The following is a 57,671-nucleotide window of genomic DNA, read 5'->3' on the forward strand; positions in this document are numbered from 1 at the left end:
GCGATGGCGGCAGCGGTGGCGAGAACTCTGCGGATGCGCACGGCGGACGGGCTCCTTTGCGGCGGCGGTGGCCAATGGTGCCGGGGCAGACCCTGCACGCCCCGCGCCGGGCAAGTCAATGGATTCCGCTCAGCTAAATTCATTAGTTGGTCAACATGCCAGGTCAGACAGTTGAGTTGGCGGTATTGCGGCCGATCACTAATGCGCTTTAGGCTTGCCTGGCTCAAGCGCATTAGTGCACAGCCACCGGGAATTGGGGAGCAGGGATGCCGGCCAAGCGGTCGCCCGCGCGCAGGCCGACGATGAAGGACATCGCGCAGCGCGCCGGGGTCTCCGAGAGTGCGGTCTCGTTCGCGCTCAACGGCCGCCCGGGGGTCTCCGAGGTCACCCGGGACCGAGTCCGGCGGGTCGCCGAGCAGTTGGGCTGGCGACCGAGCACCGCGGCGCGCGCGCTGTCCGGTGAGGGCGCGGCCACGGTGGGGCTGGTGGTGGCGCGCCCAGCCGACACCCTGGGCGTCGACTCCTTCTTCCTCCAGCTCATCTCGGGTATCCAGGAGGTGCTGGCGGAGCGTCATCTCGGCCTGCTCTTCCAGGTGTTGGAGGGCGTCGACGACGAGTGCGCGGTGTACCGCCGCTGGTGGGCGGAGCACCGGGTCGACGGTGTGCTGGTGGTCGACCCGCGCACGGACGACCCGCGCCCCGGCCTCCTCGACGAACTGGGCCTGCCCGCCGTGGTGATCGGCGGCGCCCCGGACGAGCGGCACCTCGGCTGGTCGACGGTGTGGGCGGACGACGCGGGCGCGATGGCCTCGGTCGTGGACGGCCTGTACGCGCTCGGTCACCGGCGGATCGTGCACATCGCAGGGCTGCCGGGCCTCGCCCACACCGAGCGCCGGATCCGGACCCTGCGCGCCGAGGCGCGGCGGCGCGGACTGACGGAGGTGCAGTCGGTGACCACCGACTACTCAGACGCGGAGGGCGCGGCCGTCACCCGCCGGGTCCTGGCGGGTCCCGCTCCCCCGACGGCCCTGATCTACGACAACGACGTGATGGCCGTCGCCGGGGTCGGCACGGCGAGCGAACTCGGCTTCTCGGTGCCGGCCGACGTGTCAGTGGTGGCTTGGGAGGACTCCGCACTGTGCCGCATGGTCAAACCGTGGCTGTCCGCGCTGTCCCGGGACAGCGCGGAGTTCGGGCGCACGGCGGCGACGGAACTCACGGCCCTGCTGGACGGCGGCCCGGCCCGCACGGTACGGGTGCCGGTGCCCCGGCTGATCGAGCGGGGCAGTACAGGGGCGGCGCGGCGGTGATGGCCGCTACGATGAACAGTCCGTCCGATCAGGGGGAAAGGCAAGACACTTGGGCGAGGAAGCGGACGTGACGGTCCCGGTCGAGGTGGATGGACAGAAGATCCTCGTTTCGGTCGGCCCGGCGGGGCAGCGCGTGCTCAGCGGGCCGGCCGAGGAGCAGGAGATCAGCTGGCGGACCCCACGACTGGAGACGGTCCTCGACAGCCTGACCGCCGTTGCGCGGGCCATGGGCACGCGACTTCAGCAGACCGGCGCGTCGAAGGCGACGGTCGAGTTCGGTTGCGATGTCTCCCTGGACACCGGCCAGTTGCTGGCCGTGGTGGGCAAGGCATCCTCGAAGTCCGCGTGGAAAGTGACGCTGGAGTGGACCGCGCCGGAGCCGAGGGAACCCCCGGAGGCGTAGCCATGGACCGTTGGAGAGCACTGCTGGAGGCCTCCACCGTCGCCCTGGACCTCCCGGGAGACAGCGGCGGCGGAACGGGATTCGTCCTCGCCCCCGGAACCGTGGTCACCTGCGCGCATGTCGTCGCCGGGGCGGACGCGGTGCGGGGCCGGATCGTGGCGACCGGGGCCGAACTCATGCTGCCTGTATCCGGCGAGTCGCTCCACCGAGCGTCGAACGGCCTGGACATCGCGTTCCTGCGCTTCGACGCTCCGGCGTCCTTCCCTTCGCATGTGCTCACCGCACCGCACGCCTCGCTCGGCGACCGTATGTGGGTGTACGGCCATCCGCGCGGCGACTACCGCGCCGGCCAGTGGGCCGCACTGGAGTACCAGGGCGACTCCCGGCTGGCCTTCGACGACCCCATACCGATGCCCCGCGGCTACGGCACCCCGGTCGGCGAGGGCTTCAGCGGCAGCCCGGTGGTCAACCAGCGCACCGGCGGGGTGTGCGGAATGCTCGCCCGCTCCAACAAAGAGGGCAGCACACATATGGTCCCGCTCTCCGAGATACTGGCCCGCTGCCGAGTCCCTGCGCCACCCGTCTCCTGGCTGGACACGCTGACCGACGAGCAGTTGCGGGCAGGGGCGTTCCGGCACCCCGGCGAACATCTGCACGACTATCTCGCCGCCGCGCGCGACGCCGCGGACGAACATCCGTACGCGCCCCTGCTGACCGACGCGCAGGACATACCCCTGTCCACGGTGTACGTCAGTCAGGACGCGTCGGACACCGAGGAAGCGGCCGACGATGGCCGCGACCGACGACGACCCGGCAGGGACCGGACGTCCGCCGAGAGCGTGCTCGCCGACAACCGCCACGTGCTGTTCACCGGCGGCGCGGGCACGGGCAAGTCGAGCCTGCTGCGCCGGCTGACCTTCGCCGCGACCTCCGCCTGGCTGGAGGACCCGGCGCGGGCACCGTCGTACGTACCCGTGCGGGTCGCCGCCGACCAGCTCCTGGACCTCCCGTTCCCCGAAGCGCTGGCACTGGCGGTCGGACGTGATCTGCACGGCCTGCGTCGCTCGCTGCCGCCGGCGTTCTTCGAAGCCGGACCACTGCCCGGCGTGGACTGGCTCGTCTGCGTCGACGGGCTTGACGAGGTCCTGGAGCCGGAGGACCGCGGCAAGGTCATTCGGCTGATCCAGCGCTGGGAACGCGAACCGTATCTGCGCTTCGTCGTCGCCAGCCGCTCGCTGGTCACCGCCGAGATGAACCGGCTGAACGCGTTGCGCCGCTACTCGCTGAAGGAGTTCGGCGACCAGGAGATCAATGAGGTCGCCCGTGCCTGGTTCACGGTGCTGGACGTGCCGGACGCCGGGCGGCGGGCGACGGAGCTGACGGAGGACCTGCGCCGCGGCCGCCTCTCCGAAGTCGCCCGCAACCCGCTCTACTTGACGATGATCTGCGTGGTCGCCGCCGTACACGAGCTCCCCCGCAACCCCGCCGAACTCTATGCGCGGTTCATCGGCATCCTGCGCGAGAAGGGGTCGGCGCGGCTCCGGCGCGGCGGCCGGGCCGGTCACGGCATCACCCCGGACCTGCTGGAGCAGGTGCACGCGGTGCTGTACCCGGCTGCCGAGTCACGCCAGAGCGGCGACACCCGGCCGCTGCTCGACCAGGTCAGGGAACTGCTTGCCGCGCGGTTCCCCGACTCGTCCCCCGACCGGGACACGGTCCTCGGTGCCCTCACCTTCACCGGGCTGGTCCGGCGTCGCGGCGCGGACCTGCACTTCCTCCACCACACCGTGCAGGAGTACCTCGCCGGGTACTCCCTCGCGGACCGCCTCAACCCCAAGGACCCTCAGGCGCTGAGGGCCGTACGCGAGGCGATCGCGGCCGAACGCCCGAACCTGGTCCTGTTCATGGCTGCCCGCTGGCACGAACAGGGCATGCCCCTGGAGGAGTTCCTCCGCACCGCCGTGGACGGCGGCGGATGGCGCGACCTGCTGCTGTGCGCGACGGTCCTGAGCGACGAACTGGCGGCGGACGAGGAGCTGACGAGACGGTTCACCTGGGCGGTCATCAAGCTGTACGACCGGTCCGTCACCGTGGGCGACCTCGACGTGGGCACGGTGCTGGACCGTCTGTACGCGGTGCTCGACGCACCGGGTCTGGCCAATGTCGTCACCGACCCCGACGTCCCGCACCAGCCGCGCGTCGAGGCGCTGAAGCACTATGTACGCCGTGCCGCCGACCGGGCGACGGATCTCGCCGCAGGACTGGCCGACGACCGGGACCTGCCGGGCAATCTGCGGGTCGTGGCGGCCTCGCTGCTCGCGCGGGCGGGCGACACCACGGCCGCGTGCCGCCGCCTGATCGACCTGGCCGAGGATCCCGGCCAGGTCCCCGAGACCCGCCAGGCGGCGGCCGTCGCGCTCCTCGCGCTGGATGCCCCCGCCGGAACGGATGCGCTCGGCATGCTCCTGCGGACTGCGGAGTTCACAGTGCCTGACGTCGAGAACACGCTGGGCATCCTCCCCGCCGACCTGCCCGAGGAAGCACGCACCACCCTGGCTGACGCCCTGCACGACAACCCCGTTCTGGCCGGGGATCCGCACATGACCCGCTACCTGAAGGGGAGGCTGCTGGCCCCCGTACGCCCTGGACTTCTCGAGGAACTGTGCGAGGACCCCTCCGTGCCGCTGCCCCTGCGGCACAGGGCGACATGGGGACTCTCCGAATCCGGCGGCCGGAGCACGGAGACCGTACGCCTCGTCTGCACGCAGGTCGTCGAGAGTGCCTTGTCGTCCGAGGACGCCGTGGCCTCGGCAGTCAGCGGCATCGACGATGTCGGGCTGGCGGAGCGCCTGGCACGGGACGAACGGCTGAGCGGCTACACCCGAACCCAGGCCGTCGAACGACTCGCCGAACTCGGTCGACCGTCCGTCGCGGTGGACTGTGTGGACCTTCTCATGGCTGATCCCGAAGACCAGTGGCTCCATAGCCGCCTGGCCCACCTCCTTCGCAAGCTCGGGGAGTCGACAAGGTGTCGGCAGATTCTGGTCGATGACTTCAACGATCCGGCACTCGCCGTCGTCGACCGGCTCGACCACCTGGCCTCACTGATCGGTCTGGGAGCCACAGACGTACTGCACACCCCCTTGTTGCGCATGGCGACAGATACGGACATCGGGGCAGCGGACCGGCTCGAAGCAGTGGAAGCCCTGGACGAGGTGGATCCGGCGGCCGGTGTCGATCTGCTGACCAAGATCGCGGCGGACAACGCCCTGCCCGGGGGCGTATGCCGGGACGCGGCGACGCAGCTGCTCAACCTGGGCGAGCGCGACACCGCGTCCGGATTGCTGCGGCGCGTCGCTGAGGACCCGCGCACAGGCGTGCGCGACCGCATCAAGGCTCTCGGCGCCCTGGCCGAGGTGGACCTGCGCGCCGCTTCCCAGAGTCTGCACCGCATCCTCGACGAGGCCGGACTGCCCGACGAACATCTGTGGCAGCTCCTCGACCTTGCCGATGCCCTGACGCCGGACGCGAAACTCCGCAGACGTTCGGAGGCGCTGATCGACGACGAGACCGTGCCCACGGATTCGCTGCTGCGGTTCGGCTCCGAATCGCGTCCGCACCGGACGGCCGTCGTCCCCAGCGTCCGGCGGGCCATGACCCGTATCGCGGAGGATCCCGCAGCCGAGCCCTACGACCGGGCCCGGGCTGCCGGCGACCTGATCGGGCTGCTCCCCTATCCACGCTGGAAAGCTCTCATGGCCGGCGTCAGCCCGGACCCCCTGCACTGTCTGAGCCTCCACCTGACCTTGGGAGGGTTTTCCCACCACATGTCCAACCCGACGGGGACGCAGAAGCTGGCCTTCTACCAGGACGACGAGGGCGTGATCACCCCGGCGGGCGCGCTTTCCGGTGTCGATCCCCACGAAGCCGCCACGCGGTGGCGCGACCTCGTCGCGCAGCGGCAGCCGGAAGCGGTCACACGGCTGGGGCACCTATGGCTCCTGGTGCACGACGAGAGCGTCTCCGCAGGCGTGCGGGAGCTGCTTCTCTCCTGGGCCCAGGACGTCACGGCTCCCCTCCAGGAGAGGATCGCGGCAGTCTCGACCGTCGGCGGAAACTTCGACGCGCGCTGGTTCGCCCTGGCCGCGAACGATGGCACGGCGCCGGAACTCCGCGCCGAGATCTGCGCGTACCTCCCCGCGAGTGGTGCCTTCAACCGCGTTCCCGTCGCCCGTGTCCTGGCGTCGGACCCGGCCTGCCCCGTCGAGGTGCGTGCGCGTGCCGCCGCTCTGCTCGCCGAGGATCTGGGCGAGGAGGGCCGTCTTCTCCTCCGGGCACTCTCCGGTCCCCACACCACGGACCCCGAGGCTCATCTCGCCGTGGCCGCCGCCTGGACGAAGCTGGACGTCGGGGGTGAGGCCGAGGCCGCCTGCCACCGGGTCCTCGACAGCGAAGAGGCCCTCGCCCGCCACCGCGTCCTGGCAGCGGGCGAGCTCATGAGGTGGCGCTCGGCACGGGGCCGGGCGAAGGAGGTCCTCCGATCGGTGCTCGCCGACCGCGGCGTGCCCGTCGCCGTACGGATCGAGGCGGCCGAGAAGCTGATCGCGGTCCGCGAACCGGCCGAGGCCCATCTGGGCCTGCTCCGTCTGGCCCTCGGACTCGAACCGAGCCCCGGGGACCGCGCCCGCATCCTCGACCTCCTGCCTTCCGACCTGCGGGCATGCGCCGTCCGCGTCCCCCCGGACCCGGCGGCGCGGGCGGTCTGACCCGGCCGGAGGACACGGCGGGCCCCGATGGGGACAATGACCGTATGCGGCTGAGGGGAACGATCCGTGTCACCACCGCACTGACGCTGGCGGCCGCGGTGGGCTGCACCGCGAGCGACCGCGACGACGATCAGGCGCGCACGAGCCCGCCGGTGTCGGCCCACGCCACTGGTCCGAGCCCCACGGCAACGCCCTCCCCTACCCCGACACCGGTCAACCCCGTCTCACTCCCGGGCCTGATCCAGCGCGAGCACAAGGGTTCCGGTCTGAAGCTCGGCGCCGTGCTCGCACGTACCTCTGCCTACACCAGCTACGAGGTGACGTACGAGGCGAACGGGCTGACGATCTCGGGTCTCATGAACATTCCCGCGGGCAAGGGCCCCTTCCCCGCGCTGGTGCTCGCGCACGGCTACATCGATCCGGCCGTCTACACCACCGGCCGCGGCCTCACCCGCGAACAGGACCTCCTCGCCCGCAACGGCTACGTCGTCCTCCACACCGACTACCGCAACCACGCCCGCTCGGACAAGGATCCCGCCAACGACCGTAACCTCCGCCTGGGTTACACCGAGGACGTCATCGGTGCGGCGATGGCTCTACGGTCGTCAGGGCGCCCGGAGATCGACACCGACCGTCTCGGGCTGCTGGGCCGGTCGATGGGCGGCGGGGTCGTCTACAACACGCTCGTGGTCACCCCCGGCCTGTTCGACGCGGCCGTCGCCTTCGCGCCGGTCAGTGCCCACCCGGAAGAGAACATCGACCAGTTCCAGCGCCCCGAGGGCGACCCGATCGTCGCCGAGATCGAATCCGCCCACGGCACGCCCAAGGAGAACCCCAAGTTCTGGCGAGAGGTCTCCCCCGTCACCTACGTCGACCGGGTCACCGACCCCCTGCTCATCCACCACGGCACGGCCGACACAACCTGCCCCATCCGCTGGACCCGCCAAACCGTGGCCGCCTTCGAGAAGGCCGGCAAGGACATCACACTGCGCACCTACCAGGGCGAGGGCCACACCTTCTATCCCCAGTGGAGCCGCTCGATGGACACCACCATGGACTTCTTCGAACGGCACCTGCGCTGAAGCCGGCGGGCGGTCACCAGGTCGCCGACCCCCTGGTGACCGCCCGATCGGTGCTCCTCAGACGTGGGAGCGGTACAGCCCGAACTCCGCGATCCGCACGGCCGCCCGCGTCTGTGTCACCCGAACTCGCCACCGCCGCGCCCGAACCGGCGCCGCCAGCAGCAGGATCCGGCTCGCGCCGATCGTGCCCGCGCCCGCGACCCGGGTCCAACGGCCCCCGGTGAACGCCTCGACGACGAAGGCCTCGGCCTGCTGCCCGTGGGCGATGTCCTCCGCGAGGCGGATCCGGTCCGCCGCCAGCTCCCTGCCTAGGTCGACGGTGACGACACCCGGGGTCCGGGTGACCGAGGCGCCGATCGTCAGGTCGGCCGGCAGTTCGCGGTCGACGCGCTCCCTGAACTCCCGCAGCCGGGTGACGTCGGAGGCGGCGAGAAGGCCGTCCGTGTCCGGTGGGACGTTGAGGAGGAGGACGGCGTTGCGGCCGACCGAGCCGAAGTAGATCTCGGTCAACTGGTCGACCGTCTTGGGCTGTTGGTCGGCGTGGTAGAACCAGCCGTCCCGGATGGACACATCGCACTCGGCGGGCCACCACTGCACGTAGTCCGCGACGGAACGCGCGGCCACGAGCGCGTCCCTACCGCCCATGTCCGCCGCGTCGTACGAGAGCGCGAAGTCGGTCTTGCCGTAGTCCTTCTCGGTGACCGGTACGACGCTCCACTCGTTCTCGCGCGCCAGGCCGCCCTCGTTGCCGACCCAGCGGACATCGGGCCCGGAGACGGCGATCGTGGCGTCCGGGGCGAGGGTGCGCACGAGGGTGTACCAGCTGTCCCAGTCGTACTTCTCGACCTTGTCCGGCGGGATGTGCCCCTGGGCGCCGTCGAACCAGACCTCGTCGACGGGTCCGTACTCGGTGAGGACCTCGTAGAGCTGGTCGAGCATATGGGCGCCGTAGTCCGTGGCGGGGAGGGTGAACGTCGGGCCGTCCGGACGGTCGTCGTTCTCGACCGGGGTCGGGATGGTGTGCTCGACGCGTGGGCTGCCGTTGGCGTAGACGCCGTGGAGGTACTGGTTCTCGTCGGCGGGCGAGATGTAGACACCGACCTTCAGCCCGTACCGCCGCATGGAGTCGGCGAAGGAGCGCAGCACATCGCCCTGTCCGTCCCGCCAACTGCTCGACGCCACCGAGTGGTTGGTGTACCGGGAGGGGTAGAGGACGAAGCCGTCGTGGTGCTTGACGGTGAGGATGGCGAGCTTGAAGCCGCCGTCGCGCAGGGCCCGCGCCCACTGGTCGGTGTCGAGGCCGGTCGGCTGGAAGACGTTCGGGTCCTCGTCGCCGGTGCCCCATTCGAGGCCGGTGAAGGTGTTGACGCCGAAGTGCAGGAACGCGGTCCGTTCCAGCCGCTGCCAGGCGATCTGCCGTGCGGTGGGCCGGACTTGGGAAGCCTTGGCGACGAGGACGTCGGCGGAGTCGGTGGCGCTGACGGGGATGCGGAAGTTCGGCTCCTGCGCGACCGAAGCCGCGGCCGAAGCTCCCGCCGGAGCCGTGGCTGCCAGGGCGAGCGAGGTGCCTCTGGAGGCGACGAGCGCGGCGGCTGCCGTGACGAAGAGACGTCTGGAGACTGTCATGGGGAACGGACTCCTCGGGTCAGTGGTCAGTAGATCAGCAAGTCAGTGGATGGTGGTCAAGTGCCAAGCAGCGGGCTGCTGTTGGTCCGGCGGGTACTGCACGAGCCGACCGTCGTCGGTCACGTGCACCGCCATCCGCGTGATCGCGTTGACGAGGGTGAAGCCCCCGGCGACCTGCTCCAACTCCCAGCGCTGCACGGTGTTTCCGGCGTCGCAGGTCTGCGAGGTGATCTCGACGCCGGGCTGGAGCGGGGTGTTGAGCGTGAGCTTCCCGCCGCGCACCTCGAGACAGCCGGTCCCGGTCCGCAGGGTGACGTATCCGTCGGGTGTGCGCCGCACCTCGGCCGTGAGGGAGGCGGCGCCCGCCCGCAAGGTGTACGTCCCGTCCGCGACCGGTACCCGGGTCAGGTCCCGCCAGCCGGGCGCGTGCCCGACAGCCGTCCCTCGCGCGGTGAACCGGTCGTACGTGGCGTCGGGATGCGGATCGCCCCAGGTGGCCTGAGCGACGTGGCGCAGCGCGGGGTCGGTGTCGACGGCGACCTCGTTCTCGGTCTCGCCGCGCCCGTTGTCCGGCCAGAGGCTGATCTTCGCGCCCGTGATCCCCTGGCTGGAGGCGACTTTCTCGCCCTCGAAGCTGCGCGGGTCCCAACTCTGGTCGTACAGGCCCTTGGTGTCGGTGTGGAAGCCGCCCCGGACGAGGTACAGCGCATAGGCCGCGTTCATCAACGGGTAGCCCTGGGCGAGGAGTTGGCTCGGCTTCACAGCCACGTTCAGCCAGTGCTCGACCGTCGTGCCCGCCGTCACCGGCACGGTGTTGGCGCCGGTCAGCCCGTCGTTCCAGATGCGCAGCTTCTTGCCCTTGGCGGCCACGTAGGTCTGGACACGGTTGACGAAGTCGATGAAGGCGTCCTGGGGTGTGGCGTTCGCCCCGTACTTCTCCTGCGCGTACCGCAGGACCTGCGGGTACCTGGCGAAGTCGGAGCCGAGCATGTACTCGTCGGCGCCCATGTGCCAGGAGCCGCCGGTGAACACCTGGGCGTATTCGTCGATCAGACTCGTGTAGTAGTCGAAGGCAGCCGGCTGGGTGATGTCGAGCCTGCTGGGCTGCTTGTTGCCGTCGGAGTCGGTGAGCTGGAGATCCGGCCGGTTCTCGATCCAGGGGTCCATGTGGCCCGGGGAGTTGATCTCCGGAATGATCTCGACGTGGTACCTGTCGCCGAGGGCGACGAGCCGCCGGATCTCGTCCTTGGTGTAGTAGCCCCAGGTGTTGGCCTCGGGGTGGGTGTCGCTCTTCACCTTGAGTTCCAGGAGCAGTTGGTTGAGCTTGTGGTACGCCATGTCGCGTACGAGGTTCTCCAGCCACTCGGTCGAGATGTGGATGTAGCAGGCGCACACGCCGACGCCCCGCTCCGCGTACCGGGGCACGTCGACCGTGTGTCCGGCGGGGATCCGGTCGCCCTGGGCGAGGAGTTGGAGGACCGTCCGGGTGCCGTAGAAGGCGCCGCGCTCGGTCGCGCCGGTCACCGACAGCCGTGCGCCCGCCCGGAGTTCGTGCCCCTCGGCGCCCAACGCGGCCCTGCCCGGCTGGACATCGATAACGATGTCACCGGTACGCGCACCGCCGCTGACGACGGGTACGTCACCATGCCCCGCGTCGCGCAGATCGTCGGCGAGGGTGTTCGCGACCCTGCGCTCGGGCGCGGAGTCGGCTACCAGCCGGGCAGAGCCGCCGTACCGGTAACTCCCCTGCTCCGGGGTCCAGTTGGTGAGCGCGGGCACGGTGATCGGAACACTCGCCGCCACCGTCTGCGCGACGGCCGGAACCGGGGCGGCGAGCAGCAGGAAGGCCACCAGCACACCCAGAAGCCGACGTCTTGGATACCTACTCATCTGGAAGCTCCCATTCATCGGAGGTGTGATGATTGAGCGCACCTCAGGTGCTGTCAATGGGGTCCGGAGTCAGGGAAGTTCGGCCAGTGATCGGATGACCAGCGGCTCTGTGGCCGGAACCGGCCGCCCCGGCGGGCAAAAAGTCCAAGAGGCCCGGCCCGAATGTCCAAGCTCGACGCCTTCGACGCCCCAGGATCTCCAGGCCCGACACCCCGGGATCCCCAGGTCCGACACCGCAGGTCCTCAGGCCCGACACCCCCGGGCCCGACGACTCTCGACGCCACTTGTACTCACGAGTAGCCTCATCGCCTCACGCGTAGCACGATGTGTCGCATCCACCCCGAGGAGCCCCCGTGACCAGCTGGGCCGGCCGTACCGCCACCGAGATCGCCGCCGCCGTACGCGAGAAGCGCGTCACGCCCCGTGAAGTCGTGGCCGAACATCTGGCGCGCATCGAACTGCTGGACGCCCGCGTCGGTGCGTTCCGCCGGCTGCGGGCCCAGGAGGCGCTGGCCGAGGCGGACGAGGTGGCCGCCCGCACGGATCTGGCCGACCTGCCGCTCGCGGGCGTACCCATCGCGGTCAAGGACAACCTGGGCGTGCGCGGCGAGTCGACCCGGCACGGCACCTCGGCGACGCCGGACACCCCCGCCGACCACGACCATGTCACCGTGGCCCGGCTCCGCGCGGCGGGCGCGATCGTCGTCGGCGTCACCAATGTGCCCGAGCTGTGCATCTGGGGCACCACCGAAGGCACCCTCGGCACGGCCCGCAACCCGTGGGACACCACCCGTACGGCGGGCGGTTCGTCGGGCGGCAGCGCGGCGGCCGTCGGTGCCGGGATGGTGCCGATCGCCCTGGGCAACGACGGCATGGGTTCGCTGCGCATCCCGGCCGCCAACTGCGGTGTCGTCACCATCAAGCCGGGCCTCGGGGTCGTCCCGGCGGGCATCGGCAACGGCGACTGGTTCGGCATGTCCGAGAACGGTCCGCTGGCGACGACGGTCGAGGACGCCCGTCTGATGCTGTCGATCCTCGCGGACACCCAGTTCGTACGGTCGGACGCGCACGCCGGCCGCAAGGTCGCTCTCTCGGTCCGCAGCCCCATCACCGGCGTCACCATCAGCAGACCGTACGTCTCCGCGGCGCGCGAGGCCGCCGCCCTGCTCGACGGTGCCGGTCACCAGGTGCGGCCCGCGGACCCGCCGTACCCGCTGTCGATCGGCGTCACCTCGTTCACCCACTGGACGGCGGGCACGGCACGGGACGCGGAGGGCTTCGACAAGAACAGGCTGATGCGGCGCACCCGGGTCCACGCGGCCATCGGGCGCCGGTTCCTCGGATACGTCGAGCGGGGACAGCACAAGGAGCAACTGCGCCGACGCCTGGAGCCGTTCTTCGCCGAGCACGACGTCCTGCTCACCCCGGCCCTCGCCCGCCGCTCGCCCGCGGCCGCCGCCTGGCACGAGCGGGGCTGGCTGCGCAACATCCTCGCCAACACCAACTACTCACCGATGACTCCCCCGTGGAACCTGACGGGCTGGCCGGCGATGGCCGTACCCTTCGGCACCCTGCCCTCGGGCGCGCCCTGCGCCGTCCAGTTGGTGGGTCGCCCGGGCTCGGAGGCCGTACTCCTCGACGTGGCACAGCAGTTGGAGGAGCTGCACCCGTGGCAGCGGACGGCTCCGCTCGCTCCGTGAGCCTGTAAGCCAGGTGGCGGTCAGCCGGCGATGAGGGCCTTGTGCATGATGTGCAGGCCCACCCGGCCGTGCCGGGGATGGTCGAACGCGTCCGGGACCGTGCCCAGGATCGTGAAGCCGAGCGAAGTCCACAGCTTGACCGCCGGGTTGGTCTCGACGACCGCGTTGAAGACCATGCCCCGATAGCCGTGGGCCTCGGCCTCGCTCAGGACGTGTTCGGCGAGCGCCCGGCCGATGCCACGACCCCCGCAGTCGGGGTCGACCATGAAACCGGCGTTGGCGATACGGGCCGCGGGGCCACCGTAGTTGGGGGTGAGAAAGGCGGAGCCGACGACAGCCCCTGCGCCGTCCTCGGCGACGTACACGCGCTTGGCCGGGCTCATCCACAGGGCGCGGGCCGCTTCCTCGGAGGTGTCCGGGTCCCAGGTGTAGGTCTCCGCGGCGGCGACGATGCGGTGCCAGAACGGCCAGATCCGCGGCCAGTCACCGGCCGCGGCTTCCCTGATGATCAGCATGGACGTGAGTTTTGTGGCACGCCCATGCCGACGTCAATCTCGACGGGTACTAGTCGACGCTGGGCAGGATGTGCGGCTCGGCGAGGTCGTCCTCATAGCCCGCCAGGCGGATCGGGGCCGACCTGGCCCACACGTCGAGGCTGCCGAGCCGGTCGCTCCGGTCGACTGGGGCCGCCGTGCGTTCCTCAGGGCCTTGTTCGACATTCGTCTTCTCCGGTGTCACCGCGCACTCCTTATGTGTCGGGTCACCCTCAGGACAATCGGGACCAGTCTGATGCCGGTCGCTCCACGTCCACTCGGGTCTTGGTCAAGAGCAGTAAGGACGCGGTGGCGCCGGTAACGGACCGTGGGTGTGGGTGGAACCCAGTCGTGCTGCCCGTCGGCTCCAGTATTAACCAAATGAGCGCATGCCCGCTCGATGGGGTGAAAACAAGCGGTAAAGATCTCACGTCGCTCAGTGTTCATTCAGCCATAATCTGGGGTTGTTTGTTACCTGGAGCACGGTTTGAGTGTCACCCGTACGGCTCAACCGACGGACCCTCGTACGGCATTGCCTGAACACGTCCGGCAGTTCAGCTCCCGTTGGCCCGCGCGCAAGTCGCCCATGATCTGCTGCCCGAAGGCAACGGCTGGTCCCGCGGTAGGACTCGGGAGGACTGACACATGGAGCTGCGCGGCGTCGAGGAGCTGATGGATCTGCTGCACGCCTGCCGGGGCACCCCCGGGCACGGCGGCGGCCCCTTCGCCGGTACGGCGGACTCCGCCGACCCCGTCGACCTGCACCAGCACGCCCTCCAGACGGCCGCCCTGCTGCGCCGAAGTCGCCCGGCCGACAAGGAACTCCAGATCGCGGGCCTGGTCCACGTCATAGGCCGACTCCTGGCCCCCGGCGACCCCACCCGCCACGCCCGAACCGCGGCGGACGCCGTACGGCACCTGCTGGGCGAACGGGTCGCCCGCCTCGTACACGACAGCCCGCACGCCACGGACCTGGACCCGCACGTCGACGCCGACACCCTGACCCTGCGCCAGGCGGACGAGGCCGGCCGGGCCCCGGGCTTCGACGCGGGCGTCCTGGAGGACTGGCGCACCCTGCTTGAACTGGTCGCGGAACAGCACTCCCGCCTCGGCGCCGTGGACTGAACCCCCTCAACCCTCGTACGCCTGGGGGCTGTTGACTGACGGTCCGTCATGAGACGGTACGCGGATGACGTCGCCGTACGGACTGGACGGACGGGTCGCCCTGGTCACCGGGGGCACGCGAGGCATCGGGCTGGCCGTCGCGGAGGCGCTGGTGCGGGCGGGAGCGCAGGTGTGCGTAACGGCCCGCGATCCGGACGGGGTTGCGCGGGCCGCCAAGACGCTCGGAGGCATCGGCCTGGCGGGCAACGCCGCCGATCCCACACACCTGTCCCTGTTGACCGAGTTCACACTCGACACCTTCGGCCGCATCGACATCGTTGTGAACAACGCGGCCACGAACCAGCCCTACGGCCCGCTCATGGACGCGAACCCGGACGAATGGCGCACAGCCTTCACCACGAACGTCGAGGCTCCCCTACGCCTGACGCAGCACGTATGGCGGGCCTGGATGCGCGAACACGGCGGCACGGTCATCAACATCTGCACGGAGGGCGCCACCCACGTAGGCCCCGACATCGGCGCATACGGCACCACCAAAGCGGCGCTGCTCCACCTCACCCAACAACTCGCGGGCGAACTGGCCCCCAAGGTCCGGGTCAACTCGGTCTCCCCCGGCCTGGTCCGCACAGAAATGGCCCGCTTCGTATGGGAGCCGAACGAGAAAGAGATCGCAACCGGCCTCCCCCTGGCCCGAATCGGCGAACCCAAGGACATCGCCCAAGCGGTCCTGTGGCTGGCATCAGACGCAGCAGAGTGGGTGACTGGAGCCGACCTACTGGTGGACGGCGGTACAAGAGTCAGAGCGGCACTGCAGCGAACCTTTCAGGGGCGCGGGGAACTGCGCGACCAGCCCCCACCGGCCGGCACACGCCCCACAACCCCCGCCTACCACTTACCAGGCGCGTAGTCCTTCAAGAACACCCCGTACAGATCCTCGCCCAACTCCCCCCGCACGACCGGGTCGTATACACGAGCCGCCCCATCCACAAGATCAAGCGGCGCATGAAACCCCTCATCGGCCAAGCGCAGCTTGTCGTAGTGAGGCCGCTCGTCAGTGATCCACCCCGTGTCCACCGAGGTCATCAAAATACCGTCGGCCTGGAACATCTCCTGCGCACTGGTCCGCGTCACCATGTTCATCGCGGCCTTCGCCGCATTCGTGTTCGGATGCCCCGCACCCTTGTACCCACGCCCGAACACCCCCTCCATCGCCGATACATTGACGACATACGCCCGCTTGCTCACCGCGTCCCGCGCAGCTGCTGCCATCGCCGGCCGCAACTTGCTGATCAGGATGAACGGCGCCGTGTAGTTGCACAGCTGGGTTTCGAGCAGCTCCACCGGGGAGATCTGCTCGATCGTCTGCACCCACGTGTTGGTGTCGACGACGTCGGGGACGAGCCCGCCCGCGTCGATGGCGGTGCCGTCGAGGTGCCGGGCGATGCTGGCGTTGCCCGCGACGAGGGCGAGGTCGGCGACCTGCTGGGCGTCGAGGCCGCTGATGCCGACGGGCAGCGCGGCCAGTCCGTCGACCGCGCCGGAGCCGAAGGCGCCGATCACCCGGTGGGCGGGCAGTTCCCCGGCGGGCAGCGGAGCGCTCTCGCCCTCGATCAGGGCGGCGTACGCAGAGGGCAGCCTGCGTACCGTCTGGGTCGCGTTGTTGATCAGGATGTCGAGCGGTCCCTGCTCGGCGATCTGGTCGGCCAGGGCCACGACCTGGGCCGGGTCGCGCAGGTCGGTGCCGACGACCTCCAGCCGGTGCAGCCAGTCGGCCGAGTCGTCCATGGCCTTGAAGCGGCGGATGGCGTCCTTGGGGAACCGTGTGGTGATCGTGGTGTGCGCGCCGTCGCGCAGCAGCCGCAGCGCGATGTACATACCGATCTTGGCCCGGCCGCCGGTGAGCAGCGCGCGCTTGCCGGTGAGGTCGGTGCGGGCGTCGCGGCGGGAGCGGTTGAGGGCGGCGCAGTCCTGGCAGAGCTGGTGGTAGAAGTAGTCGACCTCGACGTAGCGGGTCTTGCAGGTGTAGCAGGAGCGCGGGCGCTGAAGTATCCCCGCGATCTGCCCCTCCTCGGTCACCGACGACGGCAGGATGCCCTCGGTCTCGTCGTCGATGCGCTGGGCGGAGCCGGTCGCCGTGGACTCGGTGACCGCCTTGTCGTGGGCGGTCTTGGAGGCCCGGCGCTCCTGCCGGCGGCGCTGCTTGACCGTGCGGTAGACACCGGCGGTGGCACGGCGCACGGCGATGGCGTCGGGGTGGTCGACGTCCAGCTTGTCCAGCTCTTCGAGCACGCTGAGGCAGACGGCCATGCGCTCGGGGTCGATGCCGGGACCGTAGGAGACGCCGTCCGCGTCGTCCAGGCCGTCCACGGCCGTCGGGCCGTCCTCTGTCACCGTCATCGCGCTGCCGTTCCCTGGGGTCGCCTTCGTGGCGCTCCGACCGCGCCCGCTCTCGAACAGGCGATTTTACGGAAGCCCGACCCCAGTCACCAAACCCGCGACGATCATGACGCCGCTCAGGGGGCGCAGACGACGACCAGCGCCTCCACCTCGGCCGTGACCGCAGCGGCGAACCGATCAAGGTCCGGCACGGCTTCCGCGTCCGCGACCAGCCCGAAGTGAACCTGCCCCCGATAGGTCGAGATGGCGACCGCCAGCGACTGTCCCTGGGCGAGCGGAGCGAAGGGGTAGACCTCGGTGAGCGGGTTCCCACCGAGCCTGAGCCCGAGGCTGGGCAACGGCACGCTGGTGACAAGGATGTCGAACCACAGCCGGGCCGCCTGCTTCACCAGCGGCCCGCCGAGCCGGTGCCCGAGCGGCGGCACATGGTCGGCGAGCAGCGCGACCGCACCCGCGCCCCGTCCGGGCCCCGCGTCCTTGTTGCGGTCCATGGCGCTGCGCACGGAGTCGAGGCGCCGCAGCGGATCCGGATCGTCGACGGGCAGCCGCATCAGGTACCCGGAGAGCCGGTTGCCCTGCGGGTGCGCGGTGCGCGGACGCCGTTTGGAGACGGGGATGAGCGCACGCGGGGCGACTCCCTCGCTGCCGTCGCCGCGCTCGTCGAGCCAGCGCCGCAGGGCTCCGGCGACGACGGCGATGAGTACGTCGTTGACGGTGCCGCCGACCGACTTGCGCACCATGTGGATGTCGTCGAGGTCGAGGAGGACTCCGGCGGTACGCCGGGTGCCGCTCGGTTCGGCGACGAGCGCGGCGGAGGAGCGCGCGCCCAGGGTGTCCAGGCTGGACCGGGCGACGGAGGCACCGATGTCCAGCGCGCGCCCCACGTCGGAGAAGGCACCGCGCACCAGCCCGGGCAGCTTGCGCACGTCCGGGAAGAGACCGGCGGTCGGCGGATCGGGGCGCGGGCGGGGCGCCGGCAGGTCGAGGGGGTCCATGACACCGGCGGCGAGGGTCAGCGCGCGCAGGCCGTCGGCGAGGGCGTGGTGGAACTTGAAGAGCACGGCGAAGGAGGTGCCGTCCTCGCCGGGCAGGACGTGCGCCTCCCACGGCGGCCGGCCGCGCTCCAGGGAGCGTTCCATGAGCCGCCCGGCCTCGGCGTGGAAGTCGGCGGCCGGGGCGTGCAGCCGTACGTGGTCGAGCGGGTCGAAGTCCGGTGCGGTCTCGCGGGTGGCGCCCCCGAAGGCCAGCGGGAGCAGCGGCTGCCAGACGTCCCGGATGCGCATCCGCAGTCCGGGTACGCCGGCGGCACGGGCGGCGAGGAGATCGGCCGCGTGGGCTCCGGCGGTGGGCGAGTGGGACGAGAACACGCCGAGGGCACCCAGGTGCATGGGGTGCAGGTCGGAATCCATGTTCCAGAACGCCAGGTCGAGGGGGGCGAGCAGGTCCGAGGTCTCAGAGGTCAAGGGATCGCTCTCGCGTCGACGACGGGTGAGCCAGCAGTCAATCGCCTGCGGCCGATTACGGTCAAGTACGATCAAGCTACGCACAGTTAACAACGGATTAAGTCCCGCTGCTCCGCGAGCAGCGGGACTTAAGTGACTTATGAGGTTACGTCAGCCCACGCGGGCAGCCACAGGGCCGCTATTTCAGGGCGGGCGGCGCCGCGTCCGCGCCCGTTCCCCACCCGGACGGCTCCGAGCCGACCGTGAACTCCAGCGCACGCGCACCCCGTAGCAACGCGCTCGTCACATACGTACGGCTGTACGAAGTCCCGTCGACGGCCACCGACTGGACGTACCGTCGGCTGTCCGACGTACCCGGTGCCGTCACCGTGAGGGCGCCGAGCGGGTGGTAGCGGCGGTCGAGGGTGAGGTCGGTCCGGTCGAAGACCGGGGTGGACAGGCCCCAGGTGTCGTAGCCGGGCTGTACCGGGAAGATCCCCATCGCGGACAGGACATGCCAGGCGGACATCGTGCCCATGTCGTCGTTGCCCGTCATACCGGTCGGGCCGTCGGTGTAAAGGGTCAGCGCGGCGTGCACGACCTCCGTCGTCTTCCAGGGCTGACCGGTGGAGAGATAGGTGTACGGGGCGGTGAGGTCGACCTCGTTCTGGGGGTTGTACTTGTCCGCGTTGTAGTAGGCGTACGGGCCGTTCACCCACACCTCGCGGGCCGTCCCGGCCGGGTCCGCCATCATCCGGTCGTACGCGAAGAAGGCGTCGAGCCGGTCGTTGGCGGCCTGTCTGCCGCCGAGGAGGTCCACCAGGCCCGGCAGATCCTGCGGGACCAGCCACTGGTACTGCCATGCGGTGCCCTCGTGGAAGCCCTCGCCCTTGGCCGGATCGGGGTCGCCGGTGAAGGCTCCCGAGCCGTCCCGGGGCCGGAAGAAGCCGGTCGCGGGGTCGAAGACGGCACGGTAGCTCTGCGCCCGGCGGGCGTATCGGTCGGCGTCGGCCTTGTGGCCCAGGTCGCGGGCCATCTGGGCCAGCATCGCGTCGGACAGGGCGTATTCGAGGGTGACGGAGGCGCCCCAGTGGTAGTCCGAGTCGCCGAGCTTGGTGCGCGGGCGGCCCTTGAGGTAGGGCGCGAAGCCGTTCGCGATGTACTCCTGGTTGGCCTCACGCCCCAGCATGGGCAGGGCGGTGGGCGGCACGCCGTCGGCGTTCTTCTTCAGAGCGCGGTAGGCCCGCTCCTCGTGACCGTGCAGCAGGCCCTGCTGGTAGGCGTGGGTGAGGAAAGGGGTGACCGGGTCGCCGGTCATGATGTTGGTCTCGATGGCGCCGTAGCCCCACTTGGGCAGCCAGCCGCCCTCCTCGTCGATCTTCAGCACCGAGAGCGCCATGTCACGGGCCTCGCGGGGCGCGAGCAGCGACAGGAGCTGGGCCTGGGTGCGGTAGGTGTCCCAGAGGGACCAGTTCTGGTAGTACGTGAAGTCCCGCTCGCGGTGGATCTTCAGGTCCCAACCGGTGTAGCGGCCGTCGGCGTCGCTGCCGATGTTGGGGGCGAGGAAGCTCCTGTATAGGGACGAGTAGAAGGTCCGCCGGAGAGTCTCCGAGCCGCCGGTCACGCGCACGTCGTCAAGGCGCGCCTCCCAGGCAGCCCGGGCCGCCTCCCGTACGGCGTCGAACGAACGTCCGCCCTCGGCGCTCAGGTTGCCGGCGGCGCCCTCCGCGTCGACGTACGACAGTGCGGTGGTCGCCTCGACGGTGCGGTCGCCGTCGGTCGTGTCGAAGCGGACGTAGGCGCCGTCGCCGCCGGTCCGGGACCCGTCGGTGACCGTGGACCCGTCCCAGGTGCCGTACGCCGTGAACGGGCGGTCGAAGCGGGTGACCGTGTGGACGGTGTACGGCTTGGTGCCCCGGCAGAAGCCGGAGCCCGTGATCGTCGTACGGACGGTCCGGTCGTCCAGGATCTCGACCCGGTTCTCGACCTTGGTGTGCAGCGACTGGCCCGCGTTGAGGAGCACGTTGGCCTTGGTGGTCGCCGGGAAGGTGTAGCGCTGGACGCCGGTGCGGGCGGTCGCCGTCAGTTCGGCGTCGATGCCCGAATCCAGGCCCACCCGGTAGTAGCCGGGAGTGGCGCGCTCCTGGTCGTGGCCGTACTCGGCTGCGTAGGTCGCGTAGTCGGTGCTCGTGATGTCGCCGGTCGTGGGCAGCACCGGCAGATCGCCGCCGATCCGGCAGCCGACGCCGGAGAGGTGGACGAGGGAGAAGCCTCGGATACGGGTCTGGGAGTAGCGGTAGCCGGTCTTGTGCCCGGTGTCGGGCGACAGTTGCACCATGCCGAAGGGCACGGTCGCGCCGGGGAAGGTGTTGCCCTCGTTCTCCGTGCCGATGAACGGGTTGACGAGGTCGGTGAGCCGCTCGTCACGGGCATGGGCCGCGGGTGCGGAGAGCGCGCCCGCGAACAGGGCGGCGGCCGTCACCGCCCCCGCGGTGCGCAGCGTCCATCTCACAGGGCGGTCCTCCGTGGGCTCGGGCCGGATGGCGGCCGTGTCCCGCATCCGTTCCTCGCCGGGCGCCCCGATCCGCGCCGCGTCCGCCGGGGTCACCTCGGGGCCGTACGGCAACAGCCCGTTCGGCTCACTGGCCGGAGCCCGGACATGCCGACGGCCCCGGTGAGCACGGACTCACCGGGGCCGTCGGGGCGTGGGCGTACCGCCTATGACACGTGCTGGCCCTTCCCGAGGGCGATCACTCCGCCCTTGGAGACGGTGTACAGGTCGGAGTCGCGCTCCGGGTTGACGCCGATCGTCGCGCCCGGCGGGACCTCGACGTTCTTGTCGAGGACGGCCCCGCGCACGATCGCGCCCCGCCCGATGCGCACGTTGTCGTGCAGGATCGACCCCTGCACCACCGCGCCCGGATCGACGCGCACCCCGGGCGAGAGCACCGACCGCGTCACCTGCCCGCGTATCAGGCACCCCGCGCTGATGATCGACTCGCTGGCGATGCCGCCGGAGTTGAAGCGGGCGGGCGACAGCTGGCCGGAGTGGGTGTAGACGGGCCAGCTGCGGTTGTAGAGGTTGAAGGCGGGGCGCTCGGCGATCAGGTCCATATGGGCGTCGTAGTACGCGTCGAGCGTGCCGACGTCCCGCCAGTAGCCCTGGTCGCGTGTCGTCTCGCCGGGCACGTGGTTCTCGCTGAAGTCGTACAGCTGGGCCTCGCCCCGCTCGGTGAGCGCGGGCAGTATCGAACCGCCCATGTCGTGCACGGAGTCGCCGTCCTCGGCGTCCCGCTGGAGGGCCTCTATCAGGGCCTTGGTGGTGAAGATGTAGTTGCCCATCGAGGCGAACACGGACTCGGGGTCGTCGGCCAGTCCGGGCGGGTCGGCGGGCTTCTCCAGGAAGCCCTGCACGGTCTGGTTGTCGGAGCCGGGGCTGATCACACCGAAGGACGACGACTCGGTGCGCGGCACCCGGATGCCCGCGACCGTGACCCCGGCGCCGCTGTCGATGTGCTGGTTGATCATCTGGCGGGGGTCCATGCGGTACACGTGGTCGGCGCCGAACACGGCGACGTAGTCGGGCTGTTCGTCGTGCACGAGGTTCAGGGACTGCAGGATCGCGTCGGCACTGCCCAGGTACCAGCGCGGGCCGAGGCGCTGCTGGGCGGGGACCGGCGTGACGTAGTTGCCGAGCAGGCTGGACATCCGCCAGGTGGTGGTGATGTGGCGGTCCAGCGAGTGCGACTTGTACTGCGTGAGCACGCAGATGCGCATGATGTCGCCGTTGACGAGGTTGGACAGGACGAAGTCGACCAGGCGATACGTTCCGCCAAAGGTGACCGCCGGTTTCGCGCGGTCCGCGGTCAGGGGCATCAGGCGTTTGCCCTCTCCGCCCGCCAGTACGATCCCGAGCACAGAAGGTCCACCACGACGCATCGCCGCTCCCCTCACCGTGGTTGTGCAGGTTGCTTGCCCGTACGCCGGTCGCGCTAAGCCTGTTGACCTTTTTTGAGGATCTCCTCGTAGAGCCGCACGGTCCGCCGGGCCACCGCGTCCCAGCCGAACTCACCCACCGCACGCTCCCGTCCGGCCTCCCCCATGCGCCGGGCGCCCTCCGGATCACCGAGCACGGAGTCCAGGGCCCGCGCGAGGTCCGCCTCGAAGGCCCCCCGGTCCTCGTCCAGGGACACGAGCACGCCGGTCTTGCCGTCGTCGACCACCTCGGGGATGCCCCCGACCCGCGAGGCAACAACGGGAGTTCCGCAGGCCATCGCCTCCAGGTTGACGATGCCCAGTGGCTCGTACACCGAAGGACAGACGAACACGGCGGCGTGCGTGAGGAGTTGGATGACGTCCGGGCGCGGCAGCATCTGCGGGATCCAGAACACGCCCTCGCGTACGGCGCTCAGCTCCTGGAAGAGTTCGCGGAACTCCCGGTCGATCTCCGGGGTGTCGGGGGCGCCCGCGCACAGCACGACCTGGGCCGCCGGGTCGATGTCCCGTACCGCGCGCAGCAGATGGGGGACGCCCTTCTGCCGGGTGATGCGGCCGACGAACAGGACGTACGGGCGGTCCGGGTCGACGCCGATGCGGGTCAGGGCCTCGGTGCCGTGGTTCGGGCGGTAGAGGGTGGTGTCGATGCCGTTGTGCACGACATGGACGGTGGCCGGGTCGAGGGCCGGGTAGCAGGCGAGGATGTCCTCGCGCATGGCCCCGGACACGGCGATCACGGCGTCGGCGGCCTCGATGGCGGTGCGTTCGGCCCAGCTCGACAGGGCGTATCCGCCGCCGAGTTGCTCGGCCTTCCAGGGGCGCAGGGGCTCCAGGGAGTGGGCGGTCATCACGTGCGGGATGCCGTACAGGAGCTTGGCGAAGTGGCCGGCCAGGTTGGCGTACCAGGTGTGGGAGTGGACGAGTTCGCGGCCTTCGAGGGCGGCGGCGATGGAGAGGTCCGTGGAGAAGGTGCGCAGGGCGTCGTTGGCGGTGTCGAGCGACGGCCAGGACCGGTGGCGGATGACGCCGACGCCTCGGCCCTCGCCCCAGCAGTGCACCTCCAGGTCGGTGAGTGCGCCCAACTCCCGGGCCAGGAACTCGACATGGACACCCGCACCGCCGTACACATCCGGCGGGTACTCCCGGGTCAGCAGGCCCACACGCACCCAAAACTCCCTGTCTCGGCGGTTGGTTCCCACATGGTCACCCAGATGCGTCTCCCGGGGAAGACCGTGGGGGCCTGGTGAAGCAGCAGTCTCCGCAGATCCCGCCGCCGGGCACGCGGTAGTAGAGGCAGCAGCTGCGGCGTCGGAAGGCGGTGCCGGTGAGGGTGCCGGTCGGGGCGAGACGGGGGTGGGTGAACAGTGCGGCGGCGAGGGTACGGGCGCGCGCACCGGCCTCCGGGTCCGTGCCGCGGGCCCAGCGGTCGAGTTCGCGGGCCGCGCCGGCCAGTGCGGAGCCCGCGTTGCCCCACAGCAGGCCCTCGGCGACGCCGTACCGGGCGTGCAGGGCGGCCGTGAGGGGCTCCAGATGCCCTCGTACGACGATGTCCGCGACCGTCGCCGCGTCGGCGGGCCGGGGGCGTACCTCCGTGAGCCACAGGTCGTCGGGGGCGCTCGCGGCGGCGTCCCAGAGGAGGAGGCGGGGGTCGAGGTCGGGGACGCTGCCGTACAGGACCGCGCAGCCGAGGGCGACGGACCACAGTCTGGCCGCGAGCGCCTGTTGGGCGATGGACGCGGAAACCCGCAGCTCAGGGGCATGGAGACGGTCCGCGACCGTTTGGACACGGAAAGTTATGGAATCCGCGTAAACGTCCTCGCCGCGATGTGCGTAGGTCTGCGCGAGCGTCGGGGGTCGTACGGCGGGTGCTCCGGCCGTACGTAGTACGAAGAAGCCGCCGAGCGGTCGGAGGGCCGTGAGATCCGGGTCGAGGTCCACGGGGAGCAGTAGTACCAAGGAGAGCCGTAGTCGTGCGCAGCGGCTTCACCTCCGCGTCACCCACCCTGGGGAGGACGTTGGGCTCCACGTACTCCATCGGCAGTAGGACCCAATGGATGCTCTGGTACGACGACGTGGCGCGCGCGAGGGGGGATCGTAGTCACTATGGAAGCCGACCGTTCGCCGCGCCGGGCCCCGGGCCAGCGCCGCACGCAGAGGAGTTGCTCATGAGCGCCCTCGCGTTGTCCATCCTGCTGTCGCTCGTCTCCGCTGTCGCCTACGCGGGCGGAGCGATCGTGCAGGAGCGTGTCGCTGACTCCGAACACGGCCGGTCCTACGCGCCGATGCGCAGGCCGGTCTGGTGGGCCGCCGTGGCGCTGAACGGCTTCGGCGGCGTGCTGCACGTGGTGGCGCTGGCCTACGGGCCGCTGAGCGTCGTCCAGCCGATGGGCGCCCTGACGATCGTGTTCGCGCTGCCGATGGCGGCCCTGTTCGTGCGGCGCAAGGCCGGGGCGACCGCCTGGCGGGGCGCGATCATGGCGACGCTCGGACTCGCGGGGCTGCTGTCCCTGGTCGGCGCGTCCGACGCGCAGTCCCTGGGCACGACCGAGCGGGTGCTGCTGGCCGTGGTCACCGGCTCCGCGGTGGTCACGCTGATGGTGGCGGGCCGCGCGGCACACCGGCACCCGGCGGTGCGCAGCACGCTGCTCGCGATCGCGTCCGGTATCGCCTTCGGTATGTCGTCGGTGTTCACGAAGGTGGTCGCCGTGGACTGGTCCGGCGGCATCACGGCCGCGGACCTGCCCACGCTGGCCCTGATCGCCGTGCTCGGTGTCTCTGGTCTGCTGCTCTCGCAGGCGGCCTACCGGGGCGGCGGCCTCGCGGCCCCGCTCGCGACGCTGACGGTCGTGAACCCGGTGGTTGCGGCCGCGGTCGGCATCACGATGTTCGGCGAGACCTTCCGGTACGGCACCACGGGCACCATCCTCGCGCTGAGCTGCGGTGTGGTCGCCGCCGGCGGCCTGATCCTGCTCACGACGGAACGGCTGCAGCACAGCACCCACACCGACGAGCTGCCTGTGTTTCCTGACCCTGCATCCTCTGTTCCCCCTGTTTCAGCGCACTCGGCCCCGGAGCGGACAGAAGCCGGGCACGACGAGGAAACGGCGGAAGTGAGCGGCGAGACGGCTCCCGGGCCGGTCCCGGCCGAGGTCCTGTCGGCGCTCGCGGGACTTCCCCCGCAGCCCGACGCGCCCGCCCACGAGGACGACCTGGTGCCGGCCAACGCGGCGGTGCCGGCGCCCGAGCAGGAGGAAGTGCCCGTCGAGGGCCCGCCCGTCCACTTCGGGCCCTTCTACGGCGTCCCCTACGTGCCGATCCCGATCCCCGCCCTCGACCGGCACCGCACGCGGGTCAAATCCTGACGCCGCCGGCCCTCAGATAGGCCACCGGGTCGATGTCGGTACCGAAGCCGGGCCCCGTCCGCACCTCGAAGTGCAGATGCGGGCCCGTGCTGTTGCCCGTGGAGCCGGAGCGCCCGATGCGCTGCCCGGCCGACACGGACTGGCCCGCCTTCACGGAGATCGCCGACAGATGGGCGTACTGCGAGTAGCGGCCGTCGGCGTGCCGGATCACCACCTGGTATCCGAACGACCCGCCCCAGCCCGCGTCGACGACCTCGCCCGCCCCGACCGACTTCACCGAGGTGCCGGTGGGCACGGGGAAGTCGACGCCCGTGTGGTAGCCCTTCGACCAGGAGGAACCCGCCTTGTGGTACGGCGTCCCGGTCGCGGCGCTCACGGGCGCGCTGAGCGTGGTGGTGGTCGCCGGGGCCTTGGTCGCGGCGACCTTCTCGACGGCGCGCGAAGGGGCCTGCTCCGTCTTGGGCTTGGCCTTGGCCTTGCGCGCGGGCTCGGCGGTGGCGGGTGCCTCGGGCGCGGCCTTCGTACGGAGGTTCAGCCGCTGGCCGGGGACGATCAGGTCCGGATCGGCACCGACCGTCGTCCGGTTGGCGGCGTAAAGACGCTGCCAGCCGCCCCGGACCTCGCGTTCGTCGGCGATGCCGGAGAGGGTGTCGCCGTGCACGACGGTGTACATCTGGGCGGTGCCCGCCTGGGACTGGGGCGTGGTCTGCGGCTTGACGTCACGGACCGTCCGCTGGGACTTCCGTTCGGAGGTGCTCGATTTGCCCGAGTTGCCCGAGGGGTTGATGTCGGGGGTGTCGCCACCACGCGTGAGGCCCGCGCGGACCGAGCAGACGGGCCAGGCGCCGGGGCCCTGCCCCTTCAGAACCTTCTCGGCCACGGCTATCTGCTGGTCCTTGGTGGCCAGGTCCGCGCGCCCCGCGTAGACCGTTCCGCCGTACGCCTCCCAGGTGGACTGGCTGAACTGGAGCCCGCCGTAGTACCCGTTGCCGGTGTTGATGTTCCAGTCGTTGGTGGACTCGCACGCGGCGACCTTGTTCCAGGTGCTCACGTCCGCCGCGTCCGCCGCTCCGGCACCGACGAACGGCAGCGCGATACCGGCGCTGCCCGCGGTGACGGTGAGAGAGGCCCGGTTGATCCGGTTCGGCTGGTACCGGCGGTGCTTGCCGCGTACGGCCATGGAAGTGCCCCCTCACTATGCCAGTGGCCGCCAAAGTAAGCGCCACGAACAGGCCATGACAAGACGGCAAATCAGCCTCCGTACGGCCGAAGTACGCCTGATGAGACACCGAAGTGGCCGGGAATACGGGTCTGTTGCGTAAACGCTGAGGCAGGAGGGGGTTCTGGTGCGTATCTGCGTACGCAGGAACGGTGGACCCGGATGTGCGGTCGGCCTACCGGCACGTCAGGATGGCCCGAAGGGCAATACTGGCGAGCACGGCACAAACGGCACCATCGCTTCCAGGACCCACCGGCACCACCGTTTTCCAGGACCCACTAGGAGCCATCCGCATGAGCAACTCAGCCCAGATCGGCGTCACGGGACTCGCGGTGATGGGCCGCAACCTCGCCCGCAACTTCGCGCGCAACGGCTACACGGTCGCGCTGCACAACCGGACGGCGGCGCGTACGCACGCTCTGGTCGAGGAGTTCGGGACCGAGGGCGACTTCGTCGCGGCCGACACCGCCAAGGAGTTCGTGGCCGCGCTGGAACGGCCGCGCCGCCTGGTCGTCATGGTGAAGGCCGGTGAGCCGACCGACGCCGTGATCCAGGAGTTCGCCCCGCTTCTGGAGCCCGGCGACATGATCATCGACGGCGGCAACGCGCACTTCGCGGACACGCGGCGCCGTGAGCGCGACCTGCGCGAGCAGGGCATCCACTTCGTCGGCATGGGCGTCTCGGGCGGCGAGGAGGGCGCGCTGCTCGGCCCGAGCATCATGCCCGGCGGCCCGGTCGAGTCGTACGACTCCCTCGGCCCGATGCTGGAGAAGATCTCCGCGAAGGCGGCGGACGGCACCCCCTGTGTGTCGCACGTGGGTCCGGACGGCGCCGGCCACTTCGTGAAGATGGTCCACAACGGCATCGAGTACGCCGACATGCAGCTGATCGGCGAGGCGTACCAGCTGCTGCGCGATGTCGCCGGGTACTCCCCCGCGCAGATCGCCGACATCTTCCGCACCTGGAACACGGGCCGTCTCGACTCCTACCTGATCGAGATCACCGCCGAGGTGCTGTCGCACGTGGATGCGGCGACGGGCAAGCCGTTCGTGGACGTCGTCGTGGACCAGGCCGAGCAGAAGGGCACCGGCCGCTGGACCGTGCAGATCGCCCTCGACCTGGGCGTACCGGTGTCGGGCATCGCCGAGGCGGTCTTCGCCCGCTCGCTCTCCGGCCACGCGGCGCTGCGCGAGGCCTCGCGCGACCTGGCGGGCCCGAAGGCGACCCCGCTGAGCGAGTCGGAGGCGGCGGCCTTCGCCGACCGTGTCGAGCAGGCGCTGTACGCGTCGAAGATCGTGTCGTACACGCAGGGCTTCCACGAGATCGCGGCGGGCAGCGACGAGTACGACTGGAACATCGACCTCGGTGCGGTGTCCGCGCTCTGGCGGGGCGGCTGCATCATCCGGGCGGCGTTCCTGGACCGGATCCGCGCCGCGTACGACACCCGGGCGGACCTGCCGAGCCTGCTGTCCGACGAAACGTTCGCGCGGGAGATCGCGGGGGCGCAGGACGACTGGCGCGAGGTGCTGGTCGCGGCGACGCGGCAGGGTGTGCCGACGCCGGGGTTCGCGGCGGCGCTGGCGTACTACGACGCGCTGCGTGCTGAGCGGTTGCCTGCGGCGCTTACTCAGGGGCAGCGGGACTTCTTCGGTGCGCACACCTACCGGCGGACGGACCGGGAAGGGGCGTTCCACACGCTGTGGGGTGGGGATCGGTCTGAGGTGACCGGCTGAGGTTCTTTGGCCGCGGGCCCGGTGGGGGCTTGTCGCGCAGTTCCCCGCGCCCCTTCAGGGGCGCGGTTGCGCACCCGGTGTGATGATGGGCGGTCGAGTTTTTCGGCCGCCCATCCGGCGTCAGCGGGGGCTGAGGTTCTTTGGCCGCGGGTCCGGTGGGGGCTTGTCGCGCCGTTCCCCGCGCCCCTTCAGGGGCGCGGTTGCGCACCCGGTGTTTTGGGGCCTGACCACGTTCAGGACAGCGGTGGGCCCGGTTCTGGGGCGGGGGTTGGTTCGGGCCCCGGGGGCTGTGGGACCGGGTCCGGGGGTGTCGGGGGTGGGGTGGGGTCCGGGAAGGGGCCCGGAGTGGGGCTCGGTGGTACGGGGTGTGGGTCCGGGTGGGTCACGGGGTCCTCCAGCCAGTCGGTGCTTCGGCTCTGGACTCCTTCCCCGCGTACCCGACGCACGCGCCCTCACTCACTCCAGATGGGTCACGGCCGCCGCCGCCAGGCCCAGGCGGGGGCTGGACAGCACCGGTACCGCCGTTGTCGTCAGCAGCTGGGCCGGGGTCATGGAGGCCTGGGCGAGGATGATCGCGTCGGCGCTGTCGCCCGGGATCGAGTCCAGCGCGTCGGCCACCGTCCGGATGTAGGCCTCCGTGTCGCCCGCCTGGAAGAGGGCCCAGGCTCCGTCGACGAACAGTGTCCGTACGTCGGCGGGGAGCCCGGCGCGGCGCGCCTCCTCCTCGACGAGGGTGACCGTCGGCCCGAACGTGCTCTCCGAGGTCGCGACGACGACCACCCTCGGGCCGATGGCCACCGCGGCGGCGGCCATCGGACGGTCGACCCGCAGCACGGGCACCCCTACCTCGTCGGCGGCCTCCTCCGCGACACCGCCGATGGAGGAGCAGGTGCAGAGGACGGCCACGGCACCGTCGGCGACCGCCTGTTCCAGGACCGCCCGTACGTCGTCGGCCACGGACTCGGGCCCTGCCGCCCGGGCCCTGGTCAGCAGGTCCTCGTGGACGACGTGGGTGAGTTCCAGGCCCTGGTGGTCCTCGTCGCGCAGGGCGTCGAACACCGGGACGTGCACGGGTGAGGTGTGCAGCAGGGCGAGCATGGTGAGAGGCGTCCCCTTGTCTGACGTCAGAAGCGGTCGGGGTTCGCCGCGAGCCACTCCTTGGCGGCCTGGACGAGCCCGGGGTCCGCCGGCGGGGCCTCGGCAGGGTGACGCTCGGCCCACTTCACGACGTACGGGCAGAGGGGGGCCACGACGATGCCCTCGCGGGCGGCCATGGCGTACAGCTCGCGGGCCAGCGAGCCCGCGATGCCCTTTCCCTCGTGCGCCGGCTCGACGATCGTGTGGACCGGGACCAGCGCACGTCCGCGCGCAGCCAGCACGAAGTACTGGATATGACCCACGACTTCGCCCGCCGCCACCGCCTCCAGGCGGCCCTCCGCCCGGTCGTCGCGGATCTCGATGTCGCTGCTCATGGACACTCCCCTCGAAGGTTCACCGATACGCCGACTCGTCGGATCGTCAGGCCCTGGCCGCCTGCGGACTGCGTTCCTGGTCCGAGCCCGGTACCGGCTCGGCCGGGTCGGCGCCCAGCGCCACGACGCGGTTGCGGTGGTCCACGTGGACCACCCTCGGCCGCAGCGCCCGCGCCTCGGCGTCGGTCACCTGAGCGTATCCGATGATGATCACCAGATCTCCGGGATGGACGAGGTGGGCCGCCGCCCCGTTGATCCCGACGACGCCCGACCCCCGCTCGCCCTCGATGACGTACGTCTCCAGCCGGGCGCCGTTGGTGATGTCGACGATGTGCACGAGTTCGCCGGGCAACAGGTCGGCGGCGTCGAGGAGGTCGGCGTCAATGGTCACGGAGCCGACGTAGTGCAGGTCGGCCTGGGTGACGGTGGCTCGGTGGATCTTGGACCGGAACATGGTGCGCAGCATGGAGGTACTCCCGAAAGCTAGGCTCCCTGCCTGCGTATATGCAGGTCAAGGGCTGTTTCCTCACCCTGGTGAGGACTCGCGAGTCGAGTGCGACCAGCCTACGCAACGGCTGCCGTCCACCTCCGTGATACGCACCACTGCGGCCCGGGGGGGGGCGTCAGATCCAGGTGGGCACGTGCTCCTCGGCGTAGCGGGCGCCGAAGCCGCCGTGGGGCAGGATCTCGTCGATCGCGGCCAGGTCGGCCTTCGTGAGGGTGACGTCGGCGGCGCCCGCGTTCTCCTCGATGCGCTTCGGGCTGCGGGTGCCGGGGATGGGCACGATGTGCTCGCCTCGGGTGAGCAGCCAGGCCAGGGCCAGTTGGGAGACGGTGATGCCCTTGGCGGCGGCCAGTTCGCCGAGCCGGGTGACGGCGTCGACGTTCTTCTCGAAGTTGCCGGGCTGCCAGCGCGGGTCGCTGTTGCGCATGTCGGTGGCGTCGTACTCGCCGGCCGGCCTGGCGGTGCCGGTGATGAAACCGCGGCCCAGCGGGGAGTAGGCGACGAAGCCGATGCCGAGTTCGTCGAGGACGGGGAAGAGCTGCTCGACGTCGCGCTCGAAGAGGCTGTACTCGGTCTGGAGGACGGAGACCGGCTGTACGGCGTGGGCCCTGCGGATCGTCTCCGGACCCGCCTCGCTCAGACCGAAGTACGTCACCTTGCCCGCGTCGATCAGCTCCTTCACGGCGCCCGCGACGTCCTCGATCGGCACGTCCGGGTCGACGCGGTGCTGGTAGAAGACGTCGATGTGGTCGACGCCGAGGTGGCGCAGGCTGTCGTCGGCGACCTTGTGGATGTTGTCGGGGCGACTGTCGAGGCCGAAGCTGCCGTCCGCCAGGGAGGCCATGTCGAAACCGAACTTGGTGGCCAGGACCACCTCGTCGCGGAAGTCCTCGACCGCCTTGCCGACGAGGATCTCGTTGGAGCCGGTGCCGAAGCCGTAGAGCTGGGCGGTGTCGATGAAGGTGACGCCCAGCTCGTGGGCGCGCCGGATGGCGGCGACGCCCTCCTGCTCGTCGCCGGGGCCGTAGGCCATCGTCAGGCCCATCGCGCCGTAGCCGATCTCCGAGACGGTCAGACCCTCGCTGCCGAGTGTGCGGTGCTGCATGACGTAACCACTCCCGATTTCCGTCCCAAACCAAAACTTTCGTTTTGACTGTACGCCTCGACGGCGGCCGTTGCCAAACAAACCCTTTTGGGTGGGTACTCTTCAGCCATGAGCCCTTCGACCAGCGCGGACTCGACCCGCGACCGCATCGTCACCGCGGCGAGGGCCGAGTTCGCCCGGTACGGGATCGCCGGTGCGCGGATCACCCGTATCGCCAAGGCCGCGAGGACCAGCTCGGAACGCCTCTACGCGTACTTCCGCAGCAAGGAGGAGTTGTACGCGTTCGTCTCCGAGCAGGAGATGGCGGCGGTGGCCGAGGCGACCCGTCTCGACCCCACCGACCTGCCCGAGTACGCCGGGCGGGTGCACGACTACCTCATCCGCCACCCCGACCGCTTCCGGCTCATGAGCTGGGGCCGGATGGAGATGGCGGGCGACCCCGCCGACCTCGCCATGCGGGAGACCGTCCGCCGCAAGGTCGAACAACTCCACAGGGCTCAGGAGGCCGGCCAGCTGGATCCCTCCTGGGAGCCCATCGACATCCTCGTCTTCGTCAACCAGATCGCCATGGCCTGGCCCAGCCAGCTCGATCTCGTCGAGGCGGCCGGCGACCGGGTCCGCGACCCCTCCCTGGCGGCCCGGCGGGCCGCTGTCGTCGCCGCCGTACAGCGCCTCTTTCCCGCCGCCGTCGACAAGGCCCGTCGCCCGGCAGAGGCGCCCTGACCAGCAGGGGACGACCGTCACCCGGCAGGGGCGCGCGCCAGCGGGCGATCTCCAAGGCCACCGAACACACTGAGGCGGCGGTCAAGGACGTGTCCCTGGGCAGACTGCGCACCGGGGTGAGCCGGCTCGCCTCCGTGGCCGCCTGCGTGACGGGCGCGTCATTCCCGCCTGCCGGGGCATCAGCCACAAGCTCAGCTGAGGCCGTGGGAGAGGACGGCCGGTCGCGCCGCGCTGGACGCCGTACCCGTGCCCGTGCCGGTCAGGTGTTGGCCCGCAGCCTCCGGCGAGCGGCCCCGGCCGGTCGCGTCACCGCTTGCCGAGCAGATCCGCCGGAAACGCCCCCGCGACGACCGCCGCCTTGGCGAACCCCGCCCCCAGGACCGTCAGGCGTGCCACGCCCTCCGGGCCCAGGTGCTCGAACGGGGCCCGGTCCATGCGGTCGGTCGCCTGCTCGATGTCCTCGCGGAGTGCGACGCCTCGGTCGGTGAGTTCGCCGGTGGCGCCGTCCAGCAGCCCTCGGTCCCGTAGCCGGGCCGTCGCCGCGTTCCAGTCGTCCTGGGTCCAGCCACGGGTGGTCATCGCCCACTTCGGTGTCATGCCCTTGCCCGTGGCGGTGTGGGTCACCATCGCTTCGAGGCCGTCGAGGCCGGCGGACATCAGCGCGGCCAGGTGTCCGTCGCCCCGGTGCTCGCGCAGCAGGGTCGCCGCGTGCCAGAACGCCAGGTGCGGCTCGTCCGGGACGGCGAGGTCGGCGTGGGCCGAGTAGAGCGGCCGGGCGCCGCGCCCGCAGGCCTCGGTGGCGCGCAGCGCGAGTCGCGCGGCCTCCGCCATCTCCGCGGACGTCAGGGCCTCCTCGCCCAGCAGTCGGCGCAGCGTCGCGTCGACGGCACGCGCGCGTGCCGCGAGGACGTCCGCGGGGGCGGCGATCGACCACACCGCGGGCACGTGCCGGGACACGAGGTCGTGCTTGTAGTTGTAGAAGGCCGCCGTCACCGCGCCGGCCCCGACCGGCCCCAGCGCCGCCGACCGTGCGGCCAGATTGACGGCATGGGGATGGGTGATCCCGAGAGTGCCCAGCTCCCGGCCCAGATCGGGAGAGAAGTAGTGCGCCGCGTGCAGGGAGTTGAGCGGACCGTTGCAGCGTCGGACGGCGAGCGGCTCAAGGGCGGCAGTAGTCATGTCCGGCAGGTTACCGGTTGGTCACTACACGCAAGTCGTCGGCCGGGGGGCTCCGTCGTGGACTGGTCGCCCACCAGGGCGGGCAGCTGTGTAGCCGAGTACGCCTCCTCGTTCGCCCCACCGAATGGAGACCCGCATGATGTCCGACACCGCACGCCGCCGCGCCGCCGTGGTCGGTCTCGGCGCCCGGGCCCGGCTGTTCACCGAGGCACTGGCCGGTCCCTACGCGGACCGGTTCGAGCTGGCCGGCTTCTGCGATGTCAACTCGCACCGGATGGCGGTCCACAACGGCTGGCTCGCGGACGCCGACCCCGGCCGGGCGCCCGTACCCGCGTACGCCGCCGAGGACTTCGACGAGATGCTGCGCCGCGAGCGGATCGATCTCGTCGTGGTCACCTCCGTGGACCGCACCCACGACGACTGCATCGTGCGCGCCCTGGAGGCGGGCTGCGACGTGGTCACCGAGAAGCCGATGACGACCGACGCCGACAAGGCCCGCCGCGTCCTGGACGCCGTCGGACGCACCGGCCGCGAGGTGCGGGTCGCGTTCAACTACCGCTACAACCCGGTGCATTCGGCCGTACGGGAGCTGCTCGCGGCCGGGGAGATCGGCGAGGTCGGGTCGGTGCACTTCGAGTGGCTGCTCGACCTGCGCCACGGCGCCGACTACTTCCGCCGCTGGCACCGCGAGAAGGCCAACTCCGGTGGCCTCATGGTCCACAAAGCCACGCACCACTTCGACCTGGTCAACTGGTGGCTCGGCACCGAGCCCGAAACCGTGTACGCGCAGGGCGGGTTGTTCTTCTACGGCGACGAGGCCGGCCGGCGCCGCGGCCTCGCCCGGGACTACACCCGTGCCCACGGCTCCCCCGCCGCCCAGGACGACCCGTTCGCCGTACACCTCAAGGACTCGCCCGTGCTCAGCGCGCTGTACCTGGACGCGGAGGCGGAGGACGGCTACCACCGCGACCAGAACGTCTTCGGGCCGGGAGTGACGATCGAGGACGACATGGCGGTCCTGGTGCGGTACGCGACCGGTGCCACGCTGACGTACCACCTGACCGCGTACGCCCCCTGGGAGGGATACCGCATCGCCTTCAACGGCAGCGAGGGGCGGCTGGAACTGCTGGTGGAGGAGTCGACGTGGACCCGTCCCCAGGTCCCGGTGAGCGGCTCCGGGCCCGTGCTGCACGGCGCCGAGGTGGCCGACACCGTCGGGCGTACCGAGCTCACGCTGCGCCGCTTCTGGGAGGAGCCGCGCGTGATCAAGATCGCCACCGGTGAGGGCGGGCACGGGGGCGGCGATGCGCGCATGCTCCAGGACGTGTTCGGCGCCCGGGTCGAGGACCCCCTGCACCGGGCGGCGGACGCGGTCGACGGCGCCCGTTCCCTGGTCACCGGCCTGGCCGCGAACCGGTCCTTCGAGACGGGGCTTCCGGTGCGGACGCGGGATCTGCTGGACCTCTGACGTCAGAGGTCGCGCACGACGGCCCGTACGAGTCCGGTCTGGTAGGCGATGACCACGAGCTGGGCGCGGTCGCGGGCGCCGAGCTTGGTGAGGGAGCGCTGGATGTGGGTGCGGACGGTGAGGACGCTGAGGACCAGCTCCTCGGCGATCTCGGCGTTCGACCGGCCCTGGGCGGCGAGGGCGGTGACCTCGCGTTCGCGCGGGGTGAGGTCGGCGAGGCGTTCCGGGGGTGCGAGGAGGCCGCCGGGGGCGGGGGCGGTGAGGAAGCGGGTGATGAGGGCGCGGGTGGCGCCGGGCGAGAGGAGGGCCTCGCCGGAGGCGACCGTGCGGATGCCGGTGAGGAGGGCGTCGGTGGTGACGTACTTGCCGAGGAAGCCGCTGGCGCCGACGCGCAGGGCCTGGGCGACGTACTCCTCGGTCTCGAACATGGTGAGGATGAGGACGCGGGTGCCGGCCAGTTCGGGGTCGGCGCAGATCGCGGCGGTGGCGGCGAGACCGTCCGAGCCGGGCATCCGGATGTCCATGAGGACGATGTCGGGGTGGTGGGTGCGGGCGAGGTCGACCGCCTCGTCGCCGTTGGCGGCCTCGCCGACCACCTCCATGTCGGCGCAGGAGTCGATCAGCAGCCGGAACGTGCCGCGCAGCAGTGCCTGGTCGTCGGCGAGCAGGACTCGGATCGTCACGCGGTGGCCTCGTCTTCTTTCCGGTCCGCTCCCGGGGCGCGGGAGTGCGGGTCCTCGTCCGGGGCGAGGGGGTGCAGCGGGAGTGCGGTGGTGACCTCGAAGCCGCCGCCGGGGCGGGGCCCGGCGTAGAGGTCGCCGCCGACGGAGTGGGCGCGCTCACGCATGCCCATCAGACCGTAGCCGCCGCCCGGGACCGACGGGGTCGTGGCGGCCGCGTCGTTGGTGACCGAGACGAGCAGCCGGGAGGCGGAGTACGTGAGCCCGACTCGGGCCCCTTTGCCGGCGCCGTGCTTGGTGACGTTGGTGAGGGCCTCCTGGATGATCCGGTACGCCGTCAGGTCCACGCCCGGTGACAGGGGCCGGGGTTCCCCGTCAGTCGTGACGGTGACCTCGATACCGGCGGTCTCGCAGGTCGCGATCAGCTCGGGGAGGCGGTGCAGGCCGGGGGCCGGTTCCAGGGAGTCGGCGTCGGAATCGTCGCTCTGGCGCAACACCCCTACCGTGGCCCGGAGTTCGAGCAGCGCGGAGGAGGTGGTGGCGCTCAGTTCGTCGAGCAGCTTCTGTGCCTGTTCGGGGTGGGTGGGCGCGAGGTGGCGGGCGGTGCCGGCCTGGGCGTTGGCGACGGCCATGTGGTGGGCGACGACGTCGTGGAGTTCGCGGGCGATGCGCATCCGTTCCTCGGCGACCCGCAGCCTGGCCTCCTCCTCGCGGGTGCGCTCGGCGTACGCGGCGCGTGCCTGTACGGAGTCCGTGTAGTCCCGGCGCAGCCGGTCCCGGCTGCCGCCGACCAGGGGCAGCAGCAGCCACAGGACGGGGCCGATGGTGCGCAGCAGGAGCATCTCGTCCGTGGGTCTGTCGAACACGGCGGCGGTGACCACCACGGCGATGGTCACCGCACCGTACACGCGTGTCGTCCTGGGGTCGGTGCCTGCGGCCAGCCGGTACAGGGCGATCATCAGGGGCGCGAGCAGCAGGGGTGTCACCAGGTAGCCCAGGGCCACGGTGATCACCGTGCAGACCGTGGCCACGACGAGCGCACCGCGCGGGTAGGTGCGTGCCCGCAGCTGGGCGAGACAGGAGACGGCCGCGAGGGCTTCGGCGGGCCAGTCCTCGGGCGGCTGGGTGACCCCGGGGATGGCGATCGAGGCACCGAGAGTCACGGTGCCGAGCAGTCCCAGGACCAGGATCACGTCGGCGGCCGTGATCCGCCGCCCTGAGTAGCGGTCCAGGCTGGTGGTCATGTGTCTCTCCGGGGGAAGGGCGTGAGCCCATGGTGGACGACGCGGCACGAAATGCCGCGCGGGCCGCCCGTGGCCTTCGCCACGGGCGGCCCTGGGAGGGGCCGGGCCGGCCCGGTCAGACGCGGGCCTCGACCGGCTCGTCCGGGGACGGGTCCGGTACGGGAGCGAGTCCCGGGCGACGGGTGAGTGCCTCGCCCTCGACGTCGACGCGGGGCAGCAGCCGGTCGAGTCGGCGGGGCAGCCACCAGGCCCTGTCGCCGAGCAGGGCGAGGACGGCGGGTACGAGCGCCATCCGGACGACGAACGCGTCGAGGAGTACGGCGGTGGCCAGGCCGAACCCGATCATCTTGATCATGGAGTCGTGCTCGCCGATGAAGCCCGCGAAGACGGCGATCATGATGAGCGCGGCGGCCACGACGACCCGGGCGCTGTGCCGGAATCCCGAGACGACCGCCTGTTCGGCCGACTCGCCGTGAACGTACGCCTCCCGCATGCGTGACACGAGGAAGACCTCGTAGTCCATGGCGAGACCGAAGACGATGCCGACGAGGAAGATCGGCATCAGGCTCATGATCGGCCCGGTCTGCTCCACGCCGAACAGGCCCGCCCCGTGGCCCTGTTGGAAGACCACGACGACCGCGCCGAGCGCCGCGAGGACCGAGAGGAGGAAGCCGAGGGCCGCCTTCAGCGGGACGAGCAGGGACCGGAAGACCACCAGCAGGAGGACGACCGCCAGACCGACGACGGTGACCAGGTACGGGACCAGGGCCGCCTGGACCTTCGCGGAGATGTCGATGTTGAGGGCCGTGGTGCCGGTGACCTCGAAGGTGGCCCCGTCGGCCGCCGCCTCGGTCGCGGGACGGTTGTCGCGGATGGTCGTGACGAGGGTCTTGGTCCGCTCGTCGGTGGGGCTGGTGGACGGGGTCGCGGTGAACACGGCGGTGTCCCCCGCGTCGTTGAAGCGCGGTGTCGTGACGGAGACGATCCCCTTCGTGGCGCCGATCCTCTCGCCGATGCCCGCCACGGCCGTCTTCGGGTCGGCGGCATCCTTGGCGTCCACGACGATGGTCAGCGGGCCGTTGAAGCCGGGGCCGAAGCCTTCGGCCAGGGCGTCGTAGGCGCGGCGCTCGGTGGTCGAGGTGGACTTGGCCTCGTCGCCCGGCATGCCCAACTGCAGGGACGTCATCGGTATCGCCAGGGCGCCGAGGCCCAGGACGCCGAGGATCAGCACGGGGATCGGGCGGCGCAGCACGAAGCGGGCCCAGCGGGTACCGAGGTTGCTCTCGTCGTCCGGCCGGGACTCGGCCCCCTTCTGGGCTGCGGCCGTCTTCTCCTGCCGCTTCGTCCCCTTGCGTGCCGCCCTCGGCAGCACGGCACGCGGCCAGAAGCCCAGCACCGCCGGGACGACGGTCAGGGCGATGACGACGGCGACGACGACCGCGCCGGCCGCCGCGAGACCCATCTTGGTGAGCATCGGGATGCCGACCACCGCGAGTCCGGCCAGGGCGATGACCACGGTGAGGCCCGCGAAGACGACCGCCGATCCGGCCGTGCCCACGGCCAGCCCGGTCGCCTCCTCGGGGGTGTGTCCCTTGGATCGTTCCTCGCGGTAGCGGGAGACGACGAACAGGGCGTAGTCGATGCCGACCGCGAGGCCCAGCATCATCGCGAGGGTGCCGGTGTTGGTGGACAGACCGAGGGCGTCGGCCAGGACCGTGATCGTGAACATGGTGATGCCGACACCGAGGACCGCCGTCAGCAGGGGCAGCCCGGCCGCCGCGAGCGAGCCGAAGGTGATCAGGAGCACCACGGCGGCCATCGCGATGCCGATGATCTCGGCCACCCCGCCCGGTCCACCTCCGCTGTCCATCGCGTCGCCGCCCGTCTCGACGGTCAGACCGGCTTCCCGGGCCTGGTCGGCGGCCTTTTCGACGGCCGTCCGGCTGGCGTCGGTGATCTCGGACGACTTCACCTTGTAGGTGACGGTCGCGTACGCCGTCGAGGCGTCCTTGCTCACCGCCCGCGACTCGAACGGGTCGGCGACACCGGCGACCTGGGTGCCGTCGCCCAGGGCGTCCACGGCCTCCTCGACGGCCTTCCTGTTCTCGGTGGCGGTGACCTTCTGCCCGTCCGGGGCGACGAACACCACCCGGGCGGTGGCACCGTCGGCGGCGGCGCCGGGAAAACGCTCTCCCATCAGGTCGAACGCCTTCTGCGACTCGATGCCCGGCATCGAGAACTCCTCGTCGGCGGCCCCCGGCGCCCGCAGGGCGCCCAGCCCCACGGCGGTCAGTACGGCCAGCCAGGCCAGGACGACGTAACCGCGCCGTCGGAAGGCCAGACGGCCCAGTCGATACAGAAAAGTAGCCACGTAAGGGAACCTCACCTCGGGTTTCACGTACCCGAACAGGCTGTCCCGCCGAGGGCCCTGCGGTCGTCGTCCCAGTACTGGCACTTGGACCTACCGAAACGGGAGGAGCGCCTACCGAAACGGCAGTACATCGGTGGCGGTCGATCTCCTGCTCAGGTATGCCGCCGCGTCCTCCGGTACGTCCGTCACCGACGGGCCGGTCTCCGTCCGGTCGCCGAACTGCGTCCGGTACAGCTGCGCGTACCGCCCGTCCAGGGCCAGCAGTTCGTCGTGCGTGCCGCGTTCCAGGACGTGGCCGGCCTCGATCACGAGGATCAGGTCGGCCGCGCGGATCGTCGAGAGGCGGTGGGCGATCACGACGGCCGTGCGGTCGGACAGGGCTTCCGCCAGGGCCTCCTGGACCGCCGCCTCCGAGGTGTTGTCCAGGTGGGCCGTCGCCTCGTCGAGGACGACGACGCGCTGGCGGGCCAGCAGCAGCCGGGCGATGGTCATGCGCTGGCGCTCACCGCCGGAGAGGCGGTAGCCGCGTTCGCCGACCACCGTGTCCAGGCCGTCGGGCAGGGCGCGGACCAGGTCGTCGAGGCGGGCCCGGGTCAGGGCCTCCCACAGCTCGTCGTCCGTCGCGGTGGGCCGGGCGAGGGCCAGGTTGGCGCGGACGGTGTCGTGGAAGAGGTGGCCGTCCTGGGTGACCATGCCGAGGGTGCCGCGCAGGGAGGCGGCGCTCAGGTCGCGGACGTCGACGCCGCCGATGCGTACGGCGCCCTCGTCGGTGTCGTACAGGCGGGGCAGGAGTTGTCCGATGGTCGACTTTCCGGCGCCGGAGGAGCCGACGAGGGCGATGGTCTGGCCGGGTTCGGCGCGGAAACTGACGCCGTGCAGGACCTCGGTGCCGCCTCTGGTGTCGAGGGCGGCCACCTCCTCCAGGGAGGCGAGGGAGACGCGGTCGGCGGCGGGGTAGGCGAAGCGGACGTTGTCGAACTCCACCGCGACCGGGCCCTCGGGGACCTCGCGGGCGTCCGGTTTCTCCTCGATGAGGGGCTTCAGGTCGAGCACCTCGAAGACGCGCTCGAAGCTCACCAGGGCGCTCATCACCTCGACGCGCGCCCCGGCGAGCGCCGTGAGCGGCGCGTACATCCGGGTCAGCAGGAGGGCGAGCGCGACGACGGCGCCCGGTTCCAGGGTGCCGCGCAGCGCGAACCAGCCGCCGAGCCCGTAGACCAGGGCGAGCGCCAGGGCGGACACCAGGGTGAGGGCGGTGATGAAGGCCGACTGCGCGAGGGCCGTCCGTACGCCGATGTCCCGTACCCGGCGGGCGCGGGCCGCGAACTGGGCGGACTCCTCGTCGGGCCGTCCGAAGAGCTTGACGAGGGTGGCGCCGGGGGCCGAGAAGCGCTCGGTCATCCGGGTGCCCATCGACGCGTTGAGGTCGGCTGCCTCGCGCTGGAGCCGGGCCATCCGGCTGCCCATCCGGCGGGCGGGGACGACGAACACGGGCAGCAGGACGAGGGCGAGCAGGGTGATCTGCCAGGACAGGGTGAGCATCACGGCGAGTGTGAGCACCAGCGTGACCAGGTTGCTCACCACCCCGGACAGGGTGTTGCTGAACGCGCGCTGCGCGCCGATGACGTCGTTGTTGAGCCGGGAGACCAGTGCTCCCGTACGGGTGCGGGTGAAGAACGCGACCGGCATGCGCTGCACATGGTCGAACACGGCCGTCCGCAGATCGAGGATGAGCCCCTCCCCGAGCTTCGCCGAGAGCCAGCGGCCGAGAATCCCCAGGGCCGCTTCGGCGACCGCGATGAGTGCGATCAGCAGCGCGAGCCGGACGACCGTGCTCTCGTCGCCGCCCGACACGATCGTGTCGACGACTCGGCCCGCGAGGACGGGGGTCGCGACGGCGAGCAGCGCGGTCAGCACACTCAGGACGACGAAGCGGGTGATGCGGCGGCGGTGCGGGCGCGCGAACTCCGCGATACGGCGCAGGGTCGCGCGGGCGAAGGGGCGCCGCTCCTGATGGGCGGTCATGACGCTCTGCAGCTGCGTCCAGGCGGTGGTTTCCATGCTCATGGCAGCGACCGTACGACCTCAAGCAACATTGAGGTCAAGCGCCGACGGCCCACCCCGCTCCGTCGTTGCCCGGGTGGACAGCCCCAGGTCGTGCTCCCGCAACCCGATGTTGGTGCGGTGCGGAAAACCTCTCCGAACGTGACTGCGGTTTCCCCCTCCCCGTCCTCCCCCGCTCCGCCCCGGCGTCGGCGCATACCGGTGCGCCAGATCCTGTGCCTGCTCCCCCTCGTTCTCGTCGCCGTGGTGGCGGTGCGTCACCGGGACGTGCTCGCCGCGGGCTTCGGACATCTGGCGACGGCCAAGTGGCCCTGGCTGCTCGCTGCGGCCTGCGCGACCTGCCTGACCTGGGTGGCCGCCGCCGTCAGCCGACAGGGTGCCGTCGTCGAGCGGCTGCCCAGGCTGCGGCTGCTCGCCACACAGTTCGCGGCGGGCTCGGCCAACCATCTGCTGCCGACGGGACTCGGCGCGAGCGCGGTGAATCTACGGTTCATGACGGTGTGCGGTCTGCCGCTGGCCCGTTCCTCGGCGGCGCTCGCCCTGTATCTGCTGGCGGAGGTCGTCGGCCGGCTGGGCCTGCTGGCCGCCCTGCTGATCGCGTTCCCGCACGCCCTGAAACTCGGCGGCCTCGTCCCCGACTCGGCACTCGGCCCGCTGCTCATCGGCATCTGCGTGGTCCTGCTGGTGGCGGCGGGCGCGCTGGCCTGCGTACGCCGGCTGCGTACGGCCGCGCTCTCCTTCCTGCGCACGGCGCTCGGCGAGGCCCGTTCCGTGCACATGCGGCCGTCGCGGGCGCTGGCGCTGTGGGGCGGTTCGCTGGCGTTCCCGGCGTTGCAGGCCGCCGGACTGGCTGCCGTGGGCATGGCGTTGGGGCTGCCGGTGCCGCCCTGGCACATGGCGCTCGCCTACCTCGCGGCGACGGTCGCCGTGGCGCTGATCCCGACGCCCGGCGGTATCGGCTCGGTCGAGGCGGCGCTGATCGTGGCCCTGGTCGCGGTGGGCGCACCGGTGACCGTCGCCACGGCGGTGGTGCTGGCGTTCCGGATCATCACCGTCTGGGTGCCGCTGCTGCCGGGGGCGTTGACGCTGGGGGCGCTGGTGCGGCTCAAGGTGATCTGACACCCGAGCCGACACCCGGGACCGTTTGTGAAAATGGTTTCCAATAAGCTAGCGTGCGGAGACATGCCCACCACTTCCGCCGGCCCCCGGCTGCCCGTGACCGTGCTCTCCGGCTTTCTCGGCGCCGGAAAGACGACGCTGCTCAACCACCTTCTCGGCAACCGTCAGGGCCTGCGGGTCGCGGTCATCGTGAACGACATGAGCGAGATCAACATCGACGCGTCCCTCGTCCGGGACGGCGGCACCCTCTCCCGTACGGAGGAGCGGCTGGTCGAGATGACCAACGGCTGCATCTGCTGCACCCTGCGGGACGATCTCCTGGAGGAGGTCGAGAAGCTGGCCCGCGCCGGCCGCTTCGACTACCTGCTCATCGAATCGTCCGGAATCTCGGAACCCATGCCGGTCGCGGCCACGTTCGCCTTCGGCCGCGACGACGGCGCGAGCCTGCTGGACATCTCCCGCCTGGACACCATGGTCACGGTCGTGGACGCGGTGAACTTCCTGCCCGAACTGGACCGCGGCGACGACCTGCTGGAACGCGGGATCACTCCGGTCGAGGGCGACGAGCGCACGGTGAGCGATCTCCTCGTCGACCAGATCGAGTTCGCCGACGTCATCCTCCTCAACAAGACGGACCTGGTCCCCGGGGAGACGGCGGACCGCCTGGAGGCGACCCTGCGGCGCCTCAATCCGGCCGCCCGTGTGCACCGTACGGTCCGTGGCACGATCGATGCCGCCGAAGTCCTCGGCACCGGCCTGTTCGACCTGGAGAAGGCCGAGCAAGCCCCGGGCTGGGTGGCCGAGTTGAACGGCGACCATGTCCCGGAGACGGAGGAGTACGGCATCTCCTCGCTCGTCCTGCGCGACCCGCGCCCCTTCCACCCCGGCCGCCTCTGGGACCTCCTCACCGGCCCGCTCAACGCGGGCGAATACGGCCAAGTGCTGCGCTCCAAGGGCTTCTTCACCCTCGCCTCCCGTCCCGGCACGACAGGACTGTGGTCGCAGGCGGGTTCGGTGGCCCGCTTCGAACCCCTGGCGGCGGGCGGCGAATCCCCCGTACAGGGCCAGGAGTTGGTGTTCATCGGCACCGATCTTCGCCGCCAGTCGCTGCGACTGGCGCTTTCGCGCTGCCTGTTGACGGAGGCGGAACTGGCCGTGTACGCAGGTGACTTGGCACACACTGCGTACGAGGACCCCTTCCCCGCATGGGAGGTGCACCCTGCGGACGTCTGCGATGCGCTCCCCGTCTGAGCTGCTCGATGGCGGGTTCCGCACCGCACGGTGCCGAGCGGTCGTTCGGATGCGGCAGGATGAGTGATCACCGGACTCGCACAGACGTCCGGACTTTGATCGCATTCTCAAGACGTTTCGAACAGGTGGCACGTGACGAGACTTCACATCCGGCCGTCGGTGGCGCGAGGCGCCGCAGATCCACTCCTCGGAGGTGACCGGTGAAGCGAGAACTCACCGTGGACGATCTGGTCGTCGCGGGCATCGCCGTGGCCGTGGGCCTGCTGGCGGCCTTCCTGCTGCGGATGCTGCTGCGCTGGCTGGGCAGGCACGCGGACCGCACCCGCTGGAGCGGGGACGACGTCATCGTGGACGCGGTGCGCACGGTGGTGCCCTGGTCGGCGGTCACCGCCGGCGTGGCGGTGGCCGCCGCGGCGCTGCCGCTGACCAAGACCGTCGGACACAATGTCAACCAGACGCTGACCGTGCTGCTGATCGGCGTCACGACGCTGACGGTCGCCAGAGTGGTCAGCACCCTGGTGCGGACGGTCACCCAGTCCAGGTCGGCGGTCGCCGGATCGGCGACGATCTTCGTCAACATCATCAGGGTCGTCATCCTGGCCCTGGGCTTCCTGGTCGTGCTGCAGACGCTGGGCGTCTCCATAGCGCCGATGCTCACCGCCCTGGGAGTCGGCGGTCTGGCCGTCGCGCTCGCCCTCCAGGACACCCTCGCCAACCTCTTCGCGGGCATCCACATCCTCGCCTCGAAGACCGTCCAGCCCGGTGACTACATCCGGCTGAGCAGCGGCGAGGAGGGGTATGTCGAGGACATCAACTGGCGGCAGACGACGGTCCGCAACCTCTCCAACAACCTGGTCGTGATCCCCAACGGGGAACTCGCCAAGACGAACATGACCAACTTCATGCGTCCCGAGCAGATGCTGACGATCCTGGTCCAGGCCGGGGTGGCGTACGACAGCGACCTGGAGCACGTCGAGAAGGTGACCATCGAGGTCGTCGCCGAGGTGATGACCGGGATCACCGGCGCCGTCCCCGACCACGAGCCGCTCGTCCGGTTCCACACCTTCGGCGACTCGCGGATCGGGTTCACCGTCATCCTGGGCGTCGGCGAGTTCAGCGACCAGTTCCGGATCAAGCACGAGTTCATCAAGCGCCTGCACAAGCGCTACCGCGCGGAGGGCATCCGGATCCCGGCGCCCACCCGCACGGTGGCGTTGCAGCAGGGTGCGGTGGTGATCCCGCAGCAGCGCGGCACCGAGGTCGAGCCGGGCGAGATGTCCTCGGCCCGGCTCGACTGAGGGTGGGTCAGAGGGTCGCCGAGTTGTCGTGGTGACCGGCCGCCGTGCGGTTGCGCGGCGCGAGTGACGTGGTCACCGGGGTGACCGTCCAGTCCGGGTGACCGGGCATCCGCGGTGTCGTCGTGCCGTACAGCCAGTCCCGCAGGAAGCCGGAGAGGTCCTGGCCGGAGACCTCGGAGGCGACCGAGATGTAGTTCTCGGTCGTCGCCGAGGCATTGCGGTAGCGGTCGAGGAAGGTGCGCTCGATCGCGGTGAAGGTGGTCTCGCCGACGAGCTGGCGCAGCGCGTAGAGGACGAGGACGCCGCCCAGATAGCGCTGACTGTCGAAGAGGTTGGCCTCGTTGGGCGCCGCGACCGGCCCGGAGTCGTGGCGCCACTGGTCGCCGCGCGCGTAGGTGTTCTTCATCCGGGCTTCCATGGTGGTCAGCCCGATGGAGTCGGCCCAGCCGCGCTCGTAGCGGTAGAGCAGCCCGTAGAAGTCGGCGTGGCCCTCGTTGATCCACAGGTCGGCCCAGGTGCCGGGGCTGACGCTGTTGCCGAAGTAGGAGTGGACCAGCTCGTGCATCATGTGCGAGCCGATGAACCTCTCCTCCTGGAGGAGGTAGTTCGGCTTGTAGAGCGTGAGGGTCTGCGTCTCCAGGCCCGTGAAGTCGAAGGCGGCCGGGTCGTCGGAGTTGCACGGCAGCAGACCGTACGTCTCGAACGGGTAGGCGCCCAGCCGCTGTTCGACCCACGCCACCAGGTTCGGGGTGAGCGCCAGCGCCGGTTCGAGGGCCTCGGCGCGCGCGACCGGGACGACGTCCCGCAGCGGCAGCCCATGCGGTCCCTGGCGGTCCTTGATCACGTAGTCGCCGACGGTGATCTGCACGATCTCGGTGGCGATCGGCGAGCGCGAGCGGTAGGTGTACGCGGTCCGGTCGCCGCTCAGGCTCTCCGTACGGACGAGGGCGCCGCTGGCGACTCCGCGCAGGCCGTTCGGGACGGTGAGGCGGAAGGTGAAGTCGGCCTTGTCGGCCGGGTGGTCGTTGCACGGGAAGACGGTGTGCGCGGAGTTGGGCTGCGGGCACACCGCGAAGCCGTCGGGGGTGGCGACCCAGGCGGTGTGGCTCAGGACACGGCGCGGGTCGGCGCCGTACTCGACACAGACCGTCGCCCAGGCGCCCTCCCGCAGCGTACGGGCGGGCGTGATCCTCAGCTTCTCGTCGACCTGCTCGTACGTGGCCGTGTGGCCGTCGACGCGGACGGAGCGGATGTCCAGGCCGAGGGAGTCGAGGGAGAGCCGGCTCAGGGCCTGGGTGGTGCGGATGCGCAGGGTCGCCTTGCCGTCGACGAGCTTGGTCGTGGCGTCGTACGCGAGGTCGAGGTGGTAGGAGGAGACGCGGTAGCCGTCGTTCCCGAGGCTCGGGTAGACGGGGTCACCGAGGGTCTCGGGACCCGGGGAGGCGCTTCCCCCGGAAGCCCCCTTTGTAGTCCCCCCGGACGCCGCGTGGGCCGAGGGAGCCAGGGTCGTCGCCGCGGCCGTGCCGAGCAGAACAGCCGCCGGTGCCGTCAGTCTGGTGCGATATCTCATGATTCGCTTTCGCTCGGGCGGCCGGGTGGTCAAGGCCGGCCGCCGGATCTTGTGTGCGGGTCTACCACCTAGACCACAAGATCGGCGGAATCGGTTGCACGCCTGTCCGAACGGACTGCAATCGAGTTCGGTACAGACCGCTGTCGAGTGAGACCCGATCACGAGATATCTTGATGTCGAGCAATGTTGCAGACGTGGAGCGGAGCACCCGGTGACTGACTCGACCATCATTTACACGCACACTGACGAGGCGCCCGCCCTGGCGACCCACTCGTTCCTGCCCGTGATCCAGGCGTACGCCTCGCAGGCCGGGGTGAACGTCGAGACCCGGGACATCTCGCTGGCCGGCCGCATCATCGCCGTCTTCCCGGAGTACCTGGAGGAGGGCCAGCGCATCGCGGACGCCCTCACCGAGCTGGGCGAGCTGGCGAAGACGCCCGAGGCGAACATCATCAAGCTGCCGAACGTGTCGGCGTCCATCCCGCAGCTCAAGGCCGCCGTCGCCGAGCTGCAGAGCCAGGGCTACGCGCTGCCCGACTACCCGGACGACCCGAAGTCGGACGAGGAGCGCGACATCCGCGCCCGCTACGACAAGATCAAGGGTTCCGCCGTGAACCCGGTGCTGCGCGAGGGCAACTCCGACCGCCGCGCCCCCGCCTCGGTGAAGAACTACGCCAAGACCCACCCGCACCGCATGGGCGCCTGGACCCCCGAGTCCAAGACCAACGTGGCGACGATGGGCCAGAACGACTTCCGCTCCACCGAGAAGTCCGCGGTGATCTCCGAGGCCGGTTCGCTGCGCATCGAGCTGGTGGGCGAGGACGGCTCGACCACCGTCCTGCGCGAGTCCGTACCCGTCCTCGCGGACGAGGTCGTCGACGCCTCCGTGCTGCACGTCGCCGCGCTGCGCGAGTTCCTCACCGCGCAGATCGCCCGCGCCAAGGCCGAGGGCGTGCTGTTCTCCGTGCACCTCAAGGCCACGATGATGAAGGTCTCCGACCCGATCATCTTCGGTCACGTCGTGCGCGCCTTCTTCCCGAAGACGTTCGCGCAGTACGGCGAGACGCTGGCCGCGGCCGGCCTCTCCCCGAACGACGGTCTCGGCGGCATCTACAAGGGCCTGGAGGCCCTCCCCGACGGCGCCGCGATCAAGGCGTCCTTCGACGCCGAGCTGGCCGAGGGCCCGGCGCTGGCCATGGTCGACTCCGACAAGGGCATCACCAACCTGCACGTGCCGTCCGACGTCATCGTCGACGCGTCGATGCCGGCCATGATCCGCACCTCCGGCCACATGTGGGGCCCGGACGGCGCCGAGGCCGACACCCTCGCGGTCCTCCCGGACTCCTCGTACGCCGGTGTCTACCAGGTCGCGATCGACGACTGCCGCGCCAACGGCGCCTACGACCCGTCGACCATGGGCTCGGTCCCGAACGTCGGTCTGATGGCGCAGAAGGCCGAGGAGTACGGCAGCCACGACAAGACCTTCGAGATCCCGGCCGCCGGTACGGTCCGCCTCGTCGACCAGGCCGGCAACGTGGTGATCGAGCAGGCCGTCGCCGCCGGTGACATCTTCCGCGCCTGCCAGACCAAGGACGCGCCGATCAAGGACTGGGTGAAGCTGGCCGTCACGCGTGCGCGTGCCACCGGCGACCCGGCGGTGTTCTGGCTGGACGAGACCCGCGCGCACGACGCCAACCTGATCGCCAAGGTCAACACGTACCTGGACGAGCACGACACCGAGGGCCTGGTCATCCGGATCCTCAACCCGGTCGACGCCACCAAGCTGTCGGTGGAGCGCATCCGCCGCGGCGAGAACACCATCTCGGTGACCGGCAACGTGCTGCGTGACTACCTGACCGACCTGTTCCCGATCCTGGAGCTGGGCACCAGCGCCAAGATGCTGTCGGTCGTCCCGCTGATGGCGGGCGGCGGTCTGTTCGAGACGGGTGCGGGTGGCTCCGCGCCGAAGCACGTCCAGCAGCTCGTGAAGGAGAACTACCTGCGGTGGGACAGCCTGGGTGAGTTCTTCGCGCTGGCGGCCAGCTTCGAGCACCTCGCGACGACGACCGGTAACGCGCGTGCGCAGGTTCTTGCCGACACGCTCGACCGGGCGACGGCGACCTTCCTCAACGAGGACAAGTCGCCGACCCGTCGTGTCGGTGGTATCGACAACCGGGGGAGCCACTTCTTCCTGTCGCTGTACTGGGCGCAGGAGTTGGCCGCGCAGAGCGATGACGCGGAGCTGGCGAAGTCGTTCGCCTCGTTCGCGTCGGCGCTGACCGCCAACGCGGACGCGATTGTCGCTGAGCTGATCGCCGTTCAGGGCAAGCCTGCGGACATTGGCGGGTACTACCAGCCTGACGTCGAGAAGGCGAAGACGGTTATGCGGCCTTCTGCTACTTGGAACTCGACGTTGGCGACGCTGTAACTCCGCTGGTTCGGCAGTTTGTTTGCTGCGGCCCGGTGGGGGCTTGTCGCGCAGTTCCCCGCGCCCCTTTGGGGCTCGGGGAGCCGCACCGGCGCCCCACCGGGCCGTTCGTTTTCGCAGGCCCTCACGTCGGAGGTGTGGCCCTGACCCTGGCCAGTACCTCGCGGATCATGTCCGCGCTGATCGTGAAGTGTTCCCGGGCTATCTGTTCCGCCCGCTCGGGGTCGCCGGAGGCGATTGCCTCGTAGAGGGCCTTGTGGTCCTCGCCGCCCCTGTGGAAGTGGGTTCTCTCGCCCTTGCCCCAGGGCTCCACCGGGAAGCCGAGGCTGGCGCGGGCCAGTAGGTCGCGGCTGAGCATCGCGATCTGGGGGTTGTGGGTGGCGTCGCAGATGCTGCGGTGGAAGGCGCTGTCGGCGGCGTGTTCCTCGCGCGGGTCGCCTGCGGAGAGGTAGGCCGTCAGGGCCTCGCGCATGGGTACGAGGTCCTCCGGGCGTCGGCGCCTGGCCGCTGTCGCCGCCACCATGCCCTCCACCAGCCCGCGCAGGTCGAAGAGTTGCTCCAGTTCCGCCCAGCGCGGCACCAGGGTGCGCCGGACGGCGGCGCCGGAGGACTCGGTCCAGCTGTCTCGGACGTAGGCGCCGCCGTTGCGGCCGCGCCGGATCTCGATGACCCCGACCGCCTGGAGCCGGCCGACCGCCTCGCGCACCGTTGGGCGGCTCACCCCGAGCAGTGTGATCAGCTCGCGCTCGACCGGCAGCCGCTCCCCCGGCAGGAAGTCGCCGACGGCGATCGCGGTGAGCAGCCGGTCGGAGACCTCGTCGACCGCCGAGGCCACCCGCACCGGGCGCAGTTCGGGCGAGGGGGCGCCGGCCCCTGACAGGGCACGGTCGAGCACCCTCGAGAACTCGTCGGCGTGGCCCGACGGCTCGGATGGCTCCAGTGGCTCTCGTGCGACGGTCAGCGGTCCTCCCCGGTCGGGCGCGGGTTCCGGGCGCGTAAACGCGCAGTTACTTCTGCCGGGCCCGCGCTAAAAGGCCTTAAAAGGTCTTGTGGACTGAGCATTTACCCAAACAGTATGTCAGCCATCCACAGACACCAACCCATTTAAGACATGGACTGGCTCGATTCTGCCTGCCCCCGGAGGCTCTTCAGTGGCGATCCCCGAACCGAACCACACCGGGACCATCGACTTCAACGGCTGGTCCACCTGGTACCGGATCACCGGTGAACCCGGCCGGACACCGCTGGTGGTCCTGCACGGCGGCCCGGGCGCCGGACACGACTACACGCTCCGCATCGCGGGCATCGCCCGGCAGGGCCGCCCGGTGATCCACTACGACCAGCTCGGCATCGGCCGGTCCACCCATCTGCCCGACGAGGGCGTCGACTTCTGGACCGTCCAGCTCTTCCTCGACGAACTCGACAACCTGCTCAAGGAGTTGGGCATCGCCGACGGCTATCATCTGCTCGGCCAGTCGTGGGGTGGCATGCTCGCCGCCGAGCACGCCGTGCGTCGCCCGTCGGGGCTGCGGGGTCTGGTCATCGCCAACTCCCCCGCCTCCATGGAGCTTTGGCTGGCCGGTGCCGCCGAACTCCGTGCCGCGCTGCCGCCCGAGGTCCAGGAGACCCTGCTCGCCCACGAGGCCGCAGGGACCACCGACCACCCCGACTACCAGGCCGCCGAGCAGGTCTTCTACGAGCGCCATGTGTGCCGTACGGTCCCGGTGCCCGCCGAGGTCCAGGCCACCTGGGACAACATCGCGGCCGACCCGACCGTCTACCACACGATGAACGGGCCGAACGAGTTCCATGTCGTCGGCACCATGAAGGACTGGTCGGTCGTCGACCGGCTGCATCTGATCGACGTGCCGACCCTGCTGGTCTCCGGCCGCTACGACGAGGCGACGCCCGACACCCTGCGGCCCTTCGCCGATCACATCCCCGATGTGCGCTGGCACATGTTCGAGTACTCCAGCCATATGCCGCACGTCGAGGAGGAGGAGCTGTACCTCCAGGTCGTCGGCGACTTCCTCGACTCCACCGACTGAGTCACCCCCCTCACCCTTCATCGTCTTCGACACCCGCTCCACCGACGGGAGTTCCCCGATGCCCCGGACCACCAGACGTACCGTTCTCGCCGCCGTGACCGCCGCCCTCGCCCTCACCGCGACCGCCTGTTCGTCCTCGGACGACGGCGGCTCGTCCGACCCGACCTCGACCGCCACCGGCGGCGCCCAGTCGAGCGCCTTCCAGCCCGCGCACAAGGGCGGCACCCTGAAGCTGGTCGCCCACGCGGCCGCCGGAAGCCTCGATCCGCAGGTCAACTACACGCTCCAGTACTGGCAGTTGTACCAGTCGATGTACGACGGTCTGCTGGCGTTCAAGAAGACCGGCGGGCAGCAGTCGTTCACCGTCGTCCCCGATCTGGCGGCGGCCATGCCGGTGGTCAGCAACGGCGGGAAGACGTACACCTTCACCCTCCGCAAGGGCATCAAGTTCTCCACCGGCAAGGCGGTGACCACGGACGACGTGGTGGCGTCCTTCCAGCGGATCTTCAAGGTGTCCAGCCCCACCGCCGGCACCTTCTACAACGGCATCGTCGGCGCGGACGCCTGTCTCAAGACGCCCGCGTCCTGCACGCTCGCCAAGGGTGTCGTCGGTGACTCGGCGGCCGGCACGGTCACCGTCAACCTGACCGCGCCGGACCCGGAGTTCCCGTACAAGCTGGCTGTCCCGCACGCCAGTGTGCTGCCGAAGGACTCGCCGACGAAGGACGCGGGGACGAAGCCGCTGCCGACGACCGGCCCGTACATGGCGTCCTCGTACGACCCGAACCGGGCGCTGAAGCTGGTGCGGAACCCGTACTTCAAGGAGTGGTCGCGGGAGGCGCAGCCGCAGGCCTACGCCGACAACGTCGACTACACCTTCGGGCAGACCGTCGAGTCCGAGGTGACCGCCGTGCAGAACGGCTCGGCGGACTGGATGTACGACCCGCCGCCCGCCGACCGGCTGAGCGAGATCGGAACGCAGTACGCCTCCCAGGCGCACGTCAATCCACTGACCGCGTTCTGGTACGTCACGCTGAACGTCAACTCCGCCCCGTTCAACAACAAGTTGGCGCGTCAGGCCATCAACTGGGCGATCGACCGGGAGGCGGTGGTCGGGCTGTACGGCGGCAAGAACCTCGCCTCTCCCGCGTGCACGATCCTGCCGCCGGGCTTCCCGGGGCACGTCGACAAGTGCCAGTACACCAAGGGCGGCGGGAAGACCTGGTCCGCGCCGGACCTCGCCAAGGCGAAGGCGCTCATCAAGCAGTCGGGGACGGCCGGTCAGGAGGTCGGCATCGTCGTCCAGGACGACGAGGTCAACAAGTCGATCGGGCAGTATCTGCAGAGCCTGCTGACCCAGCTCGGCTACAAGGCGACGCTCAAGCCGCTGTCCGGGAACATCCAGTTCACGTACATCCAGAACACCAAGAACAAGGTGCAGTTGGCGCTGACGTCCTGGTACCAGGACTATCCGGCGGCCTCCGACTTCCTCAACGTGCTGCTGTCCTGCGCCTCGTTCCACCCGGGCAGCGACTCCAGCATCAACATCTCCGGGTTCTGCGACAAGGGCATCGACGCGCGGATGCAGACCGCGCTGAAGACCGGGCAGACCGACCAGAAGGCCGCCGACCAGCAGTGGGCGGCGATCGACCAGGACATCATGACGGAGTCCCCGGTGGTCCCGGTGATCAACCCGAAGATCATCGACTTCACGTCGAAGCGGGTCGGCAACTACCAGTTCAGCAAGCAGTTCTACATGCTCGTCGGGCAGTTGTGGGTCAAGTGAGCGGCGCAACCGCCCAGTTGGCCTCCGCCGAGGCCCGGCGACGCTCGCCGGGCCCCTGGCGGACCGCCACCGCCGATCTGTTGCGCAACAGGTCGGCGGTGGCCGCGGCCCTCGTCCTGCTCGCCGTCGTCACGGTGGCCCTGCTGGCCCCGCTGTACGCGGACCACATCGCGCACACCGACCCGTTCCAGTCCCATGTCTCCGGGACCACGGTCGTCGACGGCAAGACCGTGCCGGTGCTCACCCCGAGCACCACCGGGCTCGGGCTCGGTGTGACGCCCATCGGGCCCACCTGGGACTTCGGCCACTACTTCCTCGGCGCCGACAACCAGGGCCGGGACGTGATGGCGCGGCTGCTGTACGGCGGTCGTACCAGTCTCTTCATCGGGGTCTTGGCCGCGCTGGTGTGCTGTGTCGTCGGTACGGCCGTCGGGGTCGTCGCCGGGTATGCGGGCGGGGTCGTCGACGCGGTCATCTCCCGTGTCCTGGACGTCATTTGGGCCTTCCCGGTGTATCTGCTGGCCATCTGTCTGTCCGTCGTCCTCCTCACCGACGGACTCAGTCTCGGACCGGTCACCGTCGAGGCGGGGAGTCTGTGGCTGCCGGTCGTGATCATCGCGGCGATCTACGTTCCGTACGTGGCCCGGCCGATGCGCGGGCAGGTGCTGGTGCTGCGGAACAAGGAGTTCATCCAGGCGTCCATCGGGTCGGGCGCGCCCGCGCTGCGCGTGATGCGCCGGGAGGTGCTGCCGAACGTGCTGCCCACGGCGATCGTGTTCCTGCCGCTGATGACCGCGCTCGCGATGCTCACGGAGTCGGCGCTGTCCTTCCTGTCGGTCGGCGTGCAGCCGCCCGACGCCAGCTGGGGCACGATCATCGAGGACGGCCTCGGGCTGCTGTACACCCGCCCGACCGTGACGATCGCCCCCGGGCTGCTCATCGCACTGACGACCGCGGCCCTCAACGTCCTCGGCGACGGGGTGCGCGACGCCCTCGACCCGAGCGCTCGGCTGCGGGGAGGGGTGTGATCCGATGCTGTACTTCGCGCTCCGGCGCTTCCTCTCCGCCCTGCTGGTGATGTTCTCGATCAGCGTGCTGGTGTTCCTGATCTTCTTCGCCACCCCGGGAGTCGACCCGGCGGCACGTATCGCAGGGCGCAACGCGGACCCTGCCACGCTCGCCCAGGTTCGGCACTCCTTCGGCCTCGACCGGCCGCTGCCCGTCCGCTATCTGCTGATGATGCGGCACCTGTTGATCGACCGGGACCTGGAGTCGTTCGTCAACCGCGGCTCGAAGGTCGTCCCGCAGATCGTGCAGGCCATGCCCGTGACGCTGTCGCTGGTGATCGGGGCGGCGGTCATCTGGATGACGGTCGGCATCCTCATGGGTACGGCTGCCGCCGCTCTGCGCGGTACGGCCGCGGACCCGGTGATCATGCTGGTGGGTGTCGTGGGCGTCTCGCTGCCCGCCTACTGGCTCGGCGAGGTCGTCAACCTCCTCACCCAGAAGCGCCTGCACGACTCGGTGTTCTCCTGGGTGCCGCCACCCGGGTACGTCGAACTGGGCAAGGACCCCGGCCAGTGGGCGCTGCATCTGCTGTTCCCGTGGCTGACCCTGGCGCTTCTGTACGCCGGCATCTACGCCCGGCTGCTGCGCGGCGAGGTCGTCAGCGCGCTCGGCGAGGACTACGTACGCACCGCCCGCGCCAAGGGTCTGTCCGAGCGGCGGATCCTGGTCCGGCACGCGCTGCGCTGCTCGCTCATCCCGATCGTGTCGCTGTTCGGCCTGGACTTCGGCGCGCTGGTGGGCGGTGCGGCCCTGCTCACCGAGGTCGTCTTCGGCCTGCCCGGCGTCGGCAAGCTGACCTTCGACGCGCTGCAGAACCTGGACCTGCCCGTGATCATGGGGACGGTCATGTACGCGGCGTTCTTCGTGGTGCTCGCCAACGCCCTGGTCGACATCCTGTACGCGCGACTCGATCCGAGGGCCCGCCATGTCTGAACCCCTTCTCGATGTACGGGACTTGCGGATCTCCTTCCGCACCCGCACCGGCACGGTCACCGCCGTGGACGGGCTCTCCTTCTCGGTCGCACCCGGCGAGATCCTGGGCGTGGTCGGCGAGTCGGGCTCCGGCAAGAGTGTCTCGATGCTGGCGGTACTGCGGCTGCTGACCAGCCCGAACGTCACCGTCACCGGCCAAGTGCTCTTCCGTGGGCGGGACTTGCTCACCCTCCCCGACAAGGAGATGCGGTCGGTGCGCGGCCGGGAGATCGCCATGGTCTTCCAGGACCCGATGACCGCGCTGACCCCGGTCTACACGGTCGGCTGGCAGATCGCCGAGCAGATCCGGGCGCACGAGAAGGTGTCCCGGAAGGAGGCGCTCGCGCGGGCGGTCGAGTTGCTGTCCGACGTGGGCATCCCGGACGCCGGTTCGCGCGTCAACGCCTACCCGCACGAGTTCTCGGGCGGGATGCGGCAGCGGGCGGTCATCGCGATGGCCCTCGCCTGCGGTCCGGCGCTGCTGATCGCCGACGAGCCGACCACCGCGCTCGACGTGACGATCCAGGCCCAGATCCTGGACCTGATGCGGGAGTTGAACGCACGCGGCTCGGCGGTCGTGATCATCACCCACGACATGGGTGTGGTGTCCGAGGTCGCTGACCGGGTGCTGGTCATGTACGGCGGCCGGGCCGCCGAGGAGGGCCCGCGCCGGGCCGTGTTCCACGGTCCCCGGCACCCGTACACCTGGGGCCTGCTCGACTCGGTACCCCGGGTCGGCGGACCGCGCCTGCGCCGACTGCCCACCATCGCGGGCGTCCCCGTGTCGCCGGACGCCGTGCCGGAGGGGTGCGCGTTCGCGCCACGCTGCCCGGCCCGGCACGACCGGTGCGACGAACGCCCGGTGCTGAGCGGCGAGTCGGGGCACCTCGACGCCTGCTGGCTGCCGGCTGGGGAACGCGCATCGGCCCGTACGGCGGCGCACTCGTCCCCGGACCGAAAGGCGACGCCATGACACCGAACCCCCAGACCGAAACCGGCGACGGCAATCGCTCCCCCTTGCGCGCTGACCGCCTCACCCGCACCGCAAGGTGCTGCGGACTGCCGGCCCGGGAACGCGGCCCGGCCCGCACGGCCCACTCCGCCCCGAACACATGCGACAGGAAGGCGGCGCCGTGACCACGGATCCCCAGGCGGGCGTGCTGCTGCGCGCCACCGACGTCACCAAGCACTACCGTCTACGCGGTGACTCCCTCACCGGGCGCCACAAGGTGCTGCGGGCCGTGGACGGGGTCTCGCTGGAGGTGCGCCGGGGCGAGACCCTCGGCGTCGTCGGCGAGTCCGGCTGCGGCAAGTCGACGCTCGGGCGCTGTCTGGTCCGGCTCACCGACATCACGGGCGGGCGGGTCGAGTTCGACGGGCAGGACATCACCACCCTGTCCGCGCGCCGGCTGCGTCCCGTACGGCCCGGGATGCAGCTCGTGTTCCAGGACCCGCAGGCCTCCCTGAACCCGCGCCGCCGCGCCGGGGACATCGTCGCCGAGCCGCTGCTCATCCATCGGTACGGGGACGGTGCAGCCGTTCGGCGCCGGGTGGCCGAGCTGTTCGACGTGGTGGGGCTGTCGGCGGCCCATCTGGACCGGTACCCGCACGAGTTCTCCGGCGGTCAGCGTCAACGCATCGGTATCGCACGGGCGTTGGCGACGTCCCCGAAGCTGATCGTCGCCGACGAACCGGTGTCCGCGCTCGATGTGTCGATCCAGGCGCAGGTGCTGAACCTGTTCGCGGATCTCCAGGACGAGTTCGGGCTGACGTACGTCTTCATCGCGCACGACCTGGGTGTGGTCCGCCATGTCTCGGACCGGATCGCGGTCATGTATCTCGGTGAGATCGTCGAACTCGCCGACACGGAGACGCTGTACGGGGCTCCCGCGCACCCCTACACGGAGGCGCTGATGTCTGCGGTGCCGGAGATCGACGACGGGACCGGCGACCCGGACGCGCCGCGCCGGGAGCGGATCGTCCTCACCGGGGACGTACCCGATCCGGCGGCCAGACCGGCCGGTTGCGCGTTCCACACACGGTGTCCGTACGCGCGGGAGGTGTGTGCGGTGCAGCGGCCCCCGTTGGCCACGACGGCCTCCGGGCGCGCGGTCGCCTGCCACTATCCGCTGGTCGCGGCCGCCTAGGAACAGCGGCGGGGGCGGGCCCACTCGGACCCGCCCCCGCCAGCCGTGTGTCAGGCGCGCAGCCACTCCGTGACGACGACCTCCGCGTCCGTCCGCAGCCGGAGCGCGAACGGGCCGCTGACCTGCAGTTCGCCGGTGAAGCGGCCCATGTCGTCGGCGGTGAGGGTGGGCGGTGCGCTGAGCTGCGGGCCGCTCAGCACCTCGATCCTGGCCTCCTGGGGCGGCAGTACCTGGCCCATCAGACCGTGTGCGGACACCTCGACGTCGACCGTCAGCTCACCCGTGCGGAAGGTCAGCATCCGGGGCGCGTCCACGACTCCTCTGACGGGGATGCCGTGGACGAGCGAGTCGAAGGTCAGCTCGGCCAGTTGCGTGTCGAGCGAGTAGAGGGTGTAGGCCTCGACGGCGGTCTGCTGGAGCTGCGCCGGGACGGGGTCCATGATGGCCGCGGCCTGGCGCAGCGTCTCCTCCAGCAGGTCGTTGTCCAGCGAGTCGTCGCCCTCGAACTCGGCTAAGTCGTCGGCTTCGCCGTCCAGTTCGTCGTCGAAGCCGTCCGTGTCATCTGTGCCATCAGTGCTGTTCATGTCGG

45 protein-coding genes (1 of these 45 running past the window's edge) are annotated in these 57,671 nt (G+C 70.6%); 21 read left to right on the forward strand and 24 right to left on the reverse strand.

Annotation, left to right across the window (positions count from 1 at the left end; all coding sequences use genetic code 11):
- On the reverse strand, positions 1–41 hold the beginning of the coding sequence (locus ACWCRB_RS00500; RefSeq protein ID WP_450993878.1) for an ABC transporter substrate-binding protein. The gene continues 1,249 nt to the left of window position 1, outside the view; only the first 41 of its 1,290 coding nucleotides appear in the window; the start codon lies at positions 39–41; its stop codon lies off the left edge, out of view.
- Between the two features lie 225 nt (positions 42–266).
- On the opposite strand from ACWCRB_RS00500, the gene ACWCRB_RS00505 reads away from it, so the two are divergent.
- The 4 genes from ACWCRB_RS00505 to ACWCRB_RS00520 all read left to right on the forward strand — a co-directional run bounded on the left by ACWCRB_RS00505 (position 267) and on the right by ACWCRB_RS00520 (position 7,561).
- Positions 267–1,310 carry a LacI family DNA-binding transcriptional regulator gene (locus tag ACWCRB_RS00505; protein WP_450993879.1) on the forward strand — a complete coding sequence of 348 codons (1,044 nt, stop codon included), beginning with the start codon at positions 267–269 and terminating at the stop codon, positions 1,308–1,310.
- A 67-nt stretch (positions 1,311–1,377) separates the two neighbouring features.
- Positions 1,378–1,713, forward strand: coding sequence for a CU044_2847 family protein (locus tag ACWCRB_RS00510; protein ID WP_450993880.1), 336 nt, complete (start codon positions 1,378–1,380; stop codon positions 1,711–1,713).
- A 2-nt stretch (positions 1,714–1,715) separates the two neighbouring features.
- Positions 1,716–6,479, forward strand: coding sequence for a trypsin-like peptidase domain-containing protein (locus ACWCRB_RS00515; protein WP_450993881.1), 4,764 nt, complete (start codon positions 1,716–1,718; stop codon positions 6,477–6,479).
- A gap of 44 nt (positions 6,480–6,523) precedes the next feature.
- Entirely contained in the window at positions 6,524–7,561 is a 1,038-nt protein-coding gene (locus ACWCRB_RS00520) for an alpha/beta hydrolase family protein (RefSeq protein WP_450993882.1), read from the forward strand.
- Positions 7,562–7,618: 57 nt separating this feature from the next.
- Here ACWCRB_RS00520 and ACWCRB_RS00525 read toward each other — a convergent pair whose 3' ends face one another.
- Positions 7,619–9,187: an alpha-L-fucosidase gene (locus ACWCRB_RS00525; RefSeq protein WP_450993883.1), complete on the reverse strand. Its 1,569-nt coding sequence runs from the start codon at positions 9,185–9,187 to the stop codon at positions 7,619–7,621.
- Positions 9,188–9,229: 42 nt separating this feature from the next.
- Positions 9,230–11,077, reverse strand: a complete 1,848-nt coding sequence (locus tag ACWCRB_RS00530) for a family 20 glycosylhydrolase (protein ID WP_450993884.1) — start codon at positions 11,075–11,077, stop codon at positions 9,230–9,232.
- 353 nt (positions 11,078–11,430) lie between these two features.
- Here ACWCRB_RS00530 and ACWCRB_RS00535 point away from each other — a divergent pair, with 353 nt between their 5' ends.
- Entirely contained in the window at positions 11,431–12,777 is a 1,347-nt protein-coding gene (locus ACWCRB_RS00535; RefSeq protein ID WP_450993885.1) for an amidase, read from the forward strand.
- Positions 12,778–12,797: 20 nt separating this feature from the next.
- Here the strand turns inward: ACWCRB_RS00535 and ACWCRB_RS00540 are convergent, their stop codons facing one another.
- A complete protein-coding gene (locus ACWCRB_RS00540; RefSeq protein WP_450994053.1) occupies positions 12,798–13,289 on the reverse strand; it encodes an N-acetyltransferase family protein in 492 nt (163 codons plus the stop codon).
- 52 nt (positions 13,290–13,341) lie between these two features.
- Positions 13,342–13,515 carry a hypothetical protein gene (locus ACWCRB_RS00545; RefSeq protein ID WP_450993886.1) on the reverse strand — a complete coding sequence of 58 codons (174 nt, stop codon included), beginning with the start codon at positions 13,513–13,515 and terminating at the stop codon, positions 13,342–13,344.
- A 440-nt stretch (positions 13,516–13,955) separates the two neighbouring features.
- Here ACWCRB_RS00545 and ACWCRB_RS00550 point away from each other — a divergent pair, with 440 nt between their 5' ends.
- Positions 13,956–14,435, forward strand: coding sequence for a hypothetical protein (locus ACWCRB_RS00550; protein ID WP_450993887.1), 480 nt, complete (start codon positions 13,956–13,958; stop codon positions 14,433–14,435).
- A gap of 64 nt (positions 14,436–14,499) precedes the next feature.
- Positions 14,500–15,342, forward strand: coding sequence for an SDR family oxidoreductase (locus ACWCRB_RS00555; protein ID WP_450993888.1), 843 nt, complete (start codon positions 14,500–14,502; stop codon positions 15,340–15,342).
- On the opposite strand, the gene ACWCRB_RS00560 is transcribed toward ACWCRB_RS00555, so the two are convergent.
- The 6 genes from ACWCRB_RS00560 to ACWCRB_RS00585 all read right to left on the reverse strand — a co-directional run bounded on the left by ACWCRB_RS00560 (position 15,321) and on the right by ACWCRB_RS00585 (position 24,208).
- Positions 15,321–16,832 carry an SDR family NAD(P)-dependent oxidoreductase gene (locus ACWCRB_RS00560; protein WP_450993889.1) on the reverse strand — a complete coding sequence of 504 codons (1,512 nt, stop codon included), beginning with the start codon at positions 16,830–16,832 and terminating at the stop codon, positions 15,321–15,323. The two genes, ACWCRB_RS00555 and ACWCRB_RS00560, sit on opposite strands and share 22 nt — an antisense overlap.
- A 116-nt stretch (positions 16,833–16,948) precedes the next feature.
- Positions 16,949–18,295, reverse strand: a complete 1,347-nt coding sequence (locus ACWCRB_RS00565; protein ID WP_450993890.1) for a wax ester/triacylglycerol synthase family O-acyltransferase — start codon at positions 18,293–18,295, stop codon at positions 16,949–16,951.
- Positions 18,296–18,473: 178 nt separating this feature from the next.
- Positions 18,474–20,834: a GH92 family glycosyl hydrolase gene (locus ACWCRB_RS00570; protein WP_450994054.1), complete on the reverse strand. Its 2,361-nt coding sequence runs from the start codon at positions 20,832–20,834 to the stop codon at positions 18,474–18,476.
- Between the two features lie 158 nt (positions 20,835–20,992).
- Entirely contained in the window at positions 20,993–22,213 is a 1,221-nt protein-coding gene (gene glgC / locus ACWCRB_RS00575) for a glucose-1-phosphate adenylyltransferase (RefSeq protein WP_235472947.1), read from the reverse strand.
- Between the two features lie 53 nt (positions 22,214–22,266).
- Positions 22,267–23,436 carry a glycogen synthase gene (glgA, locus tag ACWCRB_RS00580; RefSeq protein WP_450993891.1) on the reverse strand — a complete coding sequence of 390 codons (1,170 nt, stop codon included), beginning with the start codon at positions 23,434–23,436 and terminating at the stop codon, positions 22,267–22,269.
- A gap of 37 nt (positions 23,437–23,473) precedes the next feature.
- Entirely contained in the window at positions 23,474–24,208 is a 735-nt protein-coding gene (locus tag ACWCRB_RS00585) for an IucA/IucC family C-terminal-domain containing protein (RefSeq protein WP_450993892.1), read from the reverse strand.
- A gap of 227 nt (positions 24,209–24,435) precedes the next feature.
- Between ACWCRB_RS00585 and ACWCRB_RS00590 the strand changes: the two genes are divergently transcribed.
- The gene (locus ACWCRB_RS00590; protein ID WP_450993893.1) at positions 24,436–25,632 is read left to right on the forward strand and encodes a DMT family transporter; all 1,197 of its coding nucleotides are present in this window, start codon (positions 24,436–24,438) and stop codon (positions 25,630–25,632) included.
- Here ACWCRB_RS00590 and ACWCRB_RS00595 read toward each other — a convergent pair.
- Positions 25,622–26,812, reverse strand: a complete 1,191-nt coding sequence (locus ACWCRB_RS00595) for a transglycosylase family protein (protein WP_450993894.1) — start codon at positions 26,810–26,812, stop codon at positions 25,622–25,624. The two genes, ACWCRB_RS00590 and ACWCRB_RS00595, sit on opposite strands and share 11 nt — an antisense overlap.
- 332 nt (positions 26,813–27,144) lie before the next feature.
- Between ACWCRB_RS00595 and gndA the strand changes: the two genes are divergently transcribed.
- Complete coding sequence (gndA, locus tag ACWCRB_RS00600; protein WP_450993895.1) at positions 27,145–28,584, forward strand: NADP-dependent phosphogluconate dehydrogenase; 1,440 nt, start codon at positions 27,145–27,147, stop codon at positions 28,582–28,584.
- Positions 28,585–29,040: 456 nt separating this feature from the next.
- Here gndA and ACWCRB_RS00605 read toward each other — a convergent pair whose 3' ends face one another.
- From ACWCRB_RS00605 to ACWCRB_RS00620, 4 genes are all read right to left on the reverse strand, one after another.
- Positions 29,041–29,682, reverse strand: coding sequence for an aspartate/glutamate racemase family protein (locus tag ACWCRB_RS00605; protein WP_450993896.1), 642 nt, complete (start codon positions 29,680–29,682; stop codon positions 29,041–29,043).
- Between the two features lie 26 nt (positions 29,683–29,708).
- Positions 29,709–30,056, reverse strand: coding sequence for a GNAT family N-acetyltransferase (locus ACWCRB_RS00610; protein ID WP_450993897.1), 348 nt, complete (start codon positions 30,054–30,056; stop codon positions 29,709–29,711).
- Between the two features lie 46 nt (positions 30,057–30,102).
- Positions 30,103–30,522, reverse strand: coding sequence for an aspartate 1-decarboxylase (gene panD, locus ACWCRB_RS00615; RefSeq protein ID WP_235472955.1), 420 nt, complete (start codon positions 30,520–30,522; stop codon positions 30,103–30,105).
- A 157-nt stretch (positions 30,523–30,679) separates the two neighbouring features.
- Complete coding sequence (locus ACWCRB_RS00620) at positions 30,680–31,666, reverse strand: aldo/keto reductase (RefSeq protein ID WP_450993898.1); 987 nt, start codon at positions 31,664–31,666, stop codon at positions 30,680–30,682.
- A gap of 108 nt (positions 31,667–31,774) precedes the next feature.
- On the opposite strand from ACWCRB_RS00620, the gene ACWCRB_RS00625 reads away from it, so the two are divergent.
- Complete coding sequence (locus ACWCRB_RS00625; RefSeq protein WP_450993899.1) at positions 31,775–32,389, forward strand: TetR family transcriptional regulator; 615 nt, start codon at positions 31,775–31,777, stop codon at positions 32,387–32,389.
- Between the two features lie 306 nt (positions 32,390–32,695).
- Here the strand turns inward: ACWCRB_RS00625 and ACWCRB_RS00630 are convergent, their stop codons facing one another.
- The gene (locus ACWCRB_RS00630) at positions 32,696–33,568 is read right to left on the reverse strand and encodes an SCO6745 family protein (RefSeq protein ID WP_450993900.1); all 873 of its coding nucleotides are present in this window, start codon (positions 33,566–33,568) and stop codon (positions 32,696–32,698) included.
- A 139-nt stretch (positions 33,569–33,707) separates the two neighbouring features.
- Between ACWCRB_RS00630 and ACWCRB_RS00635 the strand changes: the two genes are divergently transcribed.
- Complete coding sequence (locus ACWCRB_RS00635; RefSeq protein WP_450994055.1) at positions 33,708–35,036, forward strand: Gfo/Idh/MocA family protein; 1,329 nt, start codon at positions 33,708–33,710, stop codon at positions 35,034–35,036.
- A 2-nt stretch (positions 35,037–35,038) separates the two neighbouring features.
- Here ACWCRB_RS00635 and ACWCRB_RS00640 read toward each other — a convergent pair whose 3' ends face one another.
- The 4 genes from ACWCRB_RS00640 to ACWCRB_RS00655 form a co-directional block, all read right to left on the reverse strand.
- Entirely contained in the window at positions 35,039–35,719 is a 681-nt protein-coding gene (locus tag ACWCRB_RS00640; protein WP_450993901.1) for a response regulator transcription factor, read from the reverse strand.
- On the reverse strand, positions 35,716–36,960 hold the full coding sequence (locus tag ACWCRB_RS00645; protein WP_450993902.1) for a sensor histidine kinase: 1,245 nt from the start codon (positions 36,958–36,960) through the stop codon (positions 35,716–35,718). Before ACWCRB_RS00645 ends, ACWCRB_RS00640 begins: the two co-directional genes overlap by 4 nt.
- 115 nt (positions 36,961–37,075) lie before the next feature.
- Positions 37,076–39,331: an MMPL family transporter gene (locus tag ACWCRB_RS00650; RefSeq protein WP_450993903.1), complete on the reverse strand. Its 2,256-nt coding sequence runs from the start codon at positions 39,329–39,331 to the stop codon at positions 37,076–37,078.
- A 111-nt stretch (positions 39,332–39,442) separates the two neighbouring features.
- Positions 39,443–41,392, reverse strand: coding sequence for an ABC transporter ATP-binding protein (locus ACWCRB_RS00655; RefSeq protein WP_450994056.1), 1,950 nt, complete (start codon positions 41,390–41,392; stop codon positions 39,443–39,445).
- A gap of 144 nt (positions 41,393–41,536) precedes the next feature.
- On the opposite strand from ACWCRB_RS00655, the gene ACWCRB_RS00660 reads away from it, so the two are divergent.
- From ACWCRB_RS00660 to ACWCRB_RS00670, 3 genes are all read left to right on the forward strand, one after another.
- A complete protein-coding gene (locus ACWCRB_RS00660; protein ID WP_450993904.1) occupies positions 41,537–42,514 on the forward strand; it encodes a lysylphosphatidylglycerol synthase transmembrane domain-containing protein in 978 nt (325 codons plus the stop codon).
- 63 nt (positions 42,515–42,577) lie between these two features.
- A complete protein-coding gene (locus ACWCRB_RS00665; RefSeq protein WP_450993905.1) occupies positions 42,578–43,765 on the forward strand; it encodes a GTP-binding protein in 1,188 nt (395 codons plus the stop codon).
- Positions 43,766–43,965: 200 nt separating this feature from the next.
- Positions 43,966–45,063: a mechanosensitive ion channel family protein gene (locus ACWCRB_RS00670; protein ID WP_450993906.1), complete on the forward strand. Its 1,098-nt coding sequence runs from the start codon at positions 43,966–43,968 to the stop codon at positions 45,061–45,063.
- 7 nt (positions 45,064–45,070) lie between these two features.
- Here the strand turns inward: ACWCRB_RS00670 and ACWCRB_RS00675 are convergent, their stop codons facing one another.
- Entirely contained in the window at positions 45,071–46,633 is a 1,563-nt protein-coding gene (locus ACWCRB_RS00675; protein ID WP_450993907.1) for a M1 family metallopeptidase, read from the reverse strand.
- Positions 46,634–46,844: 211 nt separating this feature from the next.
- Between ACWCRB_RS00675 and ACWCRB_RS00680 the strand changes: the two genes are divergently transcribed.
- Positions 46,845–49,061 carry an NADP-dependent isocitrate dehydrogenase gene (locus ACWCRB_RS00680; protein ID WP_450993908.1) on the forward strand — a complete coding sequence of 739 codons (2,217 nt, stop codon included), beginning with the start codon at positions 46,845–46,847 and terminating at the stop codon, positions 49,059–49,061.
- Between the two features lie 124 nt (positions 49,062–49,185).
- Here the strand turns inward: ACWCRB_RS00680 and ACWCRB_RS00685 are convergent, their stop codons facing one another.
- Positions 49,186–49,956: a FadR/GntR family transcriptional regulator gene (locus ACWCRB_RS00685; protein WP_450993909.1), complete on the reverse strand. Its 771-nt coding sequence runs from the start codon at positions 49,954–49,956 to the stop codon at positions 49,186–49,188.
- Positions 49,957–50,212: 256 nt separating this feature from the next.
- On the opposite strand from ACWCRB_RS00685, the gene ACWCRB_RS00690 reads away from it, so the two are divergent.
- From ACWCRB_RS00690 to ACWCRB_RS00715, 6 genes are all read left to right on the forward strand, one after another.
- A complete protein-coding gene (locus ACWCRB_RS00690; RefSeq protein WP_450993910.1) occupies positions 50,213–51,109 on the forward strand; it encodes a proline iminopeptidase-family hydrolase in 897 nt (298 codons plus the stop codon).
- Positions 51,110–51,167: 58 nt separating this feature from the next.
- Positions 51,168–52,895: an ABC transporter substrate-binding protein gene (locus ACWCRB_RS00695; protein WP_450993911.1), complete on the forward strand. Its 1,728-nt coding sequence runs from the start codon at positions 51,168–51,170 to the stop codon at positions 52,893–52,895.
- The gene (locus ACWCRB_RS00700; RefSeq protein WP_450993912.1) at positions 52,892–53,923 is read left to right on the forward strand and encodes an ABC transporter permease; all 1,032 of its coding nucleotides are present in this window, start codon (positions 52,892–52,894) and stop codon (positions 53,921–53,923) included. Before ACWCRB_RS00695 ends, ACWCRB_RS00700 begins: the two co-directional genes overlap by 4 nt.
- 4 nt (positions 53,924–53,927) lie before the next feature.
- Complete coding sequence (locus ACWCRB_RS00705) at positions 53,928–54,896, forward strand: ABC transporter permease (protein WP_450993913.1); 969 nt, start codon at positions 53,928–53,930, stop codon at positions 54,894–54,896.
- Complete coding sequence (locus tag ACWCRB_RS00710) at positions 54,889–55,908, forward strand: ABC transporter ATP-binding protein (RefSeq protein ID WP_450993914.1); 1,020 nt, start codon at positions 54,889–54,891, stop codon at positions 55,906–55,908. The genes ACWCRB_RS00705 and ACWCRB_RS00710 overlap by 8 nt, the downstream gene beginning before the upstream one ends.
- Before the next feature lie 139 nt (positions 55,909–56,047).
- Entirely contained in the window at positions 56,048–57,082 is a 1,035-nt protein-coding gene (locus ACWCRB_RS00715) for an ABC transporter ATP-binding protein (protein ID WP_450993915.1), read from the forward strand.
- Between the two features lie 50 nt (positions 57,083–57,132).
- Here the strand turns inward: ACWCRB_RS00715 and ACWCRB_RS00720 are convergent, their stop codons facing one another.
- Positions 57,133–57,666, reverse strand: coding sequence for a hypothetical protein (locus ACWCRB_RS00720; protein ID WP_450994057.1), 534 nt, complete (start codon positions 57,664–57,666; stop codon positions 57,133–57,135).
- Positions 57,667–57,671 lie beyond the last annotated feature (5 nt).

This window comes from Streptomyces sp. NPDC002156, assembly GCF_053593675.1.

Coding starts and splice junctions, on each gene's coding strand:
- ACWCRB_RS00505 (WP_450993879.1), top strand. CDS start 267: ATGCCGGCCAAGCGGTCGCCCGCGCGCAGGCCGACGATGAAGGACATC.
- ACWCRB_RS00515 (WP_450993881.1), top strand. CDS start 1,716: ATGGACCGTTGGAGAGCACTGCTGGAGGCCTCCACCGTCGCCCTGGAC.
- ACWCRB_RS00520 (WP_450993882.1), top strand. CDS start 6,524: ATGCGGCTGAGGGGAACGATCCGTGTCACCACCGCACTGACGCTGGCG.
- ACWCRB_RS00525 (WP_450993883.1), bottom strand. CDS start 9,187: ATGACAGTCTCCAGACGTCTCTTCGTCACGGCAGCCGCCGCGCTCGTC.
- ACWCRB_RS00530 (WP_450993884.1), bottom strand. CDS start 11,077: ATGAGTAGGTATCCAAGACGTCGGCTTCTGGGTGTGCTGGTGGCCTTC.
- ACWCRB_RS00550 (WP_450993887.1), top strand. CDS start 13,956: ATGGAGCTGCGCGGCGTCGAGGAGCTGATGGATCTGCTGCACGCCTGC.
- ACWCRB_RS00555 (WP_450993888.1), top strand. CDS start 14,500: ATGACGTCGCCGTACGGACTGGACGGACGGGTCGCCCTGGTCACCGGG.
- ACWCRB_RS00560 (WP_450993889.1), bottom strand. CDS start 16,832: ATGACGGTGACAGAGGACGGCCCGACGGCCGTGGACGGCCTGGACGAC.
- ACWCRB_RS00570 (WP_450994054.1), bottom strand. CDS start 20,834: ATGCGGGACACGGCCGCCATCCGGCCCGAGCCCACGGAGGACCGCCCT.
- glgC (WP_235472947.1), bottom strand. CDS start 22,213: ATGCGTCGTGGTGGACCTTCTGTGCTCGGGATCGTACTGGCGGGCGGA.
- ACWCRB_RS00590 (WP_450993893.1), top strand. CDS start 24,436: ATGAGCGCCCTCGCGTTGTCCATCCTGCTGTCGCTCGTCTCCGCTGTC.
- ACWCRB_RS00595 (WP_450993894.1), bottom strand. CDS start 26,812: ATGGCCGTACGCGGCAAGCACCGCCGGTACCAGCCGAACCGGATCAAC.
- gndA (WP_450993895.1), top strand. CDS start 27,145: ATGAGCAACTCAGCCCAGATCGGCGTCACGGGACTCGCGGTGATGGGC.
- ACWCRB_RS00605 (WP_450993896.1), bottom strand. CDS start 29,682: ATGCTCGCCCTGCTGCACACCTCACCCGTGCACGTCCCGGTGTTCGAC.
- ACWCRB_RS00610 (WP_450993897.1), bottom strand. CDS start 30,056: ATGAGCAGCGACATCGAGATCCGCGACGACCGGGCGGAGGGCCGCCTG.
- panD (WP_235472955.1), bottom strand. CDS start 30,522: ATGCTGCGCACCATGTTCCGGTCCAAGATCCACCGAGCCACCGTCACC.
- ACWCRB_RS00620 (WP_450993898.1), bottom strand. CDS start 31,666: ATGCAGCACCGCACACTCGGCAGCGAGGGTCTGACCGTCTCGGAGATC.
- ACWCRB_RS00625 (WP_450993899.1), top strand. CDS start 31,775: ATGAGCCCTTCGACCAGCGCGGACTCGACCCGCGACCGCATCGTCACC.
- ACWCRB_RS00630 (WP_450993900.1), bottom strand. CDS start 33,568: ATGACTACTGCCGCCCTTGAGCCGCTCGCCGTCCGACGCTGCAACGGT.
- ACWCRB_RS00635 (WP_450994055.1), top strand. CDS start 33,708: ATGTCCGACACCGCACGCCGCCGCGCCGCCGTGGTCGGTCTCGGCGCC.
- ACWCRB_RS00645 (WP_450993902.1), bottom strand. CDS start 36,960: ATGACCACCAGCCTGGACCGCTACTCAGGGCGGCGGATCACGGCCGCC.
- ACWCRB_RS00655 (WP_450994056.1), bottom strand. CDS start 41,392: ATGGAAACCACCGCCTGGACGCAGCTGCAGAGCGTCATGACCGCCCAT.
- ACWCRB_RS00665 (WP_450993905.1), top strand. CDS start 42,578: ATGCCCACCACTTCCGCCGGCCCCCGGCTGCCCGTGACCGTGCTCTCC.
- ACWCRB_RS00675 (WP_450993907.1), bottom strand. CDS start 46,633: ATGAGATATCGCACCAGACTGACGGCACCGGCGGCTGTTCTGCTCGGC.
- ACWCRB_RS00695 (WP_450993911.1), top strand. CDS start 51,168: ATGCCCCGGACCACCAGACGTACCGTTCTCGCCGCCGTGACCGCCGCC.
- ACWCRB_RS00705 (WP_450993913.1), top strand. CDS start 53,928: ATGCTGTACTTCGCGCTCCGGCGCTTCCTCTCCGCCCTGCTGGTGATG.
- ACWCRB_RS00710 (WP_450993914.1), top strand. CDS start 54,889: ATGTCTGAACCCCTTCTCGATGTACGGGACTTGCGGATCTCCTTCCGC.
- ACWCRB_RS00715 (WP_450993915.1), top strand. CDS start 56,048: ATGCGACAGGAAGGCGGCGCCGTGACCACGGATCCCCAGGCGGGCGTG.
- ACWCRB_RS00720 (WP_450994057.1), bottom strand. CDS start 57,666: ATGAACAGCACTGATGGCACAGATGACACGGACGGCTTCGACGACGAA.